This window comes from Psychroserpens sp. S379A (assembly GCF_049800755.1).
Lineage (GTDB): Bacteria > Bacteroidota > Bacteroidia > Flavobacteriales > Flavobacteriaceae > Psychroserpens.
Map to the genome: position 1 here is coordinate 351,029 of NZ_JBNAFQ010000001.1, position 57,671 is coordinate 408,699.

49 protein-coding genes (2 of these 49 running past the window's edge) are annotated in these 57,671 nt (G+C 32.0%); 20 read left to right on the forward strand and 29 right to left on the reverse strand.

The genetic code is table 11. The annotated features are described in order from the left end of the window. The 6 genes from ACP15M_RS01505 to ACP15M_RS01530 all read right to left on the reverse strand — a co-directional run. Positions 1 to 759 carry the 5' portion of a PorP/SprF family type IX secretion system membrane protein gene (locus ACP15M_RS01505; protein WP_425075398.1) on the reverse strand. The gene continues 246 nt to the left of window position 1, outside the view, so 759 of the gene's 1,005 nt are visible here — the first part of the coding sequence; it begins with the start codon at positions 757 to 759; the stop codon falls past the left edge of the window. Positions 760 to 790: 31 nt separating this feature from the next. Next, positions 791 to 9,013 carry a T9SS type B sorting domain-containing protein gene (locus ACP15M_RS01510; protein ID WP_425075399.1) on the reverse strand — a complete coding sequence of 2,741 codons (8,223 nt, stop codon included), beginning with the start codon at positions 9,011 to 9,013 and terminating at the stop codon, positions 791 to 793. Between the two features lie 70 nt (positions 9,014 to 9,083). After that, positions 9,084 to 11,489 carry a PorP/SprF family type IX secretion system membrane protein gene (locus ACP15M_RS01515; RefSeq protein WP_425075400.1) on the reverse strand — a complete coding sequence of 802 codons (2,406 nt, stop codon included), beginning with the start codon at positions 11,487 to 11,489 and terminating at the stop codon, positions 9,084 to 9,086. Position 11,490: 1 nt separating this feature from the next. Beyond that, on the reverse strand, positions 11,491 to 12,951 hold the full coding sequence (locus tag ACP15M_RS01520) for a gliding motility-associated C-terminal domain-containing protein (protein WP_425075401.1): 1,461 nt from the start codon (positions 12,949 to 12,951) through the stop codon (positions 11,491 to 11,493). A gap of 60 nt (positions 12,952 to 13,011) precedes the next feature. Then, entirely contained in the window at positions 13,012 to 14,316 is a 1,305-nt protein-coding gene (locus tag ACP15M_RS01525; RefSeq protein WP_425075402.1) for a hypothetical protein, read from the reverse strand. A 275-nt stretch (positions 14,317 to 14,591) separates the two neighbouring features. Continuing rightward, complete coding sequence (locus tag ACP15M_RS01530) at positions 14,592 to 15,056, reverse strand: hypothetical protein (RefSeq protein WP_425075403.1); 465 nt, start codon at positions 15,054 to 15,056, stop codon at positions 14,592 to 14,594. Between the two features lie 360 nt (positions 15,057 to 15,416). On the opposite strand from ACP15M_RS01530, the gene ACP15M_RS01535 reads away from it, so the two are divergent. From ACP15M_RS01535 to ACP15M_RS01545, 3 genes are all read left to right on the forward strand, one after another. Continuing rightward, complete coding sequence (locus tag ACP15M_RS01535) at positions 15,417 to 16,028, forward strand: hypothetical protein (RefSeq protein WP_425075404.1); 612 nt, start codon at positions 15,417 to 15,419, stop codon at positions 16,026 to 16,028. A gap of 83 nt (positions 16,029 to 16,111) precedes the next feature. After that, entirely contained in the window at positions 16,112 to 16,918 is an 807-nt protein-coding gene (locus ACP15M_RS01540; protein ID WP_425075405.1) for a DUF6597 domain-containing transcriptional factor, read from the forward strand. A 67-nt stretch (positions 16,919 to 16,985) separates the two neighbouring features. Then, a complete protein-coding gene (locus tag ACP15M_RS01545; RefSeq protein ID WP_425075406.1) occupies positions 16,986 to 17,441 on the forward strand; it encodes a DUF6265 family protein in 456 nt (151 codons plus the stop codon). Between the two features lie 16 nt (positions 17,442 to 17,457). Here the strand turns inward: ACP15M_RS01545 and ACP15M_RS01550 are convergent, their stop codons facing one another. From ACP15M_RS01550 to ACP15M_RS01565, 4 genes are all read right to left on the reverse strand, one after another. Then, complete coding sequence (locus tag ACP15M_RS01550; RefSeq protein WP_425075407.1) at positions 17,458 to 18,366, reverse strand: peptidoglycan DD-metalloendopeptidase family protein; 909 nt, start codon at positions 18,364 to 18,366, stop codon at positions 17,458 to 17,460. A 166-nt stretch (positions 18,367 to 18,532) separates the two neighbouring features. Next, on the reverse strand, positions 18,533 to 19,333 hold the full coding sequence (locus tag ACP15M_RS01555; protein ID WP_425075408.1) for an energy transducer TonB: 801 nt from the start codon (positions 19,331 to 19,333) through the stop codon (positions 18,533 to 18,535). Positions 19,334 to 19,437: 104 nt separating this feature from the next. Continuing rightward, positions 19,438 to 20,025, reverse strand: coding sequence for a hypothetical protein (locus tag ACP15M_RS01560; protein WP_425075409.1), 588 nt, complete (start codon positions 20,023 to 20,025; stop codon positions 19,438 to 19,440). Between the two features lie 336 nt (positions 20,026 to 20,361). Further along, positions 20,362 to 21,159 carry a hypothetical protein gene (locus ACP15M_RS01565; RefSeq protein ID WP_425075410.1) on the reverse strand — a complete coding sequence of 266 codons (798 nt, stop codon included), beginning with the start codon at positions 21,157 to 21,159 and terminating at the stop codon, positions 20,362 to 20,364. Between the two features lie 338 nt (positions 21,160 to 21,497). Between ACP15M_RS01565 and ACP15M_RS01570 the strand changes: the two genes are divergently transcribed. From ACP15M_RS01570 to ACP15M_RS01585, 4 genes are all read left to right on the forward strand, one after another. Beyond that, positions 21,498 to 22,145 carry a hypothetical protein gene (locus tag ACP15M_RS01570; RefSeq protein WP_425075411.1) on the forward strand — a complete coding sequence of 216 codons (648 nt, stop codon included), beginning with the start codon at positions 21,498 to 21,500 and terminating at the stop codon, positions 22,143 to 22,145. 81 nt (positions 22,146 to 22,226) lie between these two features. Beyond that, on the forward strand, positions 22,227 to 22,769 hold the full coding sequence (locus ACP15M_RS01575; protein ID WP_425075412.1) for a DUF488 family protein: 543 nt from the start codon (positions 22,227 to 22,229) through the stop codon (positions 22,767 to 22,769). A gap of 9 nt (positions 22,770 to 22,778) precedes the next feature. Further along, entirely contained in the window at positions 22,779 to 23,258 is a 480-nt protein-coding gene (locus ACP15M_RS01580; RefSeq protein WP_425075413.1) for a DUF488 family protein, read from the forward strand. Between the two features lie 3 nt (positions 23,259 to 23,261). Continuing rightward, positions 23,262 to 23,852, forward strand: coding sequence for a dual OB domain-containing protein (locus ACP15M_RS01585; RefSeq protein ID WP_425075414.1), 591 nt, complete (start codon positions 23,262 to 23,264; stop codon positions 23,850 to 23,852). A 311-nt stretch (positions 23,853 to 24,163) separates the two neighbouring features. Here ACP15M_RS01585 and ACP15M_RS01590 read toward each other — a convergent pair whose 3' ends face one another. Together ACP15M_RS01590 and ACP15M_RS01595 are read right to left on the reverse strand one after the other, a co-directional pair. Then, a complete protein-coding gene (locus ACP15M_RS01590; RefSeq protein ID WP_425075415.1) occupies positions 24,164 to 24,637 on the reverse strand; it encodes a hypothetical protein in 474 nt (157 codons plus the stop codon). Between the two features lie 38 nt (positions 24,638 to 24,675). Beyond that, positions 24,676 to 25,584: a hypothetical protein gene (locus ACP15M_RS01595; RefSeq protein WP_425075416.1), complete on the reverse strand. Its 909-nt coding sequence runs from the start codon at positions 25,582 to 25,584 to the stop codon at positions 24,676 to 24,678. Between the two features lie 147 nt (positions 25,585 to 25,731). On the opposite strand from ACP15M_RS01595, the gene ACP15M_RS01600 reads away from it, so the two are divergent. The 5 genes from ACP15M_RS01600 (at position 25,732) to ACP15M_RS01620 (ending at position 30,640) form a co-directional block, all read left to right on the forward strand. Beyond that, on the forward strand, positions 25,732 to 26,766 hold the full coding sequence (locus ACP15M_RS01600; protein WP_425075417.1) for a sensor histidine kinase: 1,035 nt from the start codon (positions 25,732 to 25,734) through the stop codon (positions 26,764 to 26,766). An 11-nt stretch (positions 26,767 to 26,777) separates the two neighbouring features. Then, entirely contained in the window at positions 26,778 to 27,452 is a 675-nt protein-coding gene (locus ACP15M_RS01605; protein ID WP_425075418.1) for a LytR/AlgR family response regulator transcription factor, read from the forward strand. A 685-nt stretch (positions 27,453 to 28,137) separates the two neighbouring features. After that, positions 28,138 to 28,965, forward strand: coding sequence for an OmpA/MotB family protein (locus ACP15M_RS01610; protein ID WP_425075419.1), 828 nt, complete (start codon positions 28,138 to 28,140; stop codon positions 28,963 to 28,965). Positions 28,966 to 29,104: 139 nt separating this feature from the next. Beyond that, positions 29,105 to 29,395, forward strand: coding sequence for a DUF3817 domain-containing protein (locus ACP15M_RS01615; protein ID WP_425075420.1), 291 nt, complete (start codon positions 29,105 to 29,107; stop codon positions 29,393 to 29,395). Then, positions 29,396 to 30,640 carry a mechanosensitive ion channel family protein gene (locus ACP15M_RS01620; RefSeq protein WP_425075421.1) on the forward strand — a complete coding sequence of 415 codons (1,245 nt, stop codon included), beginning with the start codon at positions 29,396 to 29,398 and terminating at the stop codon, positions 30,638 to 30,640. A 12-nt stretch (positions 30,641 to 30,652) separates the two neighbouring features. On the opposite strand, the gene ACP15M_RS01625 is transcribed toward ACP15M_RS01620, so the two are convergent. Beyond that, positions 30,653 to 31,039, reverse strand: a complete 387-nt coding sequence (locus tag ACP15M_RS01625; RefSeq protein ID WP_425075422.1) for an acyl-CoA thioesterase — start codon at positions 31,037 to 31,039, stop codon at positions 30,653 to 30,655. A gap of 128 nt (positions 31,040 to 31,167) precedes the next feature. On the opposite strand from ACP15M_RS01625, the gene ACP15M_RS01630 reads away from it, so the two are divergent. Then, positions 31,168 to 31,782 (forward strand): intradiol ring-cleavage dioxygenase, encoded by a 615-nt coding sequence (locus ACP15M_RS01630; RefSeq protein ID WP_425075423.1) that lies wholly within the window; start codon positions 31,168 to 31,170, stop codon positions 31,780 to 31,782. Here the strand turns inward: ACP15M_RS01630 and ACP15M_RS01635 are convergent. Then, positions 31,779 to 32,663 carry a DUF72 domain-containing protein gene (locus tag ACP15M_RS01635; RefSeq protein ID WP_425075424.1) on the reverse strand — a complete coding sequence of 295 codons (885 nt, stop codon included), beginning with the start codon at positions 32,661 to 32,663 and terminating at the stop codon, positions 31,779 to 31,781. The two genes, ACP15M_RS01630 and ACP15M_RS01635, sit on opposite strands and share 4 nt — an antisense overlap. Positions 32,664 to 32,806: 143 nt before the next feature. Here ACP15M_RS01635 and ACP15M_RS01640 point away from each other — a divergent pair, with 143 nt between their 5' ends. Then, complete coding sequence (locus ACP15M_RS01640) at positions 32,807 to 33,220, forward strand: glyoxalase (RefSeq protein WP_425075425.1); 414 nt, start codon at positions 32,807 to 32,809, stop codon at positions 33,218 to 33,220. Here the strand turns inward: ACP15M_RS01640 and ACP15M_RS01645 are convergent. The 6 genes from ACP15M_RS01645 to corA form a co-directional block, all read right to left on the reverse strand. Beyond that, positions 33,217 to 33,897, reverse strand: a complete 681-nt coding sequence (locus tag ACP15M_RS01645) for a DUF2461 domain-containing protein (protein WP_425075426.1) — start codon at positions 33,895 to 33,897, stop codon at positions 33,217 to 33,219. The two genes, ACP15M_RS01640 and ACP15M_RS01645, sit on opposite strands and share 4 nt — an antisense overlap. Positions 33,898 to 33,983: 86 nt before the next feature. Next, entirely contained in the window at positions 33,984 to 34,169 is a 186-nt protein-coding gene (locus ACP15M_RS01650; RefSeq protein WP_425075427.1) for a hypothetical protein, read from the reverse strand. A 39-nt stretch (positions 34,170 to 34,208) separates the two neighbouring features. Beyond that, on the reverse strand, positions 34,209 to 34,370 hold the full coding sequence (locus ACP15M_RS01655) for a DUF1328 domain-containing protein (protein WP_425075428.1): 162 nt from the start codon (positions 34,368 to 34,370) through the stop codon (positions 34,209 to 34,211). 67 nt (positions 34,371 to 34,437) lie between these two features. After that, complete coding sequence (locus ACP15M_RS01660; protein WP_425075429.1) at positions 34,438 to 35,340, reverse strand: mechanosensitive ion channel family protein; 903 nt, start codon at positions 35,338 to 35,340, stop codon at positions 34,438 to 34,440. A gap of 138 nt (positions 35,341 to 35,478) precedes the next feature. Beyond that, entirely contained in the window at positions 35,479 to 35,982 is a 504-nt protein-coding gene (locus ACP15M_RS01665) for a Dps family protein (RefSeq protein ID WP_425075430.1), read from the reverse strand. A gap of 120 nt (positions 35,983 to 36,102) precedes the next feature. Then, on the reverse strand, positions 36,103 to 37,173 hold the full coding sequence (gene corA, locus ACP15M_RS01670; protein WP_425075431.1) for a magnesium/cobalt transporter CorA: 1,071 nt from the start codon (positions 37,171 to 37,173) through the stop codon (positions 36,103 to 36,105). Positions 37,174 to 37,374: 201 nt separating this feature from the next. Between corA and ACP15M_RS01675 the strand changes: the two genes are divergently transcribed. Further along, complete coding sequence (locus ACP15M_RS01675; protein WP_425075432.1) at positions 37,375 to 37,599, forward strand: hypothetical protein; 225 nt, start codon at positions 37,375 to 37,377, stop codon at positions 37,597 to 37,599. A gap of 133 nt (positions 37,600 to 37,732) precedes the next feature. Continuing rightward, positions 37,733 to 38,170 carry a hypothetical protein gene (locus ACP15M_RS01680; protein WP_425075433.1) on the forward strand — a complete coding sequence of 146 codons (438 nt, stop codon included), beginning with the start codon at positions 37,733 to 37,735 and terminating at the stop codon, positions 38,168 to 38,170. A 74-nt stretch (positions 38,171 to 38,244) separates the two neighbouring features. Here ACP15M_RS01680 and ACP15M_RS01685 read toward each other — a convergent pair whose 3' ends face one another. The 4 genes from ACP15M_RS01685 to ACP15M_RS01700 form a co-directional block, all read right to left on the reverse strand. After that, the gene (locus ACP15M_RS01685; protein WP_425075434.1) at positions 38,245 to 39,111 is read right to left on the reverse strand and encodes an N-acetylglucosamine kinase; all 867 of its coding nucleotides are present in this window, start codon (positions 39,109 to 39,111) and stop codon (positions 38,245 to 38,247) included. A 72-nt stretch (positions 39,112 to 39,183) separates the two neighbouring features. Then, positions 39,184 to 40,176: a type I glyceraldehyde-3-phosphate dehydrogenase gene (gene gap, locus ACP15M_RS01690; protein WP_425075435.1), complete on the reverse strand. Its 993-nt coding sequence runs from the start codon at positions 40,174 to 40,176 to the stop codon at positions 39,184 to 39,186. Positions 40,177 to 40,215: 39 nt separating this feature from the next. Beyond that, positions 40,216 to 41,202: a 6-phosphofructokinase gene (gene pfkA / locus ACP15M_RS01695; protein ID WP_425075436.1), complete on the reverse strand. Its 987-nt coding sequence runs from the start codon at positions 41,200 to 41,202 to the stop codon at positions 40,216 to 40,218. A 135-nt stretch (positions 41,203 to 41,337) separates the two neighbouring features. Then, complete coding sequence (locus ACP15M_RS01700) at positions 41,338 to 45,702, reverse strand: translocation/assembly module TamB domain-containing protein (RefSeq protein ID WP_425075437.1); 4,365 nt, start codon at positions 45,700 to 45,702, stop codon at positions 41,338 to 41,340. Between the two features lie 151 nt (positions 45,703 to 45,853). Between ACP15M_RS01700 and tsaD the strand changes: the two genes are divergently transcribed. Continuing rightward, positions 45,854 to 46,876, forward strand: coding sequence for a tRNA (adenosine(37)-N6)-threonylcarbamoyltransferase complex transferase subunit TsaD (gene tsaD / locus ACP15M_RS01705; protein ID WP_425075438.1), 1,023 nt, complete (start codon positions 45,854 to 45,856; stop codon positions 46,874 to 46,876). 3 nt (positions 46,877 to 46,879) lie between these two features. Next, a complete protein-coding gene (locus ACP15M_RS01710; protein ID WP_425075439.1) occupies positions 46,880 to 47,206 on the forward strand; it encodes a TfoX/Sxy family protein in 327 nt (108 codons plus the stop codon). A 2-nt stretch (positions 47,207 to 47,208) separates the two neighbouring features. On the opposite strand, the gene ACP15M_RS01715 is transcribed toward ACP15M_RS01710, so the two are convergent. The 5 genes from ACP15M_RS01715 to fabG all read right to left on the reverse strand — a co-directional run bounded on the left by ACP15M_RS01715 (position 47,209) and on the right by fabG (position 55,052). After that, a complete protein-coding gene (locus ACP15M_RS01715; protein WP_425075440.1) occupies positions 47,209 to 47,994 on the reverse strand; it encodes a tRNA pseudouridine synthase A in 786 nt (261 codons plus the stop codon). Positions 47,995 to 48,084: 90 nt separating this feature from the next. After that, positions 48,085 to 51,222 (reverse strand): GEVED domain-containing protein, encoded by a 3,138-nt coding sequence (locus tag ACP15M_RS01720; protein WP_425075441.1) that lies wholly within the window; start codon positions 51,220 to 51,222, stop codon positions 48,085 to 48,087. 176 nt (positions 51,223 to 51,398) lie between these two features. Beyond that, complete coding sequence (locus ACP15M_RS01725) at positions 51,399 to 52,211, reverse strand: prohibitin family protein (protein ID WP_425075442.1); 813 nt, start codon at positions 52,209 to 52,211, stop codon at positions 51,399 to 51,401. 13 nt (positions 52,212 to 52,224) lie between these two features. Next, complete coding sequence (locus ACP15M_RS01730; RefSeq protein ID WP_425075443.1) at positions 52,225 to 54,258, reverse strand: VWA domain-containing protein; 2,034 nt, start codon at positions 54,256 to 54,258, stop codon at positions 52,225 to 52,227. A gap of 47 nt (positions 54,259 to 54,305) precedes the next feature. Beyond that, on the reverse strand, positions 54,306 to 55,052 hold the full coding sequence (gene fabG / locus ACP15M_RS01735; protein WP_425075444.1) for a 3-oxoacyl-[acyl-carrier-protein] reductase: 747 nt from the start codon (positions 55,050 to 55,052) through the stop codon (positions 54,306 to 54,308). A 155-nt stretch (positions 55,053 to 55,207) separates the two neighbouring features. On the opposite strand from fabG, the gene ACP15M_RS01740 reads away from it, so the two are divergent. Together ACP15M_RS01740 and ACP15M_RS01745 are read left to right on the forward strand one after the other, a co-directional pair. Then, positions 55,208 to 56,020 carry a DUF1853 family protein gene (locus tag ACP15M_RS01740; RefSeq protein WP_425075445.1) on the forward strand — a complete coding sequence of 271 codons (813 nt, stop codon included), beginning with the start codon at positions 55,208 to 55,210 and terminating at the stop codon, positions 56,018 to 56,020. A 92-nt stretch (positions 56,021 to 56,112) separates the two neighbouring features. After that, a protein-coding gene (locus tag ACP15M_RS01745) for a DNA topoisomerase 3 (RefSeq protein ID WP_425075446.1) crosses the window boundary here: on the forward strand, positions 56,113 to 57,671 show its 5' portion. Its footprint extends 757 nt past the window's final position; only the first 1,559 of its 2,316 coding nucleotides appear in the window; it begins with the start codon at positions 56,113 to 56,115; the stop codon falls past the right edge of the window.

Here is a 57,671-nt window from a genome sequence, read left to right on the forward strand (position 1 = left end):
ACCACCAACCCAATAGTAGTCACCATCTCTATTAAACTTTCTGTATTTTAAATTGATATCAGTACTAGAACGGTTGTCACTATCAAACATTTGCACAAAGACTGAAGGTTCAAATTCTACTGTATTATTTCTTTTAGGTGAAAATATATAACCAGAATACAGTTGGTAATTTAAAAGCTGACTTGGTTCACGACCAATAAAATCGTCTAAATCTTTATTTAAAAAGTTATTCGCATTAAAGCTGAAATAAAAGTCTTTGTAGCGATATAAAAAACCTACATCAAAGTTGTTATTTGAAATGGCTCTGTCTCCAGTAACACTAGGATCTACTATTGGAGTGTCGTCTCCATTGTCAAAATCTTCAATGGCTATTCTAAAACTATTGATATTATATGACAATCCAAACGATAAAAACTGTTTAGACGTGTAATCTAATATTAAATGATGTGCATAAGAAAATTTAACTCCTTTTTGACGTGTGTTTCCATTTCTATCATTATAAGCTGAAATTCCAACACCAGATCGACTAGCAATTCTAAAATCGGCATATACTGATTGATTATCAGGTGCATTTTTAATACCAACCCACTGGGTTAATCCATTAGCTCTTATTTTTAAATTATCTCCAATTCCTGCATAAGTTGGAGAAATCACAAAACTATTGTCTGCTAAATACTGTGTCCATACAGGCAAATTTAATTCTTGTCCATAACTAGAAGTAAAGACCAAAAAAAGTATATATAGTGTAATTTTTTTCATTTCATTTGTGTTTATTAGTCTTTAGACAATATCATCTGTACAGTGTAAAATGCCCAACATATTGCTTATCAGCTATCGAACTATTTGGGTTAACTACATACCAGTAATCACCAGTTGGCAATTCTGTTCCATTATACCTTCCATCCCAGTATTCACCTACATTGTAAGTAGCAACTTTACGACCATATCTGTCAAAAATATCGAAGGTTAGGTTAGGGAAGTCTTCTACACAACCTGGTGCCCAAGTATCTCCTGTACCATCTCCATTAGGTGTAAAATAATTTGGAATACAAGGTCCTATTATATAAATCTCAATACTTTCACTAGCTTCACAACCAGCACTATCTACAACTCTTACATTATAAGTACCTTCTTCATCTACTACAAAAACATTAGTACTGCCATAATCTTGACCATTTAGATAAAATTGATAATCACCTGTTCCGCCTGTTACTTCAGCAATAATTTCACCAGGACTATCTCCTTCTGACAATAGAAGTGATAATGGTTGATACGATTCAATATCAAATAATTCTGTTCTTACAATACAACCATTCGTATGTCTTACATCTATATAATGACCTGTACCAGAAGCGACATTGTTAAAAACATTGCTTAATTGATATGAACCACCATCTAGTGAGTAATCTAATTGAGTAAGGTCTATAGTATCACTATTTTCAATTGAAACTGTTACTACGTTGGTAAGCACATTGTTTTCGCATAAATTTTCGATTTCAATAGAAGGAACAATAACCACTGGTTCTGGAAATGTAATGTTCCATTCAGATTCACAACCTTCAGCATCACGAACGTATACAATATGATCACCACCAGCTAAACCAGTAAAATCAAAAACAGTTTGATTTGTAGCTCCAGTAGTATAAGGACCATCATAGTTATCTAGACTAACACTATAAGGCAAAGTACCTCCTGAAATATCAATACTAAATTCACCATCATTTTCACCATCACAAGTTTCTTCAAACAAAGAATTAGGAACAATACTTAAAATCACTTGCTCAGGATCTGTAATTGTAAAATCAAAAGTGACATAACATCCTAAGCTATCTTGAACAATAACATCGTAAGTTCCAGCTGCTAAGTTTTCAAAGGTATTCGTATTAAAAAATTGATTCAATTGAGGCGATATTGCATATTGAATCGCTCCAGTTCCACCTGTAGCATCAATCACCAACATGCCATCATTATTGCCACTACATGTGATATTATTTACGGTAAACTCTACTTCTAAAGGCGCAGTTGGTTGTGTTATTGTTATTGGAGCAGATTGCGTTTCACAATCACCACTTTCAACATTAACAATATAAGTTCCTGCAATCAATTCAGTGAAAACACCAGGTGTATTTTGTGTTGCAGGAATAGCATTACCAGCAGTATCTTCTAAAGTATAAATATAGTTTCCTAATCCGCCTTGAGCAGTCGCAATAATATTTCCTGTATTATCACCATTACAATTAATTGTCGGATTATTAGATTCTAAATTAAGAGTAAGACTTGGTAATGGATCTATAGTTATTTCGTTAGATACATTAGCAATACAACCATTAACATCTCTCACGTAATATTGGTAAGTACCATCAGAAACTGTAAAAGTCGTAGACGATGTAAATGTTCCTAGTATTGTCGAAAAAGAACTGTCTGTACTATACGAATATGTTCCTGTTCCACCTGAAGCACTTAATGTTAATTGCGTATCTGTTAAACAAGTTTGCGTAGTATCGACTACTAAACTTGCTTGAATAGGAGTAGGTTCAGAAATGGTAATGTCTGTAGAGGTTAATTCGCAACCAAGACTATCTGTAATGGTTATAGAGTAGGTTCCAGCACCTAAATTGTTAAAAACATTTGAGGTTTGAGGACCAGAAGTACTTGTAGTAGGAGCTAAGGTATTTAATGTATATAAATAATCTGTACCTTGTCCACCTGTAACATTACTTACTGTAATTGATGCATTTTGGTCTTCAAAACAAGCTAATACTGTTGCACTAGGAAGGAATGTTGCATTTATCGGATTTGGTGCAATTAAAACAATATTCTCTGAAACAATACAACCTTCAACATCTCTAACATTTACAGTGTAGTTTCCAGCAGACAATCCAGTAAATGTTCCATTTGAAGAGTAGGCTACTGAAGCAGTTCCAGTTAATTCATATTCATACGACCCATAACCACCTGAAGCGATTGCGGTAATTGTACCTTGATTATTATCACAAGTTACATTTGAGGTTTCTGAAACATTAAGCAATAAATTTTCTGAAGGTGAAGTTATCACTACATTTGAACTTACAGTACAAAACGGACTTTCAGTTTCGGTAATCACTACTGAAAAGTTTCCAGCAGGTAAATTTGGAACAGTGATAGGATTTGTGCTCGTGTTAGCATTAACAATTCCTGTCATTGAAGCTCCTGAAGTATCAAAAACTTCATAAGTATAATTTCCAGAATAATTAGTAACAGTAATGTCTATCGATCCAGAATTATCTCCAAAACAAGCTAATGCTGTCGAAGCTAAAGTAACCGTTGGAGGTATGGCTTCTGAAAGCGCTAGTGTAATTTCTTCAGTACATAAAGTAATATCATCAGTAATAGTAATGGTATATATTCCCGAAGGTACTCCAGAAAACACATTTCCAGTTAAGTTTACTGAAGCAGGATTCGGACTGATACTATAACTATACGTTCCTGAACCATTTGTACCAGTAACAGTAATTTCACCATCATCGTCACTACAAGTTGTCATTGAAGTTATAGTAGCAGAAATCTCAATTGGAGCAGGAATATCTACTGAAACTAAATTACCACAACCATTAACATCTTGTATTTCTATAGTATGCGTTCCAGAAAATAAATTACTTAGTGTAAAAGGAGCTGTTTGCGTTTGAAAAGCTCCACCATTAATACTAAAACTATAAGGACCGATTCCTGCTGTATCTAAAGTGACATCAATTTCAAAATTCCCTTCTGAAACAGTACATAGGTTAGTAGCTGAAGCAGAAATTACTGGTGTTGGATCCATTGGTAATACAATAACTGGACTACTTTGAATACAATTATTAGCATCAATGACATGCACATAATAATTACCTGCATCTAAGTTAAACACACTTGCTGAAGCCCAAGATACATCTGAAGCTAAAGGTGAAGTAGGTGTTGTTGTAATTTGATATTGGTATGGAGCAGTACCATTTTGAGCTACTGCACTAATAACACCAGAATTTGTACTACAATTCGCATTTTGATCTATAGAAACCACTAAGTCTAATAAAAATGCAGATTCTGTAATATTAAAAGGAGCTGTTATAATACCACAACCTGAATTTGGTCCAGAGGTTTCAGTAATAGATACAAAATAGTTTCCAAATGGCAATGGTCCTAAATCAGTTATAGAAAGTGTACTATTTGCAGGAACAATGCCAGAACCAGTAACACCAGTAGAGTTAAGCGTTAATGAATCGAATATTTCATAATCCACATTAGCAGGAGCTCCATAAACACTATTGATTGTAAATGACACATTACCATCAGCACTACCTGTACAGGTTATATTATTAGAACTTACAGCACTTAAAGTAAGTGTTGAGTTTGTTGGTATTGGAGTAGTAGCTGGCTCATAATACGTACAGTTTGTTGAAGCATCATAAACAATAAAAGTATATGTAATGCCTGGAGTTAAACCAGTAAATGTTGCTGATTCACTATTAGGAGCATCTTCTGGAATCCATGTTCCACCAGGAGGTGGAGGAGGAATGGTACCTTGATAAATATCAAAATAAAAAGGTCCAGAACTGCTTAATGAAGATCCTATACTAACAACGGCTTCTCCTCCAGTAAGACAATCTACAGTAGATGTTACATTAATATCTAAATCTGTAGGAGGCGAAGCAACCAATACATCTTGAGTTAATACAGCGCATCCATTAGCATCTACAATATTAATTTCATATAATCCAAAATCAACCACATCAAAACTAACAGATGTAGATCCTGTATTATTTAATTCTGAATTTGAATAGCCATTGGTGCCAGTTACAAAATAATTGTATGGAGCAGTTCCACCAATTACAGAATTGATTATTACAGAGCCTTGTGATACTCCTCCAGCGCTACAAGTGATATCTATAGTTGTGTAATCTAAAACAATTGGATCTGGTTCATTAATGATTATAGTTTCAGTAGCAGTACACGATTTAGCATCAGTAACTGTAATGGTATAAGTTCCTGCTGGTAAACCAGAAGTTTGAGTTCCATAATCTGTACTTGTGGTATCATTATTCACATTGATTACAAAAGGAGGTGTTCCAACAGAAGTATCAATTGTAATTTCTAAAGCTCCAGTAGCATCACCACTACATTGTATATTCTGCGTAAGAACTACAAGACTCAAATCTGGTAACGAAATCGGATTTACAGTAATTATATTAGATTCTGCAATACAACCATTGGCATCCGTAATTTCAAATTGGTAAGTTCCTGCAGTAGCAGTTGAGTAATTAAATGTTGTACCTACAGCACCTAAAGAAGCGTAAGCACTTCCATCGATTGAAACAGCATACGTGTAAGGTGATGGACCAGAAATAGTTCCTGTAATTACTGCGTCAGGTGAAGTTGTACAATTTAAATCATTTGCTATAACAACATTAACTGTTGGATTAGGGATTGGATCAATAGTATAAGATTCTGCATAAATACAATCATTTTCATCTCTTACTTGAAATGTATAAGTTCCAGGCTCTAATCCTGCAAACAGATTAGATGTTTGATATGGAGTTGTATTCGCTGCTGGAGCAATGATTTGATATTCTAAAACTCCTGTTCCTCCAGTTGTCCCTGTAATTGATACATCACTTGTGTTTGTCGGACAGGTAATAGGAGAGTTGTCAAATGTTAAATCGGTTGGAGGATTTAATGGTTCAATTACAATGTCGTTAGTTACCGAAGTACAGGTATTAGCATCTTGAATAGTAATGGTATATGTTCCAGCTGTTAAATCATTAAAAATATTGTTAGATTGAAAGTTTACACCATCAATACTATAAGTATAAGGTGTATCACCACCAGTTACACTAGTAACTGTTATTGATGCATTTGAATTACAGGTAATATCTGAAGTGAGTTCTGCTATGCCAGAAATAGCATCACCAGCAACAATAGTAACTGTTTGTGGAATACTTGTACAAAGTGTAGAACCTGTTGAATATTGAATTACAACATCATAATCTCCAGCTGTAAGTCCTGTAAAAACATTTGAGTTAGTAAACGTTGTTCCATTATCAATACTATATTCTAAAATAAATCCATTAGAAGCAGTAACATCAATAGTAATTCCACCTGAATTTATAGCATCTGCACATGTAATATCGGTTGTTACGATATTAAATTGCGGTTCTGGAATAGCATCAACAGTAATTGATGTATTTGCACTACAATTATTAGAATCAACCACAAGAATATCATAAACTCCAGCAGTTGTTACAATTATTTCAGGAACTGTTTGAAAGTCTGTTGAACCATTTACAAAATAGAAATAAGGAGGAGTTCCGCCTTCAGGATAAACTGTAATTTCACCATCAGCACATGTTAACGGAACAGTAATCGCTGCTGTAACAGTTAATAAATCTGGCTCAATAATTTCTATATCTTCAGAAAATAAACAGCCATTTTCAGTTTCTACTGTTGCAGTGTAAGTTCCTGAGTTAAGATTTTCAAATATGTATGTGTTTTCTAAAATCGGACCAACACTGTTTATTAATGTAGCGCCTTGATACAATGTGTACGAATATTGAGGGTCGACATCATTAGCTGCTAATTGTATACTTCCTAAGTCGCCATTACAAAGCGGTTGTAGTATTGTCGTTTCCCCTGTAAAATCTCTATCTCTAATAAGTACATCTGGTACTGTAAATACGCATGGATTTGTTGGTACTCCAATTTGTCTTACATATACAGTATAATTTCCAGCAGTAGTTACCGAAAACACATTACTAGATTGAAAGGTTATATTGTCTAAGCTATACTCGTAACCAGAAGGCACATCATTAACAGTTATGCTTCCAGGTGTAGTACAAATAATATCTGTTGCATGAACTGTTGGTTGCAATTGGTTTTGATAAACATTAAAATAGAATTGAACAAAACATCCACCTTCATAATTTATGGTTAGCCTAAATTGTCCTGAAGCATTTGCTAAAAAGTTTGAACCGGTTCCTACTTCATTCCAAGTACAAGCGTTATCTTCATTAGCACAATCAGAATTTGATACTGCAGCACAACTTGATTCATCTAGTTGTTCCCAAATAATAGAAGTTGCACTAGCTATATTCGTTTCAATAAATCTCGAATCGTCTGCACCACATAAAAATATGTTTGGTAATTGTTTTCCGTCGTTCGGACAAATCACAACTTCATCTGCATAAGGAATAACAGGATTTTCAATGCTTCCGCCAAAAAGATCAACGATAAACACTTGTTCTATTGATTGGCATGGAGCAACTGCATTATTAAATGAATAGTACGTGCCAATTTCTGTCACTGTAATAGTTTGTCCTGTACCTATAACAGGAGTTCCTGTAGGACTTGTAGACCAAGTGTAAGTATTGTAACCACTAGCTGCTGTTAAATCTACACTGTCACCACATAAAACAATTTCTTCAGTAAACTCACAATCAAGATCTGCTAAAAAATTTGTAGCTTGAGGTGATAATAAACAACCTGTATTGCTATTTACACTAGGATCATCTGTAATTTGAAATGTAGGATTAAAGAATCCATTATATGTAGCAAAAGCTTGATTGTTAATAACATTAGAACATGCATCTGCCAATTTATTACATTCATCAACTACTTCGGCTTCAATTCGTATTTCATATACAGGATCGTTTTCTTCTACTAAAGTGTTATCAATATCAAAAATAAGTTCACGAGTAGTAGGATTGTAACTAGCAACAGTAACACCTGGAGGAAGGATTAAATCACTAGGATAATCAAAAAGAATATTAACAGGGAGAATATCTCTAATTTGAAAATTTGTAGCATTATCGTTTCCTGTATTTTGAAAACCAATCACATAATTTAAAGACGCTCCAAGATCAACGATTTCTCCACCAATATCATTACCAGCATCATCCTCAACAATTTTTGTGAGGACAATATTAGGCTCAATAATTTCTACTGCAAAAGCGAAAAAATAAGGAAAGTAAGTATCACCACTTGTTTCTAATCGAATTGTTCCAGATGTTGCATCATTAGCAATCACAGAATTTCCAGGATTCGGAATGGCAATCACACCAGTATCAAATCCGAGTGTATTAGTACTATTAGGAACTCTATTGTTGACAGGAGTAGCACTTAATTGCGTTACAGAACTATTAAAAAAGTTTGTAGCTGGTCGATCTGCAGTTGATAAACTAATACCATTAAGTCTTAAGCGATCTCCTAAAATTGGGCTATCACCTTCTAAAGTTGCAAAAGCAAAATTTGCTCTTACAGGAGCAGGAGCAGGAACAGTTCTAAATCCATCAACAGGAACATCTAAATTTGGATTACCTCCAGGAACACTTATAGCACTAAATCCGTCAAAACTAGTTATAGATTTTCCAGGCAATGTTGGATCTTCATATACTATAAATAATGACCATCCAGCAGATTGACCTGTACCATTATAAGGTGAAAATGTAGAGGTTTCACCAACTGCCGAAGATACATTAGCAACTGTATATGTTCCTAAATCTGTACCAGAACCAAAACTACCAACAATGCTTGTTACATCTGCAAAACAAGCATATGAAAAACTATCTCCACCATCAACTGTTGTTCCGTTTGCATCATAAATTATAGTTCCTTGTATATCGTTATAACCACCAACAGGACCTTTTAATTTTACTTCAGTAATTGGTTCACTTCCTGGGTTTACTGCTCCCCAATATAAACCTGCGTAAATGATTCTATAACAATTTGGGTTGGGAATTTCTAAATCTGCACTCGAAGAACTAAATGTAGAAGCATCTCCATCAATGTCAATATATTGCATATCAACATTATGGTTGTATACCGAATTGTCATTGAATGCATTATTATCTGGTCCAAGAATATTATTTCCGATAAGAACAATATCTCCTTTTAAATCCTGATTAAATCTTGGAGTAAATGGCTCATAATTTTGCGAATGTAGCTGAAGGCCAAAACATAATAGCATAACGATTATGGCGATTCTAGAAAATGTAGGTCTTTTCATGATACTTAAATTTTTGTAATTCCATTTTTACAGAGGGCAGTGTAAATTTGGAATTGGGCCTTATTAATTTTTAATTTTCAATTTTTACGAGGGACATTTTTGTGTTATATGGTTTATTTCCTTTTGATTTTAAAGCTCTATTTGCTTCTTCAATTGTATTGAACTTATCATAATAGATGTAATATTCACTAGTATTTACATCATAAAAGAAGTCCACATTCGTTCTTCCTGAAGCAACAACTTTAGTAACAAAATCATTTCTTTTTTCTTTATCTGTATGCACAGCAATAATGAGGTAATAACCACTCTCTACATTCTTTACATTTTTCAGAATTTGAATGTTATTGCTTTGTTCTTCTCCAAAATCGAAATCATCTTCATTAAATGGAGTACTAGCTAAAACAGTAGTGTTCTTAATATTTTGTAAGGCAGCTCTGTCTTGCGTATAACGTTCTTCTTCATTATCAAAAGCAGCACGCTTAATTCGACGTCTTCTTTCAAATTCGGTAGCAACTCTAATATCTTCAAGCCTTAACTCTAATTGAGATTTTGTTTTAATGGCCTGAGTTTGTTCGCTTTTTAATTGTTTTAATTTTTTTCTGTAGTGCAAGTACACTTCATCATTATAAATGGTATCTGCTTCAAAATTATCATCATATAACTCTTGTAGTTCTTCAATTTTTTCATTTCTAGTTTTGATGATATTATCTAGATTAGATTTAATCGCATTTAATCTGTTGTTTTCTTCAGTGATGCTTTTAAATGGTTTAGGTTTAACCGTAATTCCTTGCTCACTCAAATCATTCTCTTCTTTTAAATCTTTAAGGTCGTTATCTTTTACGCTGACAATATCATCAAACTGTTTTAATAAATCAGTTTGAGATTTTTTAGTTTCTTCAGCTTCTTGAGTAATCGCTAATAGTGCTTTTCCAACTTCATCTTTAGGATTTGTGATTAACTCATTTTTAGCTTTTTCTTGAGCCTCTTGCTGTGCATTTTGTTCAGCTAATAGTTTAGCCTGCGCTTCAGCTTCCTGTTGTGCCTTTTGCTCTGCTAATAGTTTCGCTTGTGCTGCTGCTTCCTGTTGCGCTTTTTGTTCAGCTAATAGTTTCGCTTGTGCTGCTGCTTCCTGTTGTGCTTTTTGCTCTGCTAATAGTTTAGCCTGCGCTTCAGCTTCCTGTTGTGCCTTTTGTTCAGCTAATAGTTTCGCTTGTGCTTGTGCTTCAGCTTCCTGTTGTGCTTTTTGCTCTGCTAATAGCTTCGCTTGTGCTGCTGCTTCTTGTTGTGCCTTTTGTTCAGCTAATAGTTTAGCTTGTGCTTCAGCTTCCTGTTGTGCCTTTTGCTCTGCTAATAATTTAGCTTGCGCTTTAGCTTCCTGTTGCGCTTTTTGTTCAGCTAATAGTTTCGCTTGCGCTTCTGCTTCTTGTTGTGCTTTGATCTTTTTTTCTGCGGCTAACTTTCTATTTTTTTCAGCTCTTTTCTTAGCATTAGCTGCTAAAATTGGACTCTTTTTATTTCCAGAAATCAATCCTGTAACTTCATCGCCATCACTGTAATCATAACGGTCTCTGTTTTTAAACCTGTATGCCAAAGTAACATCATGTGAAGAACCAAAATCGGTTAAATCTCCAACAGCCTTTTCAAAATTATATTCTATCGCAATTTGAGACGTAATATTAATTCCAGCACCACCAGAAACTCCAAATACAGAGTTGTATCCTACTTGTGCCCAAAAGCCTTTAGGAACTGTTAGCATAGCTTGAGCAGAGATGATTGTTTCCTCTTTTTTGAATTCAGATTTTAATAATCCAGAAAACTTTGTTTCATCAAAAAAACCTCTACTGCTTACATATCCTGTGTACATTAAATGTGCTTGAACTCCTTGCTCTGGATTATCTTGTAGCATTTCTGATGTTTTAAAATTGTATACAGCTAGATTGTTAACAGAAAGTCCGAAGTCAATAAAAGCCAATCCATAATTAATTCCAGGATTTATAGTAATTAAAAAATTATCTGGTACGTTTTGAAGAGCAGGATCATCAACATTGGAGACCACATTTCCAGTATTAATTCCACTTTTATAGGCTCCAATATTTATACCAAAAGTTAAGTTACTATCTCTAGCCAATCTTACATTATATGCAAAATTAGCTGTGCCTCCAAAGGTTGTTAACACACCATAATCCTGTTGAAACAGTCCAAGTCCAGCACCAACATTCTCTCCAAATCGTCCTGAGTAACTCGCTAAATAGGTGAGTGGTGCGTTTTCAAATTGAACCCATTCTCGTTTATTATATAAACTTATGTATTTATGTTGCTCTCTTACAAAGCTGAATGTTGGATTTATAACAAAGCGATTAAAAGTTAATGAGTTTCTTATTGGAAGGCTAAGCGAAACCACTCCACCATCTTCTTGAGCGTGGAACATCTGTATGGAACAGAAACATAATATTAAAACCAGTAGGTTTGTTTTCATATTATCTTACGACGGTTATTGAGCCTTTTTTTGTTTCATTATCTGAGGTTATCACATAATAGAATACTTGATTTATACTTGTTAAATTTAGGTCGTCTTCTGGCCAATTATTTAAATAATTATCTGTTTGAAGTACGACTTTACCACGATTGGTCATGATAAGAACATTGGTGTTAGTTCCGTTGACATATTTCGTTGGAATAATCCACGTGTCATTGAAACCATCTCCATTTGGACTTACAACATTTGGTATTTTATCTACTTCAGGAAACGGATCATAGGCTTCATTGATGACAAATTCAAATTCTCTTGAAGCAATACAGCCAGAAGTTTCACTAACAATAACTTTGTAGTTTCCAAATGCTGTAGCATCATAAGTGTTTTGAGTAGCTTCGGTAATTAAAACATCATCTAAGTACCATTCAAATTGAGGGTTACTAGCTGTTGAAGTTAGTTCTATTGAAAGACTTTCGCCTTCTTCAATTGTATTTACATCAGAAACATTTATAGTAGCATCAAATAATTCACTTACCAATTCTATGGCACCAATTGCAGAACAACTTCCTAAATCAACTTGTACAGCGTAAGTTCCAGATTCATTTGTTTCATACATTTGATTAGTAGCACCTTGAATGACAGTCCCATTCTTGAACCATTGGTAACTATTACCAGATAATGTGGTTAAAGTTGTCATACCAGAACCTGGACAAAAAGGGTTTCCTAAACTTGATGCAATATCTGCATTTGCTTCACCTGAAGACACTTCAGAAATGGTAACTCGATTAGAAAATGAATTTGAAGTACATGTTCCGTAATTTGTTTCTACAAAATAAGTGCCTTCTTCACTAACAGTTAGAGATTCACCTTCAGCTATAAAAACAGATGTAGTTGGACCAGTTTCTTTAAACCAGTTATAAGTTAATGACGGATAATTAAGAGGTGAATCATTAGTGCCTGTACCAGGATTATCAATGGTAAGAAGGTAATTTCCACCAGAACAATACGCAGCAGTTGCGACTAAATTGTTTATAGTAAATGGAGAATCTTGTATTTTATAGTATGCTGCAAAAGCAGAAGAGCTTGAACTGGTAGCAGCTGGAGCACTACTTTTAATTCTGATTTTATAATTTTCACCAGCAGTAGTATTTGGCAATGAAAAATCTAGTGTAGCAGGTGAAGTTGTTACACTTCCTGGAGTTGATGTATAAATTACAGTTGGATTTGAAAAATCGCCATCTGCATCAGACATTTCAATAGTAAACTGATTAGATGCGTTTAATGCATTAGCAGGAGAAAATACAAATGTAGTACTATAAGTGTTAAACACATCACTTGCACAGGCTTGAGTAAATCCTAAATTTGGAGTTCCAATAACAACCTGTGCATTTAATTGTTCTGGAGTAAAAAGAACAAAAAAGCATAGTCCTAATATAAGTTTGTATGCAATTTTAGTAGAGTACATTGTAGTTTGGGGCTGTAATTTTCTATTCTATAAGCTTTTTTTGTTTAGGCATGTAGGATTTTAGTCATTATCATCTGTAACAGCATAGATTCTATTAATTCTTAACCTAAAATCTGGTCGCTTTGAATTTTTTAAATCGATAAATGTTTCAGAGTCTGGTCCTTTAGAGTATACATTATTGAAAGCTCTGTTACCATACCAGTTTTCTAAATCTTCATTGTTGGACTTATATTTTGTAAAAATGTTGCCTTTACAGTTATTGAAGTATGTTCGAGTAAATCCAATTCTATCTAGATTTTCACTATTGATAATAATTTTACTATCTAAGTAAACTGCTGGATTAAATCCTGAGATTACACTTTTATCAATTGAAAATGAAACATCTTCACCTATATAAATAGCTTCATTTACCAATCCAACTTTTATATCGTAATCAAGATCATCACTTACATTTACTAAGGTTAAGTTTTCTGCTTGAATATTGGTATTGTTTCTTGAAAAATCAACATCTTCTTTTTTATCATATGCCAAAGCATTGATGCATCTAGATACCTCAGCACCTGAAGCATAAGGAGACCTAATCGCTAATGAATTTACAATTTTGCATTGCGCACCATAATTAAATTCATAGTCATTAATATTAGATTTATAAGAGACCAATTTTTCTAAATTAACATCACCTCCTAAAACATTAAAAGAGTTGCCTTCGCAATAGCTTACCATAATGTTTTCAATAATGGTTTGTTGACCAACACCTGCTAAGGTTAAACCATTAAAGTAACCATAGTCTTTGGTGCGTTTTCCTGCAAACTCAATTCTGACGTATTTTAAAATCCCTGAATAGCTATCACTGTTGTTACCACCAAAACTAATGCTGTTTGCATTAGAAGGTTCTAGTCCATAATTTAAGGCATCTTCACTACCAAATTTATTAGTTGGCGCATCACCAAGAATAAAAATTCCGCCCCAATCTCCAGGTTTTTTTAAGCTTCTACTAGAAGTAAATATAATAGGATCTGTATGTGTTCCATTGGCCAGAATTTTTGAATCTTTGCTTATTGTAAGTGATCCTTTAGTTTCAAAGTCACCAATAATAACAGTTCCTGGTTCGATTGTTAGTGTTGTACTATCGGTTACAAACACATCACCTAAAAGCAAATAAATATCACCTTTATAAAGTTTCGTGTCTCTTGTAATGTTGCCACTTAAAATTTGAGTTGGTTTACCGTAATCAACCTTATTAGGTTTAAATTCTGTCCAAGGATTTAGCCAATTATCATAGCCTATTATTCCTTTTTCTTGTTGCGCAGATACACTGCTAGAAATAAGCAAGAATACAAGTGCAATTTGAGTAATTTTTTTCATAGTGGTTAAATTCATTTAGTTTAGATAAGTGGGTACTTAAATATATGTATCAAACATAGGGTTAATACTTATGAAATGCAAAAAATATCGATGAAATACACTTTTTCAATATTTGAAAGAGAAAATTCTTACAAATAATAGATGTTATTATAGAATAATGAACTGTACTTTAAAAATCTAAGCTAAATACCAGAAAAATACTACGTAAATAAAAAAACCTCAACAGAAAATTGTTGAGGTTTTTAATCAATTAAAACTAACACTTAAAATTGAGACTAATCAGATTTATAATCGTTGTATGTATGTAGTGATTTTAAAGTTTCTTCGTAAAAAAGTATAGCAGCAATTAAATCTCTTGTATCTGAATACGGTAAAATAGTTTTTTGAAATTCTATTGTGCTATCAAAATAGTTAACAGAAGCGTCAATATTATTTTCTAAAGCCTTTTTATTTTCTTTGGTATCAGGTATACCAAGATCAGACATTGTGATACCTGGTTTTGTAGCAAAAGCAATATTAGGCAATATATTTACAATAACTTTTATACGTTCAGTATATAAACCAAGTAATTCACCTTTAGACATTCTGTCTAACTCATCATGGTTATGGTATTTAGAAATATTTACCTTACCACTAATGATGTTCATTGATTGATCCTTTTTTTTAGACTTGTTTTGAGCAAAACCCATACAGGTCATCAAGAAAAAAGTTAGGATTAATAAAGTAGATTTTGTTTTCATTTTTAGGCTTTTAAGTTAATCTGGGTTTAGCAAATCTATATAATTTATTATGAAAAACAATCTTTTTTGTTATTTTTTTTTAACACATGAAATGCATATTTATTGGATAAAGCGCACAAATACTAGATAAAGTGCGTATTTTTTCGACGAAATACTTTTAGTGATTTTGATGTAAAAAATCTTAAAAATGACAAAATTTACTCGTTTTTTTTTAATTAAGGTACGATTTGAGCTCGTAATTCATCGTAAGATTTTGCAGACCATTTCATTTTGTCGTACTAATGATACGTTAATTCGATTATTTTAAGTTTTTGAGTATAAATCAATGATATTTGATTGAACCCAAAATACTTAGCCAAAATGAAAAACGGTATTACAACAATTGCTTTTTTATTATGTTTTACAGTAATTAACTTTTCTGTTAGTGCACAAAATTCTGAAGATTACTTAAACAGAAGTCCTGTCTATGATTATACTGAACTTAAGTTAAACAATACAGATACAATTCCAGGATTCGAATCAAAGCTCAATAAATTAAAGATTTCTGGTGTTATTTATGAAAATGATGGAGTAACTCCTGCAAAAGACGTGATTTTATATATAGATCAAGCTGATGAAAATGGTGATTTTGATTTGAGGTTTCATAATAAAAAGCGATACGTTTATAATAGAGGTTGGATAAAAACTGATGCAGATGGAAGTTATACGTTTTATACTTATGTACCAGGAAACGATAGACGATACAACCAGATGCAGCAGCTGTTTCCTATAGTTAAAGAACCTTCAAAAGAAGAGGCTTACGAAATAGCTTCATTTTTATTTGAAGATGATCCATTTTTAACTAAAACATGCCGTAAGCGAATGGCTAAAAAAGGTGATGTTTCTAGAATACTTAAGCCAAAAAATGAGAATGGTCTTTTGGTTGTTCAGAAAGATATTGTTTTAAAGTCTGAAGACATATCAACTAAATAGATTGCTTGCGATTAGATTTAGCATTGTAGTACAATACATAATTCGTTGTGGTATTTTATACATTTGTATAAATTCTTTTTATTTTGATTTATAAATTACGTGAACCTTCAGAAAGCCTAAAACCGTATATAAAATCTTTTTGGTTAATTGATGGAGAAGGTGACACGAGCATTATAAAACAGAAGATTATTCCAGATGGATATCCTGAACTTATTTTTCATTATAAAGACAAGTTTAAAATTAATATTTCTGGTCAGTGGAACTTGCAAGACACTTCATTAGTAGCTGGTCAAATTAAAAATCATTTTTATTTAGAAAACACAGGTCAAACTGGTATTGTTGGTATTAAATTACAGCCATGTACACTTAAGTTATTATTTGATTTTGACATGAGTTTGGTTACTAATAAAGTAATTTCAATTAAAAAGACTAAGCTAAATGTTTTGCAAGCATTAGCTGATATAATTAAACAAAAAAACACATTTCTTGAAGCTGTAAATGCTATTGAAAATTGGTTTATTGAACTCATCAAAAACACCTCTATAAATAATAGTAAAGCTCAGTTAGCATCACAGTTAATTTTAGAAGCTAAAGGAGGCATAAAGGTTAATGAAATAATTGATACACTTAACATTAGCGAGCGAAGCTTAGAACGGTATTTTAAATCTTATATCGGACTTACACCTAAATTTTATTGTCGAGTGATACGATTTTCTAATATTTTTAATTTGATCCAATCTGAAGATTTTAATTGGTCTGATATAACTTATCTAGCTGGATTTTACGATCAATCTCATTTTATAAAAAACTTTAAAGAGTTCACAGGAGAAGAACCTTCTACTTATGGTTTTGACGAAAAAAATCTAGCAAATTTCTTTTTAATTAAATGATGTCGGTTTTTTACAATAATATCATGTTGTGTTATACGAGCTTTATACCAACATTAAATTAAATATTATGAATTTATTAAAACCTAGTTGTGTATTGATATTTAGCTTGTTCATTTTTATCAATTGTAAAGCTCAAGAAAATTTGAAGAATTTAGATGTTTTATTAGGAACATGGAAAGTTGAAAACAAATCTACACATGAATCTTGGACAAAAATTAGTGATTCTGAATTTGAAGGCATATCATACAAATTAATTGGAGTAGATAAAAAGGTATCAGAAAATTTATCAATACAAATAATTGACAACCAAGTGATGTATCACGCAACAGTTAAGAATCAAAATCAAGGAAAAACAATTTCTTTTGAACTAAATTCTAAAGAAAAAGAGCTCTTGTCGTTTGAAAATTTAAATCATGATTTTCCAAAGAAAATTCAATATAAAGTAATTACAAACGATAAACTGCTAGTAAATGTATTAGGAGAAAATAATCAAGGATTTTCGTATTATTTAATTAGGCAATAACTGATTATACTAAATTCTATAGTTCGAGCACTAGTTTTTGACCAGGTTTAATTACAGAGTGTTTGCTAATTGCATTGGTTTTACAAATAGCTGCAATAGAAACATTATTTCTTCTTGAAATTCTAGACAAAGTATCACCACGTTTAACCACGTAAATTTTCTTTTGCTTTTTAAGGCTTGCAACAGCTTCGGCTTCGGTTAATAGAGGAATAATTTTACTTTGACGTCTTGAATTATGAACATAAGCACGTGTCCATTGTTGTGTTACCCAAATTTCTTTAGCTCTAATAGAGTTTGAAGCATCAAATTGAAATAAATACTCTGGATTTATAGCAACTCCTTTATAGTTTATAACTAAGTGCAAATGACTTCCTCTAGCATTTCCAGAAACACCACCTTTACCAATATACTGACCCTTTTTAATGGTGTCATTTTCTTTTACACCATATCTTGATAGATGCGCATAAACCGTTTCTAGTCCGTTAAAATGTCTCAAAACCACAGTTTTACCATGACCTCTAGAATACCTCGACATTCTTACAATACCATCAAACATAGCAAACAGACTATCTCCTGTAACTAAATCAATATCAATGCCTTTGTGAGCACGACCTCTTCGCCAACCATATCGTGAAGTGATAACTTTATCTTTGTTTATAGGTGAAGCATAAGTTGAATCTTTAAATTTAAGTTGAATAGGGAATATGACAACTTCATCCTTAAACGGATTGTAAACAGTATGATCCCAATTTTGGGCTTTAATATCTAGAGGTGAAATTGTATCTAATTCTGTAGTAACAATGGTTGAATCTACTTTCGTGGTGATTTCAAAATCTAATTCATCTACAACATTTAGATTAATATTTTTCTGACTAAAAACACTTAATGATAATAAGGTTAATAGACACGTAAACAATGATTTCATAGTAATAATTAAAAACGCTAATTTTTTTGATGGACGAATATAGAAAATTAAAACTAAAAAAATGTTAATGGATTGTTAGTGTGAAAAGTCATTTAATTTCTAATAGTATATAATGCAAAAAGCCACAATTTAATAGTTGTGGCTTTTTTTGTTCTCTAATTAAAAACTAACATCCCATTAATCCGAAGGATATCACAAGTTCTTGATTAACTGCTTCACCTTTGCTGTTTTTAGCTGGTTGCCATGTTCCAGGTGTATTGTTAATGAGTTCAATCATTTTTTTATCTACATCAGGATAGCCTGAATCTCTATCTAGGTTAATATTTTCAATAGTTCCATGTTTAGTTACTGTAAAATAGAGTTTTGCAGGTTTTAATTTTTCAGGGTCTACATCAATTAAAACTGACTGACAGCTTTCCTTTAAAAATAGTTTTAACTGCTCTTTTCCATCGGAATAGTATGCTTGTTCTTCAGGAACTATGGTATGATGTGGTGATCTGTAACTATCGAAAGTGTAGCCCGATTGCGGATCCTTTTCATCGTAATCTACACGCATCACGAAGTTTGTTGCATAGGTTGCCGTTTGTAAGAATTTTAATTGTGCTTTGTTAAACGTGCCAGATGTTCCGTTGGCTCTGGTTGTGGTTTGTCGGTCGTTTACCACAAGGATAAGACTTGTGGTATGTACTTTATCTATATTCTTATAGGTGTCTTCATCTAGAAAGTCTGCGATAGAGGTATAGGTTTTAATCTCTGATTTTTTAATGCCTGAGAAACGCGGACCGATATCATAGATAAAGTCTGGAAAGGCTTTAAACGTTTTAGTGACCATGTTTTGGTCATGCTCTAAAGCTGTTAAGTGATTTGTAGTGGACACTGGTGTCGTGGTATTCCAACTAAAGGATCCGAATGCTGCAAGCGTTAATGTAATAATTGCAGCTAGTGTAAGTAAGGTTTGTTTTTTCATTGTATTTGATTTTTGATGATGCAGTAAAACTAGGAGGCGTTGTGCTTAAAAACTGTCAAATGAATGTGAAATAAGTGCAAAAAGTTGTTTTGACAAGGCAAATTCTAGTTTGGTTGGCATTGTTCTGGGTTGATTTTAAACGCTTGTAACTGTTTCCAAATGGCATGTTCAAAAGGCTTTGGAGAGATGCGACATATAATGATAGCTGTTTGCTGGTCTTTACACAGTGTTTGTGTTAAGTGAAGGTTTAGATCAATTACTTTCCCTGTATGGAAGCCATCAAACACTCGTAGTTTACCTGTGTTATAGACATCTTTATCTGTGTTTGTATTAGAGAACGACAATAGAGGGGCAGGGAATTCTTGTGCCCAATGGTTAGGAATCATTAGGTTGTAGAAGTAATGCTTGATATTGAATTGCACTTCGTAGAGTGGAATAGTGGTTGTAGTATTGATTTTCCATGCCATTACTAAGGTCCAAAATTCTTCATTAGTACTGTCACTCCAATTGGGAAAAAAGGTGAGCTCTTCGTAACCCTCTAAGGTTAGTTTAGGAGCCCAATCGATAGGAAAGGGAATGATCTCTTTGCCAAAGGTGCTATCTGCTACTATGATGGGTTTGGTTGTAGGTTTTTGTGCGACGCTAAAGGCAGCGCATAAAAGCACTGTTAGTAATGTTATTGATGTTTTCATTATAGTTTGTGTGTTTTTAACGAAACTACACAAACCCATACCAGACCGCTATTAAAAAGTGTCAAAAAAGTGTCAAAGTTTGATTATGAGACCTGGTATTGGACTTTACAGGAAGGCGAATGCAGCTAAACCCTAGTTTTGCATTGGTTTAACCCTAAGCACTGTTGGAGCTTACCTGGAGTATACCTGCATTAGTATTGAGTGAACATTGGGTGAACATCGGGTGAACATTGAGTGAACGCGATGGATATTATAGGTTTTACAGATGGTGGATTGTCCTTTGTATAGCTCTTGATTATGCTAAAGCAGGACTCTAAGATGCTGTTAATTGCTAAGTTACACAATTTTTATGATATCCATCGCATTAGCTAATTTTAATGGATAAGGTGTGTTGTTTTCTATTGTTATGAAATTGATGCCCAAGGCTAGGACGATGGCTGTGGTTGTGTGTAAGGGTTGCTCTGTTGGTACCTGTATTTGTAAGTCTACCGTTTGTGGTGTTTTACGTATTGGAATGGGTTGACTTATGGTGTGTGTGCCGAGTGCATTTTGATTGGGATGCTCGGGTTGGTAGGTTTTGGATTTGTGATTAAAGGTGTGTTTTGATACGGTTGCCAGCACCAGAGTGAGTTGAAGGTGTGTTGCTGTTTTGGGTTGTTTGTAGATTTGCGTCCTATCGATTTGAGTTTGAAAGGTGATGGTCTCCCGATTGGGAGTGATTTGTATTTGATATGCCGTTCTAAGCGTATAGCTTAAAGGCCGTTGTTTGTTAAGCGGAAATTGCTGGAGTAGTGCGCCATTGGTTGCCAGGCATGCCTCACGCCAACCTAGTTGTCCGTTGCCCAATTGTATGACTTTACGGCATAAGCCCGTTAGCCTTACTGCCATATAAGTATCTTGAAAGGTTTTAAAACTATCTTTTGTGTTTTGATTTCTGATGGCTTTAGAGAGGAGTGAAGCCGCAGCAAACTCCTGGTTATTCATTTTGACTTTGCGATAGGCAGGATCTGAATTGATGCGTTCTTTGGTAGGCGCAGAAGAGCGTCTGATGATTGTTTTACCGTTGAGGGTATAGGTTATGAACTTGGTGTTGTTACCAAGGAGGTCGGTTATTGTGAATTTTGGTTTCGCCACGAGGTATTGTACTTGATGCTTGTATAAATATAGCGAATATTTTCGAAATTGATTAAAGTTTGTTAGTTTTGGTTTAAAGTTAATACTACAGGTATTATTAACGCTTCTAGAATAAATTTAGTTAAAAAGCTTTTTCTACGATGTTAATGGAACACTCTTTTTACGAAACGACGATAGGAGAAAAGTGTAATGTGTGTGAATGGAAATAAACAGACATTTTAATGACATATCGACACCTTTGATTCTTATTATTTGAATTTATGTCATTTATTTCACTAAAATTCAAACAAATTATCAGCTGGCCTAAGATTTGACATCAAAAAATAAAATAAATGGATATGTCTACTATAGTTATTTTAGGAACTGCGCACTCAGAAGGTGGAGCTTGTACGTCTGAAGAATTGTATAAAATTATTCAGGAAATTAATCCTGAGGTTGTCTTTTGTGAGAGTTCACCTGAAAAATTCCCTCAATATATAAAGAGAACTGATGTTATTACTCCAGAAATGGAAGCAATTAAAAAATTAATTAAAGTAAAATCAGCTGAAATAGTTCCTATTGATGTAGATATTGATCCTTTTGATAAGCGCCTTGAGGACATGTTTTCGTTAATTAAGTGTGAAATGAAAGTATACTCTAATGCTCATAACATGCTATTAAATGAGACATATTCAAAAGGATTCACTTTTTTAAACAGTATACATAGCGACAAGATATTTAGAGATAAAAATTCCATGGAGAATTACTTTATAAATAAAGTGAATAATAAAGAGTTATCAGATTTTTATTCGAAATGGTTGAAATGGAATGACTTACGTGAAAACCAATGGATTAATCTAATTCATGACTACTTTAAAATAAATAAAACTAAAAAGGCAGTATTTCTTGTTGGTGCTGGTCACAGATTTCGATTGATGGATAAGATTAAGAATATTTATTCTAAAAATGAGCATGGTATTGATTGGAATTTTTTTCATTTCGATTGAACTATTAGAAAACGTAGGAGGAAAGAGTAATGTGTGTGGGATGGATTTTGATATACAAAGTTTAAATGTTAACTTTGAGATATGACGAGTACAATATATTCAATAGGTCATGGTAGTAAAAAAATCGAATCCTTTATTAAGGAATTGGTTACTTATGATATTGATTTTGTTTTTGATGTTAGGTCTATACCTATGTCTAAGTATAATCCACATTATAATAAACCTTTTCTAGAGCGTGAGTTAATTGAAAATAAAATAGGTTATGAGTTTTTAGGCGCACATCTTGGAGGACTACCTAAAGATGATTCTTGTTATACAGATGGAAAAGTAGACTATTCTAAACTGCGTGAAAAGGATTTTTTTAAAGTGGGAATTGAACTATTAATTGAATCTCATAATGCCAATGCCAAAATTGCTCTAATGTGCAGTGAGTTAAATCCTGAAGAATGCCATAGGAGTAAATTAATTGGGCAGGAACTTCTTAAATTTAACATATCTATTAATCATATAGTTTCAAATAGGTTGAAAGATCAGAAAACTGTTATTGATGAATTGACCAAGGGTAAAGGTTCAAATGATTTATTTGGTGAAGGTGATTTTACTTCAAGAAAAACTTACATCTAATTTTAGTATATGGACTTTTATACAATTGGTGTTTATAATTCCACTGAAAAAGAATTCTTCGATAAGCTAATAAATAATGAAATAGATACATTTTGCGATATACGTCAAAGACGCGGAGTTAGGGGTTCAAAATATTCTTTTGTCAATAGTAAAAGGCTTCAGAGTAAACTACAAAGTTCAGGAATTAAATATTTTCACTTTCTTGATTTAGCACCAACTAAAGAAATTAGAGAGATGCAAAAACAAGCCGATTTAAAGAACCATGAGCTAAAAAGAGATAGAAAAACTTTAGGTAAAGTATTTATAAATGAATACAATGATACGATTATTAATCATTTTAATTTCAGTGAATTTATAGACGATTTAAGAAAAAGTAAAGCAAGAAATATTGTTCTTTTTTGCGTAGAGGAATCACACAATGCATGTCACAGATCATTAGTTGCTAATAAATTAAGAGACAATTTTAATTTTGAAATTACCAATCTTTAAATCTTGGAAGTACTTATAACATCAAAGACCGCTTGGGGAAGTCGATTTTGTATCGGAGGATTAGAGTTAGCCACTGGAAGATATGTCCGACTGATGACAACTATAGGTACATACCAGCCTATGAATTCACCTTTCCAGATTGGCGAAATTTGGAATTTAGAGTATAATTATCGACCTGATCAACCGCCACATGTAGAAGATGTTAGAATTATACGTAGAATTGGTTTGATTAGGAAAGTTAATAATATGTATAACTTTATTACGCAAAATTGTACAGTTTGGAATGGCAGCTATAATGTACTTTTTGGAGGAAGATTAAGATGGAATGGAAGTGGTTATATTAATGATCCTAATAATTTGCCAGCTAATAGTGTTGGCTTTTGGATATCAGATCAAGATTTATATTGGGATGGTGAATACTATGTTTATAGAAGACCACGATTGAAAACCAACAAGAGAATTAAATATAAAGGAATCCAACAACCAATTCCAGTGATACCAGCAGGAACATTAATAAGAGTTTCTTTGGCTAAATGGTGGGATGGACAAGGTGGTGAAAATAGATGCTACTTACAATTATCTGGTTGGTATTGAATTAAGAAAAGAGGAAACCCTTTTCTTAAAGAGTTTCCATCTTATGAAGCTTTGTTATAAAGCTGAATTAACTTTTCTAAATCAACTGATGGGTAATTTAAACTAACATAATTCTGAGGTTTTTAAAAATTTCAAGTTTTTGTTTGAACAGATAGATGTCTTAGCAGAAATCGATAAAGTTGATTACAAGTACTAAACCTGACCTCATAAAATTTTAGCGAAAACACTCCTAAGACAAGCTTAGGAGCGCTAGGAGAGTGGAGCATCTTATTTTAGGCTATGCAAATGCAAGGCTTTAGAGGGGTGCCTTATTAGTTTAGTTTTCTTTTAAAGATGTAGCGCGTGATAAAAATGCCATTTCCATCTTTTGCACCAGCATCGCTTTCTACACCACTTGTGACGAAGACTAAATGCCACCCTTGGGACATCATTGCTGTTAGTTTTGAGGAGATTATAGCATCGTTTGCTGCTATATTTTGAAAGCGTATGCCACCAATATTATAGAAGTTTAATAGTTTTGTTTCTTCAAAATCTTTTACTCTAATATCTTTTCTTTTAGATTTATTTCTAGTATTATCATCACTTGTTTGAGAGGAGGTAAATGTTTTATAGTCTCGTTTATCGTTTGTGGAGATTAAACGCGATCTACCCAATCCGTCTGGTATAATAGATTCTACACTTGTAATTACTTTTACTTCAAATTTTGGATTTAATGTATTTTGAGCAAAAACATTAGTAGTTAGAAGCGTGACTACTGCAATTGCTATTAGTTTTAGTTTTATCATTTTGATTTATTATTGTTTTACTATTTATTATTGTAATACTATTGCAGTACTATTCCGAAGGCCACTTCTAAACCTTGAGGTATGAGATTTAGAAACGTTGTAGTATGATCTCCAGGACCATTAATTATGTTGGTGTTTTTAGATTCTAAAAACTGTACTTCGTTAGTGGTAAGGCTGCCAACTGCTTCATCGGAATCTCCATAGATATAGGTTATGCTTGATAGGTCTTCTATGGTGTTAAAAAGTTGTGTATATCGATTCATTGAAAGTTCAGCACTAATTCTATTATAATTTCTTTCAATTACGTTTGGATGTGGATTTAATTCTACAATTGGAGTAACTCCGTTTTCAAAATATCCATTTTTACCTTCAGCAGCAGCTTGCCAAATAACATCATTTATATCTAATCTGCCAGAGATGATAAGATACTTATTGGCGATATCTATTCCTTTATTTGCAATGAGCTCTTGCGTTACAAAGGCACCAAATGAATATCCTAGTACATATACGGTTCTGCCTTGGTCTTTAAAATAGGTTATAACATTAGAAAGCATCTCTATACTTTGTGTATTAAAGGAAGCCGCTTGGGTTAATGTGATGTCTGTTCCGGCTACTATATCTGGATTTAATGTTTGTGCTTGATGCACAGTTACCGTTAAAATACCTTCTGGACTAAAAATTGGTGCTAAATCATCTACAAAGTCTGTAGCAAACTCTGTACTAGGTCCACCTGGTATGAGTACCATTACTGTTTCTGCTTTTTCGTCTCCTCTGAAGTGAATTAGATCTTTAATTTCTTGAGATATTTCTTTAGTTTTTACAGAAGGAGCTCTATCATCATCATTAGAACAAGAGCACATAAAGACCAAACACATTACAATTAGTACTGTATTTTTAAATGCATAAATACGATTTAACCTTGTTGTTTTTGATAACACTTTTTTCATGATTTTTTTGTTTATAATTTTTGAGCAAAGAAATGGTTAAAAACACTTTAGAGTTGCATAATTTGATAACCGATGGTTATTTGTTGATGAACGAAAGAATTACTTAATTACAATTAAATAATATGTTTCTTTGTACAAAAGGTACCCATGCGCAAGATTAAATCAATAAAGAACATACTACTACATCTGTTGATGTGGGTATTAAATTATTGGTTGTTTGCTTTTGTTGTTCATTCTGATTGGAACGGGTTTAATAATGTATATACTCCTAATAGTTTAGCTTATGCCTATACCTATGGACTTTTTACCAATATATTTTTGTTTTACATACAAGTGTTTTGGTTGGTGCCCAAAATTTATATGCATAATAAAAAAGCGAAATACTATGTGCTTTCTTTATCAATATGTCTTGTAGTTTCTTTAATTGAAACTTATTTTGATTATTTGTTGTATGATGTCTTTGAAATCTATGATACAGATGAGTTTATAGATAACTTTAGCGCTACGGTTGCTGTTAACTTGCTATACAGTATTGCTGGTTTTTATTATATTTTAAGACAAGCGCATAAAGCATCTGAAAAGCAAAAACAGTTATTAAAAGAAGCCTCTTTAAAAACAGAATTAAAGTATTTAAAAGCACAGTTAAATCCTCATTTTTTATTCAACGGAATTAATAGTGTTTATCATTTAATAGGTAAAAACAATCACCTCGCTAAAGATACTTTGCTACAATTTTCGGAACTGTTACGCTATCAATTATATGAAAGTGGTACGCAAATTAGTATAGAAAAAGAATTAGACTTTGTATTGCAGTATATAAAGATGGAAAAAACACGTAAGGGCTCAGATATTCAGCTAAGCTATAGCATAGCATTTGAGAATGCCACGAAAAAAATAGTTCCGTTATTATTAATTCCGATAATAGAAAATGCGTTTAAACATTGTAGTAATCACATTAACAATAATGACAATAGTATAGCCATAAATATTAAAGAAGTAGGAGGTAAGATCACATTACATTGTGCAAATACTTTTGATCGTGCAATTGATAAAAATGCTGTTGGTGGTGTTGGTTTAACAAATTTAAAAAGACGTTTGGAGTTAGTATATCCAGATCAGTATGAACTAACTATACATAAGAAGCACTCTAGGTTTATGGTTGACTTGATTATAGATTTATAACATATAAAGGAATGAAACGACTAAATTGTTTAATTGTAGATGATGAACCTATTGCTAGAGAAGGCATTAATGCCTATTGCAAAGAGATTTCGTTCTTAAATGTGGTTGCTCTATGTAAGAATGTATTACAAGTAAATCATTATCTTGAAAGCAATGACATTGATTTGATTTTTTTAGATATCAATATGCCTATACTATCTGGCTTAGATTGGCTGAAAGGTTTAAAAAAATCACCATCAATTATTATGACTACGGCATATAAAGAATATGCGTTGCAAAGTTTTGGGTATAATGTATTAGATTATTTGGTAAAACCTATTTCCTTTAAACGATTTTTGCAAGCCGTTAATAAGGTCAACAGTTATTATCAATATAAGGATGAAAAAAGCATACTTTTTTTAAAAAGTGAAAGACAACTTAAAAAGATCGTTATAGAGGATATTCTTTTTGTAGAAGCCATGCAAAATTATATTAAAGTAGTAACATTAAAAGCGTCTACCATTACACATATATCTTTAAAACGTTTTAAAGATCAATTACCTGAAAATGAATTTATTCAAACACACAAATCATTTATAGTCTCTAAACATAAAGTAGATAAAATTGTAGACCATGACATTATTATTGGTGAATATAGAATCCCTATTAGTGTACGCTTAAAAAAGGAAGTATTAGCTAATTTTTAGTTCTATAATATTTAAATACTCGTTTTATTTTACATAATATGTGCAGTTTATTAGAACTGTTCAAATAAGACATAAAAATGTATACATGTTAAGCTCTTAAAAATCGCGTAGAAAAAAATATGATGCATAAATACTTAAATACGCTAAAATTTTAAAGCCTTCTAAAACGTAGCTTTTTAAATACGCTGGTAAACTTTGTTATAAAATTAGATTGATTCGCTATTTGCTTTTACATAAGTCTAAAGACGTTATATCTGATATTATGCTAAAATAGCATAGCTATATGCATGCGAATGCTAATGAACTCTTGGTTGTAAAATGACTGTAGCATAGTTTATGAATGGATTCATAGTAATGCCGCAAATTACTTTTTACATAATTACTATCGTTATATAGCTAAAGCTTTAGAGCTTTTAATAATGGCTGTAACATAATTGTTGACGATATAAAACACTGTGTGTTGATTATATCTACAATTATGTTAAATACACAGTATTCGCCATCAACATATTTGCTCTATAATTTATATTATGTAAAATAGAAATATTTAAAGATTATGGATCTCTTCTCTCGGTTGATATTAAAACCAATAAGCTGCTTTGTTAAAAAAATACACAAACTAAAAGTCCATAATTGAATTCCTTGCGTAAATAACTATATAAACTAAAACTCAAATTATAATATTATGAAGCAAATTTCAGTAATTGTATTATCAGCATTATTTTTAACTTCTTGTGTATCAAAGAAAAAGTATGTTGCACTTGAAACCGAAAATGGTCAAATTAAAAGTGAACTTACTAAAACAAAAGTTGAAAAAGAAACACTTGAAGGTAAATTTGAAGCAATTCAAGCTCGTGTAGATAGTTATAATTCAAAAATTAATTCATTAACTGAAGATAACAATGCTAAACTTGTTAATGTGGATGGTGTGGTTATTTCTGAAAATCAAAAAGTAGCCATGAGAGAATCTCTAAAAAAGGTACCTCCTGCTTATTTAGCTACAGCTAAAACCTTAAAAGATTCTATGAATTTAGCGATGCAATTCAACCTTAAATCGTCTATGGATACTATTGAAGAAGATGAAGATATTTCAATTAAAATAGAAGAAACTGTTGTGATGATTTCTATTTCTGATAAGATGTTGTTCGATTCTGGAAGTTATAAAATTAGCAACAAGGCTAACGAAATTCTTCAAAAAATCGCCAATGTTGTAAACTCTGAAGAAAGCTTAGACATTATGGTTGAAGGTCATACAGATGATAAAGCTTTAAAAAGCACAGCTTCAGTAAAAGATAATTGGGATTTAAGTGTATTGCGTGCTACATCTGTAGTAAAAAAATTACAAAAAGACCATGGTGTTGCTCCCGAAAAATTAATTGCTGCAGGACGTAGTTTTTATCAGCCATTAGTTTCAAATGACACCAAAGAAAATAGAGCTACAAACCGAAGAACACGTATTGTTATTTTACCAAATATTGACAAGTTTTTCGCGCTTATGAATTCTAATAAATAAAACTTAACCGCTTAGATTTTTAATTAATCCAATAAAGGCTATTGTTTATGCAATAGCCTTTTTTATGTCAAAAAAAAAGTATTAAAAATTAGATAAAATCTAGTAGATATAAGGTATTTTTGTATTCAAATTTCTACTTATGATTTCGTTATTTAATAGCTTTAAAATTATAGCTTTACTTGAAGGACTTTCTTATATTTTATTACTTTTTATTGCTACTCCAATAAAGTATCTAGCAAACGATCCTCAATATGTAAAAATGCTTGGAATGCCTCATGGTTTGCTATTTATGGCTTACATCGTTTTAGCTGTATTATTAGCTCCTAGCCTCAAATGGAATGGCAAAACCTTGCTCATTATTTTAATAGCTTCTATTATTCCTTTTGGAACGTTTTATGTGGATAAAAAATACTTGAGAAAATCAAAATAAATGGAAGGTATACGTCATTTTTTTTACGACTATTTTTTGTCTTTCGGAATTTCGGAAGTTGTAGCGAAATACCTCAATGTGGTTTGTCTTGTTATTATATCTGCCATTCTTCTGTTTATTGCAGACCGAATTACGAGACGAATTATCATTAGGTTTTCTGAAACATTTTCAGAAAAAACAAAAACCAATTTTGATGATTTATTGGTTAGTAATCGTGCACCAAGACGTATTGCTCATTTAGTACCTCTTATATTAACTATTAAATTATTTCCATTAGTATTTTACGACTTTCCGCAGTTTGAAACCTATATTATAATGGTTATTAAGGTCTACGGAATTATACTAACCATCTGGATTATTAGAAGTGTTTTAAAAACATTTGAATCGTATTTTAAAACTTTACCACGATTAAAAGACAAACCAATAGATAGCTACATTCAGGTAGCTATGCTTTTTATTTGGACCATTGGTATTGCTTCTATCCTAGCGATTATAATTAACTTATCATTCATAAAATTCTTTACAACGCTTGGTGCTGCTTCGGCCATTTTACTTTTGATTTTTAAAGACACCATTCTCGGTTTTGTGGCTAGTATTCAAGTCGCAATTAACGATAGTGTGCGAATTGGAGATTGGATTACCATGGAAAAATATGGAGCAGATGGTAGTGTGATTGAAATTAACTTGTCTACCGTTCAAGTGCAGAATTTTGACATGACCATTACCAATATTCCAACCTATGCTTTAATTTCTGATGCTTACAAAAACTGGAGAGGCATGCAATCTTCTGGAGGACGACGAATTAAACGCTCTATTTTGTTGCGAGCAAAAAGCATAAAATATCTTAATGCTGAAGAGATTGAAAAACTGAAAGGTATTCAACTTATTTCAAATTATATAAGCTCGAAACAAAGTGATATTTTAAATTTTAATACTGAACATAATGCTGATAAATCGGTGTTAATCAACGGACGAAATTTAACTAATGTTGGCGTATTTAGAAAGTATATGCAAACGTATATTGAAAATCATTCTGCTGTAAATAAAGACATGACCATTATGGTTCGTCAGCTATCTCCTACTCCTGAAGGTTTGCCTTTAGAAATCTATTGTTTTAGTAGCGATAAACGTTGGGAAAACTACGAATATGTTATGGCAGATATTTTTGACCATGCCTTAGCTGCAGTTTCTTATTTTGATTTAGAAGTGTTTGAGTATCCTACAAAGTTTATGGATGTAAAGTAATGTCCTTATTGGTTAATCTAATCTGTCTTTTACAAATTCAACTTCGGTTTTGCCATGAGGTTTTGGTTTACCATCTTCTCCAAGATTCACCATAATAATATTATCGACCGTTAAAATAGTTTCTCTGGTCATTTTGTTTCGAGCTTCACATTTTAAGGTAAGTGATGATTTTCCAAATTTTATAACTTCAATACCAATTTCGACAATATCACCTTGCTTAGCAGAAGCCATAAAATTAATTTCCGACATATATTTTGTTACAATCTTAGAATTTTCAAGCTGAATGATGGTATAAAGTGCTGCTTCCTCATCAATCCATGCCAATAGTTTTCCTCCAAATAAAGTTTGATTCGGATTTAAATCTTCTGGTTTTACCCATTTTCGTGTGTGAAATCTCATGCTTATGTTAAGGTTTTAGTGTTTTTTTGAAATATACACAATTGCTGTTAATTTTTTTCTAAACTTTTCTTAATCTATCACTACCCTACTCTTTTGTATTGTACTTTTAAGAGACTAAATCAATCAAAATGAAATATTTAACAGTAATTTTAATAAACGTTATTTTAACAATTACTTGTGCTCAAGATAACTCTAGTACAGTAATTGGAGGTTCATGTGAAGGTTGTGAAGCCGTTAACGACTATGGTAACAAAAATTTGAGATGGTCTGATACCATTTACGGATTTGATACGATGCCAAACAAAATAAAGATAAGTGGAACAGTCTATAAAAATGATGGCAAAACACCAGCTAAAGATGTTATACTTTATGTATATCATACAGATCAAACAGGAAAATATCCAACAAGACCATCATCTAAAGGTTGGGAACAACGACATGGTTTTTTAAGAACTTGGCTGAAAACAGATTCAAAAGGCAGATATGAATTTTTTACAACTAGACCTGCTTCATATCCCAATTCAACAGTGCCACAGCATATCCATATTACTGTAAAAGAACCCAATGTAAACGCATACTATGTAGAGGATTTCTATTTTTCAGACGATCCGCATATTACTTCAAACATTTTAAACAGAGCAAAACCAAGAGGTGGTTCTGGAGTTATAACCTTAAAAGGAAATGAAGAAATTAAAACAGCTACTAGAGCTATTATTTTGGGTTTAAATATTCCTAATTATTAAAACAAAGTTCCAGAAGCTTCATTCGGAATTTTAAGATCATAACCTAGTTCAGAATTTAGTTGTTTAATAAAATATGCAGATAACAAAGGAGATTCTTTTTCAATATTTTGATGAATAAAAAAATCAATTTCTTTGATGCCTTGCTCCTTCCACTCTTTTAGTCGAATTACCCATTCATCTAAACGTGAATAATCACTTTTATGATTGGCTCCAACATATCGAACAAAGGCTGTTGGATTGGTTAATCGCATGTGCATTAAATCTCGTCGTCCTGCAGTATCTACAATAACATTTGAAACATTATGAGTTTCAAGCAAATCGTATAACTGATTTGAAACACGCTCATCATTGTACCAATTGGTATGTCTAAACTCGATAGCCAATGGAATTTCCTTTGGCCAATTCTCGATAAAGCGCACTACTCTATCAAAGTCTTTTGGTGCAAAATTAGAATGCATTTGAAGAAACATAGTGCCAAGTTTTTCTTTTAAGTGAATGGCATTCGATACATAATGATCGACGACTGCATTAACTTCATTTAAACGTTTCCAATGGCTAATTTCCTGATTCAGTTTCGGAAAAAATTTAAACCCTTCGGGAGTTTTATCATACCAGGTTGAAAACTGTTCCGCAGGAAAAATACGATAAAACGTAGCATTCAATTCTATAGAATTAAACTGGCGCGAATAGTAACTCAATTCATCTTTGGTACCTCTTGGATAAAACCCTTTTAAATCTGCCTTATTCCATTTGGCACAACCAACATAGATGTCTGGAATGTTATCGTCTTTAACTTTGTGTAATACACCTGCTGTATCTATATGATCTTGAGGTAAGCTTAAATCTAAGTCTTGCGGATTGTCAACACTTCCAAATTTCATAATCTAGTTTTTATCAAAGATAGCAGATTGTTATTTTAAGTAGATCACAAATTAATGTATTTGTTAATAACACCGTTAACAAGATATAGCAAGTGACAAAAATTAGGCAATGATAATGTCTATTTTTAGTTAAAATTAAAGCCATGAACGACCGATCTACGAATTTAAAATCTATCAGACCTATTATAGCTTCAGCACAAGTAAATGATAATATGTCGTCTGATGAGTGTTTCCAGAATGCTACTTTGCGTCCGATTATTAAAATGCAAAACCATTTGCTTATCGTAGTTTTTAGAAATTATATTGATAAGCGAAAAAATGTGTTTTACGATTTATCTTTGCCCAAACAATTGGCTTATATTGAAAACGCTATTCATAAGGATATGAAGTTTAGAAACTCTGTAAAAGGTATGATTATTGGTCAGTTTACTGTGGAAGAATATGAGGTTTATATTCAAAATTCTTCAGCATTAAATAAACGTATGATGAATATTGTAAAAGAGCGTTTGGTAAGCAATATTCAATTGTTTGCTCAACCCCTTGCAAAAGCCATTTAGATGATAGATTCTCCGTTTAGATTTGTGGTAAGCACATCGCTCATATAATCAAAAAACGGACGAATAGCTTTAAATGAAGCGTTGACATCATCAATAAACACATCACTTATCACTTCTTTATCTGTATACTTTTTTATAAAAATGTATTGTTTCTTTTTAATGAGGTCGATGGCTGGATGATTTTTATCAAAATCACGAGGTGCAGTTTTTAACTCGTCACCTACAAATTCTCCCCAAACCGATTTAAATTTTTTATTATTAATAATGTTACGAATGTCTTGATCATCTTGTTCAAATTCGCGTCTAATACGTAATAAGTCTTCTTTATTTGGTTCCCAAAATCCAGTCGCTATAAACGATTCGTTATTGGGTTGAATGTGTAAATAATAACCACCTCGTAGCTCTGGTTTTTTTCTTCCAAAAGAGCCTCCAAAATGGGTTTTATATGGCAACTTATTTTTTGAAAAACGCACGTCACGATAAATACGAAACATTTTAAATTTTTCAATCTGATCGTGTTTATTTAATTTTTCTAATAAAACATTATAAGTTTGTTTTACTTCAGTTTCGATGGTTTTAAATTCGGTTTTATGTTCATTAAACCAATCGCGATTGTTGTTATTTTCTAATTGCTTAAAGAAATCGAAGATGTTTTTATTGAATTTTGGTGTCGCCATTTTTAATAATTTATTGTTTAAAAGTACAAAAAAAGTCTCGACTTAAAATCGAGACTTTTAGCTTTATTAGGTTTGTTATTTACAGATTATTTATTGTCGTCTACTACATCTTCAACCTCGTCTTCGATATCTTCTGCAGCATCACCAATAGCATCTCCTGTGTCTTCAACAGCTTCTTCTATTTTTTCACCTGTAGACTTTTCATCTCTACAACTAGTTGTGATTAGACTTAGACTAAATAATGCGATAAATAAATATGTTAATTTTTTCATTGTATTAAATGTTTAGATTATTAATTTTTAAGCAGTTCATTACTTCTTTACAAGCCCTTTTAATAATGATAGTATAAAAAGCACTAAAAAAATATAAAAGCAAATTTTAGCTATACCTGCAGAAGCTCCTGCAATTCCTCCAAAGCCTAAAATGGCTGCAATAATTGCAATAATTATAAATGTGATTGTCCATCGTAACATATTATTAAAGTTTTAAGGTTAATGTTTGAGTTGCTGACGCTCAGAACCCAAAAAATAATTTATTTAATTAATTGTTAGAAAAGGCCTCTTGCAAGTCTGGAGCTTTCACATTTAGTTTGTTATCAAACTGTAGGGTTCTAATTGGGAAGGGAATATTAATACCTTCTTTATCGTAAGCTTTTTTAATTTCAATAATTGCTTTGGTTTTAGCTCTTAATTTTTCGAGCATATTTTCAGCATCAATCCAAAATCGGCATAAGTAATTTATAGAACTGCTACCAAACTCAGTATAATAGAATTCGACATCATTAGAAGTTTTTACTTGATTAAAAGTGTTTGCAATGGTTTGCTTTGTAAGTTTTTCAACAAATTTTAAATCAGATTCGTATCCTACTCCACACTCAATAAACACTCTCATACGAGTTGTTAATGAGTAGTTTTTTAGTGGATTTTCTAAAATCATTTTATTAGGAATCACAACTAAGTTATTATCGGCTTCTTTAAGTGTAAAATCTTTAAGATTGATATCAATAATTTCACCCGAATAACCATTGGTTTCTACCCAGTTACCTATTTGAATTTTTTTTCTAAACGAAATAGCGATACCAGCAATGGTATTAGATAAAGTCCCTTGCAATGCTAAACCAATCACTAAACCTGCTACACCAGCACCAGTTAGTAAAGAGGTTAGAGTTTTACTTAAATCTAATATGCCTAATGCAAGAAATAGACCTATAAGTACAACAGCCACAGCACTAATGCGTGAAATGATACTACTAATAGATTCTTGTTCAACCCTTTTAGATACTAGTTTGTATGTAAATTTGTTAACATACTTTGCTATAAAATATGCGCTTACTAGCACTAGTATTGCCAAAGCCAAATTTGGTAAATTTTGAATGATCGCATCTAGCCAACCTAAAAGTTTATTTGTTAGGTTGCTAAATGCTGTATTTAATTGCTCTTTCATTTTCTTTTCTCTTTAATTAATATATTCGGAATACAGGATTTAAGCTATCAAATCTGCATGAATTATATCATGATATCGATTTGGTATTAAGCTAAAATCATTTCTAATTGACGCTAATAAATAGGAAGTGTGTCAATTTTATGATTCGATAGCATCGAGCTTCAATTTTTCTGAAGAATTTTTGGTCCATGCATTAAGCATCCAACTTGATTTTTCCATCTCTCTAATATAAGCTCCAATTAAATCAATGGTTCCTTCATCTGAAGCACCTTCGGCCTTTTCAATGACCACACTCATTTGGCGAAGTAATATTTTGTGGTCATTAAGAACCTCCATTATCATATTTCTATCTGTTTTGAGAGGTGATACTTCTTTAACTTCAGAAATTTCAAGATAATTATTTAATTTACTCATAGGATGATGCTTTAGTGTTAGAATTCGCTCAGCGATTTCATCAATTTTTATACGAGCATCGGTATATAATTCTTCAAATTTATTGTGTAAATCAAAAAAATTCTCACCTAAAATGTTCCAATGGAAGCTTCTTAGCTTTTGATAATATATATGATAATTGGCAAGTAGTGTATTTAATTCTACAACAACAGGTATTAATTTTTCATCTTTCATGTTCAAATAACTCATTTTTATAAATTTTTATAGTGTTAATAATTAATTACACTATATAAACTATAGGAAATTTGAAGCTTGTCAAGTGGTTTAACGCCTTTTAACTGTATTAAGGTTTATTTAACATAAATTATGTTAAAGCCATTTTTTCTTTCTAAAATAAATTAACATCACAATAAAAAGCAATACCATGACTCCTAGTAAAATGAAATACCCGTTTTCTGCTTGCAATTCAGGCATGTTCGTAAAATTCATTCCATAGATACCAGCAATAAAGGTTAACGGAATAAAGATGGTTGCAATAATGGTTAATACCTTCATGACTTCGTTCATTTTATTACTAATGATAGTCATGTACATATCCATTAAACTCCAAACCATTTCGCGATATAAATCGATAGACTCATTAACTTGAATAATGTGGTCATATAAATCTCTAATATAACTTTGAGATTTTTCATTAATAATCGAATTGTCAGATTTTTCAAGTCGGTTAACAACTTCTCTCAACGGAAAGATGGAACGTCTAATTTTTAATACGTCTTGTTTTAATTGCTGAATTTGATTAGGTGTTGTAGCATTATTGTTTTGAGACTCAAAAATACTAGATTCTAAATCTTCAATTTTATCTCCAATGGCTTCTATAACAGTAAAATAATTATCAACAACAGCATCTAGTATGGCATACATAAGATAATCTGCACCTTGAGAGCGAATTCTTCCTTTAGATGTTTCAATACGATTTCTAAGGTCGTCAAATACGTCGCCATCTGCTTCTTGAAATGTTAGTACATAATCTGAACCAACGACCATACTTAAATGCTCATATTGCAAAAGGTTACTATCATTAAAATACAACATTTTGAAGACGACGAAAAAATAGTTTTGAAACTCTTCAAACTTTGGTCTTTGACTTGTATTTACAATATCTTCAAGAGTTAAAGGATGTAGATTGTAGTGTTTTCCCAGCTTTTCAATATCTTCTAAATTATTGAGTCCGTTGATGTTAATCCATGTAACTTGCTTGTTTCCTTCAAAGTTAAATCCGTCTTCAACATTATTGCTATCTATTTTAGTAAACGTTTGGCTAGAGTAATTAATGATATCAATAACCGTTTTTAATGATAACTTTTTTCCCTTATATGCCATTGTTCCTGGAGGAAGATTGGTGGCTTTGTATGCTTTATTTTTAGGTTTTACCTTCATGAGACATTTAAATAACAGACTTTAGCTAAAAGTATAAAATCTTTTTGGTATAACATTCATCTATAAATTTATAATTATAAGCTATGAATATTATTAGTTTACTGTTGTTTATTGATTTACTTTTGATTAAATAAATTTAAGTTTGCATATTGATTTTATTTTTACTAATATGCAAATTCAATCCTTCATAAAATATAATTCATGGGAAGACCTCCAACAAAACCGATTAAATTCAGAGATGGATTTTATATCGAAATAAGAAATAAAGGGAAAAATACTGGTATTAAACTTCATAGAGACACTAAAGAACAAATGCTAAGAACCATAAAAGAGTACGAACAATCAAAAGATGTACTTATTCTTGGTGAATCTAAAAACGGAAAATGGGTTAATAAAACACCTGTTTTACATGTGGTAGAAGATTAAATATCTATATTTTTTTAAGTTATTATAGCCTTTCTTGAGTTTGCATAAAACGCAAATTCTAGAAAGGTTTTTTTATGATTTAATATTTATTTTTATAAATTGTTGTCAATAAACTAACAAAAACATAAATATTATGACTGATTTACCAAACACAAAACCACCTGTATGGTTTTGGATTATTGCTGTTATTGCTCTTATTTGGAATGCTATGGGAGTTATGCAATATCTTGCTCAAGCCTATATGACAGATGACTTTAAGAGTCAATATACTGCTGAACAGTTAGAAATGATCAACAATACACCAGCTTGGGCTACCGCTGCCTTTGCTATAGCTGTATTTGCTGGGCTATTAGGTTCACTACTACTTATACTGAAAAGAAGGTTTGCATCTACTTTATTTTCACTCTCTCTTTTAGGAATAGTCTTACAGTTATATCATAACCTAATTGTCATAGACACTATGGAAATAATTGGTCCGATTGCAGGTATTATGTCAGGAATCATCTTAATATTTGGCATATTAATTCTACTCTTTTCAAAAATGGCTAGTCGTAAAGGCTGGCTTAGATAAATAAAAAACACTAAAAAAACGAAAGGTATTAGCAAATCACTAATACCTTTTTTGTTTTAATAAATATTATAAATCTAGGATTTAAGTTGATTTATATGATAGTTTACAAGACCTTCTATTGGTCGTCTTTCAAAATTACCAATAGTAAATCCGAGTTCTTCAGCAACTTGACGTATTTCGTCTTCAGCAAAAAACGCAATAGATCCAGCAAAGTGAACAGGAACCGTTTTTAATTCTTCTTTATACTGAAAGATCATATTTTTAGTAAATACTCGAATGCCTTTTTTTATCAATTCAACAATATAATCCGAATCTTTATTTAAGAACACAAACTCCGCAAAACTTGCCAAATACGCATTTGGATTTGGTTGCTTATACAGATTGTACTTTATAAAATCGGCTTCTACATTATATTTATGTTCAAAAGCAACTTTAATATCTTCTGGCATATTGTTGAAGTAATAATCTTTAATTAATTCTTTACCAAAATAATTTCCTGAAGCATCATCCATAAGCGTATAACCTAAAGAAACCACACGTTGATGTAGTTTTTCACCATCAAAATAGCTACAGTTAGATCCTGTTCCCAAAATACAAACTACTGAAGCTTCAGTACTATGATTTATGGTGGCTCTTACAGCTGCCATAGTATCTTCTTGAACTTCTACAGCAGCATTAGTAAAAATAGATTCTAAAATTTCAGTAAGTATTAATTTAGGCTTGGTTGTTCCACAACCTGCTCCATAAAAAAACACATGAGTTACTTTGTTTTTAAACTGCATTAACTCATCATTTTTTTTTATGATTTTATTGAGTTTCTTTTTCTTTAAAATAGCTGGATTAAGTCCTTTTGTACGTATTTTTTCATGGATTTGATTTCCATTTTCGTCTATAACAATCCAGTCACATTTTGTTGAGCCACTATCGGTTATTAAAATCATAGATGTTAGTTAAAATAAATCCGTAGATGATATATAAAAAATTAAATACTACGGATTTATAATGAATTTTATTTAAAGCGAATTAACTTTTAGTGCTAAGTCTACTAATTTTGTTGAATAACCAAACTCGTTATCATACCAAGCTACTAGCTTAAAGAATTTTGAATTTAATTCAATAGAGGCTTCGGCATCAAAGACACTAGTACGCTCTTCACTCACAAAATCTTGAGATACTACTGCATCTTCAGTATAACCCAAAATACCATTCATTGCGCCATTGGCAGCAGTTTTAATAGCCGCTTTAATCTCTTCTAAAGAAGTTTCTTTTGAAGTTCTAACTGTTAAATCTACGACAGACACGTCAGCAGTTGGCACTCTAAATGCCATACCTGTTAGTTTTCCATCTAATTCAGGAATGACTTTTCCAACAGCTTTAGCTGCACCTGTTGTTGTAGGTATAATATTGTTTATAGCACTACGTCCTAAACGATAATTTTTACGTGAAGGAGAATCTACAGTGTACTGAGTAGATGTCGCAGCATGAATGGTCGTCATTAAAGCCTCTTCAATTCCAAAATTATCCTCAATCACTTTAGCTAAAGGCGCCAAACAATTTGTTGTACATGAAGCATTAGATACAATGGTATGCTCCGCAGTTAATGTATCATCATTTACACCCATTACAAACATAGGAGCATCTTTACTTGGAGCAGAAATTATTACTTTTTTTGCACCACCATCAATATGGTATTGTGCTGTTTCTAAAGATTTAAAAATACCTGTACAATCTGCTACAACTTCAACACCAACCTCATCCCATTTTAAATTTTTAGGATCTCTTTCTGAAGTGACTCTAATTGTTTTTCCGTTAACTACTAAGTTCCCATCTTTGACTTGAACGTCACCATCAAAGCGTCCATGAACTGAGTCATATTTTAATAAATAGGCTAAATGATTAACATCTAACAAATCGTTTATAGCAACTACATCAACATCATTACGTTTTACTGTTGATCTAAATACAATTCTTCCAATTCTACCAAATCCGTTTATTCCTAATTTCATATTTCTATTTCTTAATGTTATTTTTATTAATTTGATTACTTATATCGACATAATATCTGATACGCGTAACAATTCTAAATTTATTTTTGATTTTCCTTTTACAGCTTGATCTAAAGGTGTGAGTGTCATAACATCATTTTTTAGACCTACCATACAATTGGTTTTTCCAGTGATTAAACTTTCAACTGCTTTTACTCCCATTCTGCTAGCTAATACACGATCAAAACACGATGGAGCACCTCCACGTTGCATATGACCAAGTACAGAGACTCTAACTTCGTATTCTGTCATGTGTTCTTCGACATAATCTTTAAGTTCGAAAACGTTTTTTCCAATTTTATCACCTTCGGCAACAACAACAATGCTTGATGATTTTCCAGATTGTTTACTTCGTCTTAATGATTCTAAAAGTCGATCTAATCCTAAATCTTCTTCAGGAATTAAAATTTCTTCAGCTCCTGCTCCAACACCAACATTTAAAGCAATATGACCAGCATCACGTCCCATAACTTCAACAAAAAATAAGCGGTTATGTGAACTTGCAGTATCTCGAATTTTATCGATACTATCAACAACAGTATTGAGTGCTGTATCGTATCCTAAGGTATGAGTAGTTCCATAGATATCGTTATCAATTGTTCCAGGAATTCCCATAACTGGTATATTATATTCCTCACTAAAAATCATGGCTCCAGTAAAGCTTCCGTCACCACCAATAACTACAAAAGCGTCAATTTCTGCTTTTTTAAGTTGTTCATAAGCTTTTTTACGGCCTTCGGCTGTTCTAAATTCTTTTGAACGAGCAGATTTTAAAATGGTACCTCCTTTGTTAATGATTCCTTTTACACTACGAGCATCCATAGATTTAAAATCACCTTCAATCATACCTTGATAACCTCTGTAAATACCAATACATTCTATATTATGAAAAGCACAAGCTCTAACTACCGAACGAATACCAGCATTCATTCCAGGAGAATCTCCTCCAGAAGTAAACACACCTATTTTCTTTATTGTATGCAGCATAATTTATTATTGTTTTATAAAATTAGTAAACATATATTACAATGACTGTAGTATTTGAGATAATTTAACAGCACGAAAAAATTTCAAACGTTTTCGTTAATAACTAATTTAAAAATGGAATAAAAAAGTGACAGGTTAATTGCTTTTTTTATCTTTTTCTGACTTTATATTTATAAAATCTGGAAGTAGATTTTCATCGTTTTCTTTGGATTTTTCTGCTTTTGATTGCTTTTCCTTTTTGTTTTTACCTGTAAAAATAATTTGAACCAATTCTTTGAACGTATCAAACTCAACATTATACGATAAACCAACACCTTGAGTGTAACCAATTTCTTCACCAAAATTTCTGATATTATTTTCACGATTGAAGAATTTAGCTGTAAGTGTACCTTCTTCATTTAAAAGCACATCAATTTGTACATCACCAGCAATTACAGTTTCACTAACACCACCAATTGGCACACCTACTTTACCATTAATAAGCACTCTATCGCTAATTTTTGTACTTAGTGTTAGTCCTATTTCATCACTAGTTTCATATTCTGCAGTTTGCTGACCAGCTTGATAATTAACACCTATGTTTATTTTTTCGGTTCCATCATTTCCAAGAATGCTATTAAATAACGAATTGACACGATCTGAAATCGTTCCATAAGCACTTTGTCCTAAATTAAACTCGCTGGCAAAAGTTCCAAATGACAATACATTAAGAGCTTGAAACTCTCTAGATTCTTTAGTTTCTAAACGATACTCCAACTCAGACTTAATATTTGAATCTACATTAGGAAAGTTAAATGTAAAATCTGGATCTGGCTGTTCTAATTGTCCTGCGAGGTTAATTTTAACTTCAACATCAATGTTTCTATTAATAGGATTGTCTAATAATACCGAAGGATTTGCTTGAGCTTTATATATTGCAGATAAGCCAATTTGCGCTTTTAAAGGATCGCCTTCCCAACGAATAGAACCTCCAGGAACAACAGTTAATTCTTTTTGCACTAAGCCACCATAAGCAAAATTGTAGGTGCCTTCAACAATTTGAAAATCACCAAACATTTGAAATTTTCCGTTGGTATTAATATCAAATAGTAAATTGCCATTACCATTACCATGAATTGTACTACCAGAGTTTTTATCAATCACGATTTCAATATCAGCATACGGATTAACAAATAGATTAAACTCAAGTTCTAGACCTTTTACTAGATTTTCAAGAGCTACTTCACCATTCTTCTTTGCTGCTTTCTCTTCTGGTGATAAAAAACGAATGTAAGAGTTGTCTCCATAAGTTTCTAAATCGCTTAATGGAATTTTAAATACAGTACCTTGAGCAGTACTTCCATTAAACTCAATTTTTAAAGCATCGGTTGGACCAATAATATCAGCCTTTCCTGTTACGAAAGCTGTTCCGTAATAGAGTTCTTCTTCGTCATATTCGGTATCTAATACTAAAAGTCTTGAGGTGTCTATTTCTAGTCCTAATTCCCAATCTGAAAAGTTTTTATGTTTTATAAACCCATTAAGTGTTGCTTTTGAGAAGTATTCTGAATCTGTAATATCGACATCATGAAAAACAAATTTTTGAGATTCTAAAGTTACTCGAGAATCAAAATCAAAACTGTAATCTACATTTAAATACGGAATGGTTAAACCAGCATTGTCTAGTAAAAGTTCACCATTTATTTGAGGACTATCTAAACGTCCTGTTACACTAGCATTACCAGTTACTAAGCCTCTAATATTTGTAATAATTCCTTCGCCAAACGGATTTAATGGGTCAAGGAGGAACTCCTCAAAATTGACCTCTAAATCAATGTTTGAATTGGTATCACTCACGTCTATAGTTCCTGAGGCATCCAATGATTTTACGCCATCATTTTCAAGATTTAAGTCGACAGTATAATTGGTTAAAGATTCATTTCCTGAAATATCTGCAGTTAGATCTCCTAATTCAAAATTGTTAGCTCTAAGCTCATTAATAGTTATATTAGAATTTGGCAAATACACTCCTTCCTTCTGAAGAATTTTGAGTCCACCATTTACTCTTCCTGCTAAAGTTAAACTATCAACTCGAGGTGTGATTTTTGTTAAATCTACATTGCTGAGCTTAAGATTGACATCTTTTGTATCAGTATTTTCTATTGCGCCAAACAATTCAATTTGTTCATTAAAATGAGTCATTACAATATTGTCGATATCAAATGACTCTAGATTTCTGTCAATTATAATTTTATTTGCATTATTTTTTTCTTCATTAATAGTCCATGTATTCTCTTTAAAAGTGATATTCGATTTTTGAAAGCCAATTACAGAGTTTTGCGCTTCATTTATGGTATAAAATAAGCTAAGATCAAAATCGTCTGTATTTTGTTTTCCGCCTTTAAATTCAGACTTAATAAATAAGGTGTCTCGTTGTGTTACATTAATTAAACTAAAATCGGAGACCTTATAAAACTTTGAACTTAAGGAATCGATTTCGATGTAGGTGTTAAAAACAGGATTGCTGTTATCGACTAATACAGATAAATCCTTAGCAAAGTACTCTTTGAGTTTGATATTTGGAGATTTAAAGGTAAGATTGAAGTTTTTTTCATTAGTTTCCATTCTCCCTTTAATTGTAGTATTTGGACCTAATTTTAAATCGTGATAAAAGGCTTCAACAATTTTATTATAGATTTTAAAATTAAATTCTACATATTGATCGGTTTCAATTTGATGAGGAGAATAATTGGTATAAATACTTCCAACAGAATTTTCGGCGAGTTTACCTAGGTCTTTAAATTTAAAGTTTCCTTTCATTGTGCCTTCAATAATATCTGGAGAATTTATTTGAAGCGTTCGTTGTTGGTCTTCAAATACAGAAGTGATGGCAAAATCTTCAAAGAAATACTCATCATTTTCATTGATATAAGTTGTGTTTTTAAAATTTATGGTTCCAAAAGCATCATCAATACTAGATGCTTTCATAGACATTTTGATATCACCTTTAAAAACGGAAACGTTATCTTTTTTAATAAAGTTTAATGCTTTAAGATTTGCATAGGCTACATCAGCATCAAAGTCAAAACTTTTAATGTCTTGTGACAAATCGGCAAGACCATTAAATGTAAATTTAAAGTTTTCATCCTTTGATTCTAAAAAACCATTAAATATTTGATTTCCTAATTTACCAGACACTTCAATGTCTTGATAATTATACTCATTATATTCAATGTGAAACACTTCACCTGAGATTTGAGTACTTAGGTTTTCTATAGTAAACCCTTTTCCATTAACATCTAAGTTAAACGATGTTGTTTTTATATTGGGATCGTTGAGTAAAGCTCCTAAATTAAACTCATCAAAAACAACGTTTCCTAAATAATTTGCATTATCAATATCGTCTACATGAGTCATTTTCATATCAGAAACAATTAAACCTAAATTAGTGTTGATCTTAATATCTGCATCAATAGTTGTATCTGTAATGTATGAGGTTCCTGTGATTTTAAAATCACCTAGTTTTGAAAACACACTAGGAATTGATTCACCTAAAACATTTGGAAGCAAAGCTTTTAAATCATAATAATTTGATGATAAATTATCATAACGACCTGTCATTGAAAAATCACTTTCTGCACTACTGAATAAATTTTTAAAATTTAGATCACCGAAAATTTGAGTTCTTCCACTAGCATTTAATTGCAAATTATTAGCATTTAAATCATTTAGAGTTCCAGTTAAATTAACATTGAATTTTGCTTTTTGGTCGATACCAAATTCATTGTAAAATGCATTTAAATCATTTAAAGTCACTTCAGAATCTGAAAAGTCAGCAGTAACTTGTACTTTATCTTCAAAATCTTTAAAATCTTCACGATTGTAATCAAAACGCAGTCGACCTTTTAAAATTGATTTATCGGTTTTAATATTTAAGTTATTAAAATTCATATAGGTTAACGTGTATTCAAAATCGGTCATTAAATTTTGAATATGCACACCTCTACTATCTTTAAATGCGAGTGTATTTATTCGAGTTCTAACATCACTACCATCAATAACAAAGTCTGTAGCATTAATGCTTAAATCGTTAAACTCTAAAACTTTGGGTGTTGTTTTATTGTCGTCAATTAATCTAAAAGTCCCATCATAAATAGAAACATCGCTAGATGATAATAAAAATCCACTTTTTTCTTGGCTAGGATTATCTTCTTCAAACCTTTCGACAAAAACATCAAGATTAGTATCTTCTTCTCCTTTGTAAGTTTTAATATTGAAGATTAAATTATAGATGTCTATATCACCAAAATTAAGTTTACCATTAGCTAGATTTTTATAATTAAGAATTGACGTGTTTAATTCTTGAATCGCAATGAGTGTATCTTTTTTATAGTCTTCAACATAAATTTCTTTTAACTCAACATCTCCATTAAACTGAAGCCCAACCTTACCAATATTAATATTGGTTCCAAAATCATCATTTAACATTTTTGTAAGTCGTTTTCCTAATGAAGTTTGCACAGATGGAATAGATAAAATAAGTACCAAAATGACAAACAGTAGCAAAATAATTGCTACTATTTTGGATAGTATTTTTAGGAATTTTTTGATACGCCTTTAAAGTTATAACTTTGACCTCAAAATTAACAATTATTGTGCCTAATTTGTATTAATGAGTTCACAAAATACATATATTCTTGCTATTGAGTCGTCTTGCGATGATACTGCTGCAGCAGTAATGCTTAACGGAAAAATTTTGAGTAACATTGTCGCTAGTCAAAAAATCCATGAAGATTATGGAGGTGTTGTTCCAGAATTAGCCTCAAGAGCACACCAACAAAATATTGTTCCTGTAGTCGATCAAGCACTTAAAAAAGCGAGTATTGATAAATCTCAATTAAGCGCAATAGCTTTTACTCGTGGTCCAGGATTAATGGGTTCTTTGCTTGTAGGAACTTCGTTTGCAAAATCTTTGGCTTACGGATTAAAGATTCCGTTAATTGATGTGAACCATATGCAGGCACACATCTTGGCTCATTTTATTGAAGAAGCCGATTTTAAGAAGCCTCCATTCCCATTTTTAGCCATGACCATTTCTGGTGGTCATACACAAATTGTTAAAGTTAATTCTCATTTTGATATGGAAGTGATTGGCGAAACCATTGACGATGCTGTTGGAGAAGCCTTTGATAAAAGCGGAAAAATATTAGGTTTAGGTTATCCTGCTGGACCAGAAATTGACAGACGTGCAGCATTAGGAAACCCGAAAGCGTTTCAGTTTACCAAGCCGAAAGTTGATGGATTGAATTTTAGTTTTTCTGGATTAAAAACAGCAATTCTTTATTTTGTTCAGAAACAGGTAAAAGCAAACCCAAACTTTATAGAAGAGAATTTAAATGATATTTGTGCATCGATTCAATATACTATTATCGGAATTTTAATGGACAAACTAAAATTAGCTTCAAAGCAAACAGGCATTACACATATTGCCATTGGAGGTGGAGTTTCGGCAAATTCTGGTATTCGTGAAGCTTTAAAATCTGGTGAACAAAAATTTGGATGGACGACCTATATTCCGAAGTTTGAATATACTACAGATAATGCAGCTATGATTGCCATTGTTGGCTATTTAAAATATTTGGAAGGCAATTATGCAGACCAAAGCGTCATGGCTTCAGCAAGATTAAAACTATAAGTTATGGCATTTAATGAACAGCTTGCAAATAGAATTAGAGAACAATTAAAACTGTTTTCAGAAGTGTTTACCGAAAAGAAAATGTTTGGAGGTTTGTCGTTTTTATATCAAGGAAAAATGACTATTGGTATTGTTAAAAATGAACTTGCTGTTCGCATTGTTTCAGATAAGATGGAAATTGAATTAGCAAAAGATACTGTTCGTCCTATGGATTTCACCAAGCGTCCGATGAAAGAATTTGTTTATGTGTCTTCTGAAGGTTTTAACACCGAATCTCAATTATTGCATTATATTGAATTAGGGTTAGAACACGCTAAAAGCAAATTGTAAACTTATTCAAACTCAACAGAATTTAAGATCAAACCTGAAGCAGGCGCAATATAATCCATGACTTCTTTACTTTCAGATTTCAATGAATTTTTAATATAGTTTAAGTCCACTTCTCCTCTACCCAATTTAATAAGTGTTCCCATCATTAAGCGAATTTGATTTCTTCCGAAGCCTTTACCTTTAACAATTAAAGTGTAAGTGTTCTTCGGAAAAAAATTAGCAGTATACAATGTGTTTTCAACCAATACACAGCTTTCAATAGTGCGTTCATAAAATCCTTTATCTGAAGCTCTAAAACAATATGGTTTAAAATTGTGCGTCCCTTCAAAAAGTTGAGCACCTTGTTTCATAAGTTCAATATCTAAATCATCAAGTATGGTCGTCATAATTGGTGCACAAAATGGATGGCATTTTTGTCCGAAAGCAAACAAATAGATGTATTCTTTAATTTTTGAATGCTGAATAATGTTGAAATCTGCCTCAACTTCTTCAATTGCTAAAGCTCTTAAATCTTGTGGTAAATTATGATTGAATAAAGCTAAAAAAGCTGTTTCGTCTTCAATTCTTTCATAGACAAACAATTCGAAAGCAGATTCGTTTGCAGATACCATTGCATCTGTACGACCAGAACCCAAGGTTTTAAATTCTTTACCTTCTAAAATAAAATTAAGTGTACGATCAATCATTAAATGTATGGTTTTTAACTTAGGCTGTTTTTGCCAACCATGAAATCGATAACCTAAATATTGAATCTTGATTAAGTAGTAGTAACGCTTCTTATTAAACATGATAGCAAGAACGTTATTTTAAGAATTAATGCAAAAAAAAGCAGTTACTAATTTATTTAGTAACTGCGAGTATATAAACTATACATTTATTTATCTAATAACTAACTTTTGAGTTTTAGTAGAATTTTGATTTGAAAGTTTCGCAATATAAACACCTGTACTTAGTGCATCTACATTAATTGAATGTACTGAATTTGAGACACCTAAATCCTTACTTAAGATTTCTCTACCATGAACATCGTAAAGCGTTACATTACTCTTTTCTGACAATTCGCCTTTTATTACAACCTCTTTATTAGCATTGTTAGCATAAATTAGCACGTGGTCTAATTCTGAAATAAGTGTTTCTAGAGCTTCAGAAGAATATCTTAAATAGAAACGACCAGTACCTGTTAAATCGCTAGCTGAAGTAAATCTGTATTCAGAAGTATTTAATAATGTCAATTTATTTTCAAGAGTATCTTCAAGGTAAACAAAAATGTTATCAGGCAACGTTGAATGATCCTCTAAAGCGATCGTTAATAAATTTCCAGCTGAAGCATTTATTCCTACTGGAACAACAACATTATTAAAATCATTGTATGGTAAGGATTGAATGGCTATATCTTTCCCTTCATTGTTTTCAACTAAATTAGTAAAAATTGAAAAATTACTTGCAACACCATTATAATGGCTTGCGTCATAACCTTTATCTAAACCTTTAGTTGTTCCTTCAATAAAATAGATACTTGTACTAGATGTAGTAACAGAGTTTGATAAGTTTAATTTACTTAAAACAGAACTACTATTCGAATGTCTTCCTGCAATAAAGTCATCTGAAGTTCCTGTAGTTCGCATTGCTGGAGTAAACTCTAAATCATAAAGAGGTGCATTAGTTGGATCTGCACTTACAAAGAAACCTTGACCAGGAGTTATAACTGTGGTAGGTGAGATATTTGCTAAATTATAAACAATCCAACCATCTTGAGCGCTTCCATCATAACCATATATTGCAGCAGTACCAGTATTCATTAAATCAATGTTTTTAACACCTGTACTTACTTCATGATTTAAAAACGATTGAACATTTAAGTATGAAGGATACGGATTTCCTACTAGATTCCATTCGGCTTCTACAGGTCCAAAATTTGAAATATCATTAGTAACAACTCCATTATTTGCAGTTCCTGTAAACGTAAAGGCATCATTATTATTTGAAGCTGCTCTATAACCAACACCTGCATTTAAAGTTGCAGTTGAGCTACCAGCATAAGTCACATAATCTCCTGAAGTTTTATCAAACGGACCAAATAAATACAAACTTCCATTATTGAAAATATTTGGATTAGCGATAGCAAAGTCATCAAACTCTTGACCAGTTAATGGCGCAGAAATCAAATCGTTACTTCCTGTAATACCAGAACCATTAATATTAACATGACGTTCGTAGTTAATTGTTCCTGAAACTGATCCATCAAGAATTAAACTCGAATATGACGTCGAGCTAGATTCTAAATTTAAACCATTAGAAACTGTAAGCGTTGTAGCAGAATTAATTGTAAGTCCTGCTCCAGAATTAACTGTTACACTATTACAAGTTGTATTAGAATTAATTGTAGCACTACCAGAGGCAATTATAATATCTTCACTTGCAGTCGCAATGCCATTTGGATCACTTGGTGACCAACCATTGTTATAGGTATACGTAGTAGGTCCTGCAGAAGGTTGAACATAAATTGCATAATCTTCAGATTGACCATATTGTAACGTTGTGTCACAAGGTAAATCATCAATACTCGACGCTCCATATATCGTCGATAATTCTGTAAGTAATCGTATTCTAACATAGTCTCCATAAGGAATACTCGCTGGATAAGATAATGTTACAGAAACTACAGAGTTGGCAGCATTACTTCCAGAATAATGTTGTTTTTCAGCATCATCATTAAAATCACCATCGTCATTCCAATCGATCCAAATACCTAATTGTTGAATATTATTTGGAAACATCGTAACATTAACTGTATTACTTATAGAAGCATCTATTTCAAAGTAATTAGAACAGTTTCCAGAGTTATCAATATTACCTCCATCACTTCCTGAAGAGAACGATGCAAAAGAAACATCATTCATTTCCACATTCACAATACCTGCGCTAAAGGTAGATGTTGCATTATTACTACAAACAGCAACTGGAGGAGCATAACCAAGATCTACAGGATCTCCACCTTTGGAATTCACTAAAGAAGTGCCTTCCATTGCAGCACGTACTCTTGTTTTTTGATCATTTGTAAAGCGATCTGTACAAAAATAATAACTCATAATATTGTTAACCGTGTTATTATCTACCCAAGGATTTCCTGTACAGGTATTTGTTGCAGGACAGGTACTTGTTTCTCTAAGATGTGGAACTGTATCTGCACAACCATCACTATCAACACCTACAGTAGAATCTGCAGGACAAGTATCTCCTACACCATCATTATTAGTATCGTCACCTTGAAAGGTATGATACAAGTGAAAATAATGTCCAGCTTCGTGAACTACAGTACTATTATCTCTAGCAAAGTTTAAAGGCCAAGACGGATTTGCATTACTAGGATCATAACCAAACACAGAATACATCATTACAGAACCTTCACGAACATTTCCATTATAAAAATTGGCATAACCTTGAAAACCAGAACCTCCATTATTATTATTAATTTCGGTAACAATCCACACATTAAAATAATCGGTTTCTGGCCAACGACTTAAGTCTTTTAATATATTTTGATCAGCTCCTGGACCTCCACTTAAAGACACACCATTTGCACTATAATTTGGAACACTTGAAGCATTAATTCTATTAATACCAGTGGTTGCATTACAGTTTGGATCTCTTTGTGCTAAAGCAAATTCAATTTCAAAATCTATAGGACTATTTGTAGTTTGACCTCTATAAAAATCGTTTAGATTATCTATACTACTCTGAATTTGAGCATCAGAAATATTAGTTCCTGTTCCAACAGTTTCTCCAAGGTGAAGTACATGTACTACAATTGGAATTGTAAGCACACCTCCCATTCTATTGGTCATACTTCCTGATTCAATAAAATTTTGAATTTTTACTTCCATTTCTTCCTCCTGAATGATGTATTCAGGATTTTGACGCAGTAATTGTAGTTGACCATCAAAGGCACATTCTTGTGCTACAAACAGTTGTAAATTACATATGCATAATAATGCTAAAAGTAGTTTTCGATTCATAATTTTCTATTTTAATTTGGCTAAATATAGAACAATTTATGAAATAATCGTGGAAATGAATTTAAAATCCGTTTATTTGATTTATTTTGTAGTATTTAAACTACAAGTATAAAAATAGCACAAATAAAAAAGCTGTTTGAGATACTCAAACAGCTTTAAGAATATAAAAAATATGCTTATTGATTCCCTAAAATTATAGGCATTCCAGAATCTCCAGAGCCAATAACAATAACTTTACTATTAGGTGATTCCGACAATTTAATTGTGGCTTCAATGCCTTTGTCTTGAAGAATTTTATCTGTTAACGATGCACTTAATATTCGGTTGGCATCTGCCTTACCTTGAGCTTCAATTCGTTGTTTTTCTGCTTCTTTTTGAGCTGTAACTAGTCTAAACTCATATTCTAAAGATTCTTGCTCTTGTTTCAATTTACGCTCAATCGCTTCCTTAATTGTTGGAGGCAATGTTACATCACGAATTAAAATATTATTTAATTGAATGTATTGATCTTCAACAATTTTTTTAGTTTCTTCAAATATTTCTTGCTGTATAGCATCACGTTTAGTCGAATATAATTGCTCAGGTGTGTAACGTCCAACAACACTTCTAGCTGCACTTCGAATAGCTGGCTGTAAAACACGTCTTAAATAATCTTTTCCTTTTTCTTTATGCAGTCTAGGCAGGTTTTCATATTCTGGCTGATATAGTACTGAAGCATCTAGTTTTATATCTAATCCGTTTGAAGACAATACAGACATTTTTTCAGGGATTTCTTGTTGTCTAACTTCATATTCGATCACACTATTCCAAGGTGCTACAAAATTTATACCTTCTCCTAATGGCTCACTTTTTGGATCAACACCTCCTCCTAGTTGATATAGAACTCCTGCATGACCTGAATCAATAGTCACAACAGACTTAAATAAAAGTATTAATAGTATTACAATAATGAATAGGGCTAATGCGCCAACTTTTGGTAATTTTTCCATAGTATTTTTGTGTTTAAATTAGTCCGTTATATTTTCTAATAAACCACTCTATAGCAAGACTTAATGCGATAAGTGCGAGAAGATATTTCCAATCGATCAAAGGTACAATTTTTTTACTGCTTTTTTGAATGGTTACAAAGCGAGAATCTGATAATAAATTATTTATAATTGTACTTGTATCATCAATAAAATAAGAGCTTCCTTCGCTATTAGTAGCTAAACGGTTAAGCTTTGTTACATTAGCATTTAAAAATTGTTGTTCAACATTGTAGTCTAGTATTTTAAGCGCTCCAGATTTTGAAATATTTCCACTAGAAGATCGTACTGTAAAGCTATAGTCACCAGCTTCTATTCCGCTTAAATCCACTTGGTAATTTGTGTTTTTTAATACAAAAGGATAGGTTTTAGTTTCGTTGGTAACTTTATTTTTTAAAACAATATTAATATTTGCATTTGCATCAAATTCATAATTTTTATTGAAGTATTGCGCAGTGATTTTAACATTATCGTTTCCGTTATAAAACGATTCATAATTCACATTTAGCCTAGAACGTCGTTGCTTAGAACCTAGATATTGAACTAGCTTTCCTATAAAGTTATCAAAAGTATTAAACGATTTCTCATCTAAATAACTTTGGGCTCTCCATCTCCAAATCCCTTCACCTAGAAGTAATGCTTCTCGTTTGTTATTTATCTCAAAAGTAGCTAATAAAGGTTCCTCTAGTTGAGTGCCATTTACTGTTTTAAAGAGTAATGTTTCGAAAGGAACTGTAAATGTAGTTTCGCCAAATTCTGATTGTAAAGGCGGAAAATCTTCAAAGTTTAAATCGTCAATTATAAAAGTGCTATAGTTCTTGTTAACTGAAGGCTGAAAGTCTTCAACTTGATTTGTGACTTGCTGACTGTAATTATCTTGCAATTGATTTAATAAGGACCAATTAGTTTTGGTACCTGCAACAACAATTTTATTTAATTTTAGTCTATCAATTTCATTAAACAAAGACCTAAAGTTATTGGTTGGTTGATAGGCAATAACCAACTGAAAATCTTCAGCTTGCTTTAAAAATTCATTTGTGTTTAAAATCGACGCATTTCGTTGTTCATTACTTTCGATAGATTTTTTTAAAGCACCTAAATCGGGATGAATAATATCTGAAACAATAGCAACATTTGTTTTTTGATCAATGACTTCGACTGCAAAGTTTTTAAAGTTATTTATTTTATTTTTTTCGTTGTCTAGCGGAATTATTTCTGCTTTATAACTTTTAATACCAACGTGATTTGCTGGTAAGTTTATATTAATAATTTGCGAGTTTTGAACTTTACTAAAGTTAACGACTTTAGAAAAGACTGTTGTTGCTCCAGATGTGATTTTTAATTGAGAGTTAACAGTAGAATTACCATTATAAGTTGCGATAATTTCTACAGGAAATTTATTCTTTAAATAAGCATATCGATTAACATTTAACTGCTGAATCTTAATATCTGTATGAGTTACTGTATCACCAAGTATCACTGGAAATATAGCTTGTTTATACTTGTTGGTCACAAATTCATAATCATATCCATAAGTTTGATTTCCATCGGTTATAAGTAATGTTGGTGAGACAGAATTGTTATACACTTCAGATAAGCGATTAAACACTTGAGCAATATTTGATTGCTGTTCATTATAATCTAACGAATCATTTTGATTGACAGATTTTCCGAAGGTGTAATACTCCAGATTAAAATGTTCATTTAAGGCTTCATTTTGCTTTAGTCTTTTAATTAAAGTTGAAGCATTTTCAGATTGATTCAAATAGTTTATAGACTCTGAATTATCTATCGCTACGATCAAGTTTGGTTTTTCATCGTAAAACGAAATCTTTTCAAACTTTGGATTGATTAAAAGCAACAACACTGAAAACACACTAACAAATCTTAAAAAGGCTAATAACCAATAGGTTTTTGTTATTTTTTTAGATTTAAAGATATACTGAAAAAGCGCTAAGACTAGCGCTATTATTCCAGATATAATGATATATGTTATGGTTTCTGTTTGCATTAAAAGACCTTTCGACTATGCTCAAGGTGACAATTCTAAATTATATGTTATGTTAACATTCCTCCATCAACATTGAGTGTTTGTCCTGTAACATAAGCACTCATGTCACTTGCCAAAAACACACATGCATTAGCAATATCTTCTGGTGTTCCACCACGTTTTAGAGGAATCGCATTTCGCCATCCTTTAACTGTGTCTTCATCTAGTTTTGCAGTCATCTCAGTTTCGATAAAACCAGGAGCAATCACATTACTTCTAATGTTTCTTGAACCTAATTCTAAAGCGACAGATTTTGAAAAGCCAATGATTCCTGCCTTTGAAGCTGCATAGTTAGTTTGTCCTGCATTTCCTTTAACACCAACAACAGAACTCATATTTATTATAGAGCCTTTACGTTGCTTTAACATGGTACGTTGTACAGCTTTGGTCATATTAAAAACAGACTTTAAGTTGACTTCAATTACTTTATCAAAGTCTTCTTCTCCCATTCGCATCAACAAATTGTCTTTAGTAATTCCTGCATTATTGACCAAAACGTCAATACTACCAAACTCTGCTAATACGTCTTCAGCTAATTTTTGAGCTTCCTCAAAATTTGCTGCATTACTTTGATAGCCTTTGGCTTTAATTCCTAAATCATTGAGTTCTTTTTCTAAAGCATTTGCTGCTTCAACCGATGAGCTATATGTAAATGCAACATTTGCACCTTGTTGAGCAAAAACTTCAGCGATACCTTTACCAATTCCTCGACTTGCTCCAGTTATAATTGCTGTTTTTCCTTCTAATAATTTCATGTATGATTGTGTTAAAAAAGTTGGTTTTCAAATATAGCAAATTGAAGTTGCATCAAATAAAAAAACCTCAAATTTTATCATTTAATTATGAGGTAAAGCTTAGATTTATGATAAGCATTAAAAGCTAATCATCTTATTTGTAATTTTGTGTGTTTATGAGCAATGTTAATCCAAATTCACAACACTTATATCAAGGGTATTTGAACACACCTTTGTTGTGGAATTCAAGTTCTGTTTTTGGTTTGCATCAGCTTCAAATCAATAATAAAAATACATTCCCTTTAAAACGATTAATTCATAAGCGATTACGTCTTGGCCAACTTGTCGAACAATTTGTATTTAATCAACTGGAACAAACTGAAAACTGTAACATTTTAGCTGAAAACATTCAAATTCAAAAAAATAAGCAAACCCTTGGAGAACTTGATGCTTTAATCCAAGTTGATGAACAATCTATTCATTTAGAGGTGGTTTACAAATTTTATTTATATGATGAATCTTTAGGAGATTTTGAGCTTAAACGATGGATTGGTCCAAACAGAAAAGACAGCTTAATCGAAAAACTCACAAAGCTTAAAAATAAGCAATTGCCTTTACTCTATTCTCCCGAATGTAAATCTGCTCTAGAGCAACTTCATTTAAATACTATAAATTTTCAACAGCAGGTCTTGTTTAAAGCACAATTGTTTGTTCCTTATAAAAAAACCGTTGTATTTGAGCAACTAAATGAGGATTGTGTTTGCGGTTTTTATTTAAAAACAAATCAGCTTGACGAATTCAGTAATTGCTCCTTTTATATACCTTCAAAGTTAGATTGGCTATTAGAGGCTAATCATTATGTAAACTGGCTAACTATTAAAGAATTCAAATTACAAGCAGACACATTTTTAAAACAAAAGAGATCGCCTTTGGTTTGGATAAAAAAGTCTGATAATAATTTGCTAAAATGTGTTTTAGTTTGGTGGTGATTTTGGTTAATAACTCTCCTTAATTCTCTTTCATTTAACAATAACAATTTCCTATTTTGCAGTTTTATTTGATTCAAAATTACATTTTATAAATGAAGGTTTGCATAGCCGAAAAACCTAGTGTCGCAAGAGAAATTGCCCAAATACTTGGAGCCAATACAAAGCATGATGGCTATTACGAAGGTAATGGTTATGCTGTGACTTATACCTTTGGGCATTTATGTACACTTATGGAACCTAACGATTACAAGCCTTATTGGAAAAGTTGGGATCTCAACAACTTACCAATGCTTCCTGAAAAGTTTAAGACCAAAGTGGTTAACAACTCAGGAATACAAAAACAGTTCAATATTGTTAAGTCCTTATTTAATAAAGCAGACGTTGTTATTAATTGTGGTGATGCTGGTCAAGAAGGAGAACTCATACAGCGTTGGGTTTTAGATCAAGCCAATTATAAAGGAAAGGTTTTACGTCTTTGGATTTCTTCCTTAACTGCTGAAGCCATCAAAGAAGGTTTTGAAAATCTTAAATCTTCTGAAGCTTATGATAATTTATATTATGCTGGATTTTCGCGTGCTATTGGAGACTGGCTATTAGGTATGAATGCCACACGTTTATATACTGTAAAACATGGAGGCTACAAACAAGTGCTCTCTGTAGGTCGTGTGCAAACGCCAACATTAGCTATGGTTGTGAATCGTTTTAAAGAGATTGAAAATTTTAAGCCTCAACCTTATTGGGAACTGCAAACGCTTTATCGCGATACTTTGTTTGCTTATGAAGATGGACGTTTTCTTAATATGAAAGATGGCGAAGTATTAGCCAATAAAGTTAAAGAACACGATTTTGAAATTGTTTCGATCACAAAAAAGAAAGGCAAAGAATATGCACCAAAACTGTTTGATTTAACAGGATTACAAGTGTATTGTAATACAAAATTCGGATTTTCGGCAGATGAAACTTTAAAAATTGTTCAAAAATTATACGAACAAAAAGTAGTGACTTACCCAAGAGTTGATACGACATTTTTACCTTCAGACATGTATCCCAAAGTCTCTGGAATATTGCAAAAACTCACCAATTATTCTGAGCTAACACAACCATTATTAGGCAAGAAGATTAAGAAATCAACTAAGGTATTCAACGATAAAAAGGTCACAGACCATCACGCGATTATTCCAACAGGAATTCAAATTAATTTGCAATACAATCAGCAACAGGTTTACGATATTATTGTTAAACGTTTTATTGCGGTTTTTTATCCAGATTGCGACGTGTCTAACACCACTGTAATTGGAAAAGCTGATGATGTTAATTTTAAAACTACTGGAAAAGAAATTTTAAAAGAGGGCTGGAAAGTGGTTTTTAAATTTGGAAAAGAAACGAGTTCTAAAACTTCAGAAAAAGATAAAATTTTACCAACCTTTGAAAAAGGAGAAAAAGGACCTCACGAACCTTCATTTTTAGAAAAGCAAACCAAACCACCAAATCAGTTTACTGAAGCCTCTCTCCTACGCGCTATGGAAACTGCTGGCAAACAAGTAGATGATGATGAGCTTCGAGATTTGATGAAAGAAAATGGTATTGGTCGTCCATCTACTCGTGCTAATATTATTGAAACCTTATTTAAACGACAATATATTAAACGTAA

Coding starts and splice junctions, on each gene's coding strand:
- ACP15M_RS01535 (WP_425075404.1), top strand. CDS start 15,417: ATGAAAAACGGTATTACAACAATTGCTTTTTTATTATGTTTTACAGTA.
- ACP15M_RS01680 (WP_425075433.1), top strand. CDS start 37,733: ATGACTGATTTACCAAACACAAAACCACCTGTATGGTTTTGGATTATT.
- ACP15M_RS01730 (WP_425075443.1), bottom strand. CDS start 54,258: ATGCAAACAGAAACCATAACATATATCATTATATCTGGAATAATAGCG.
- ACP15M_RS01720 (WP_425075441.1), bottom strand. CDS start 51,222: ATGAATCGAAAACTACTTTTAGCATTATTATGCATATGTAATTTACAA.
- ACP15M_RS01600 (WP_425075417.1), top strand. CDS start 25,732: ATGCGCAAGATTAAATCAATAAAGAACATACTACTACATCTGTTGATG.
- ACP15M_RS01530 (WP_425075403.1), bottom strand. CDS start 15,056: ATGAAAACAAAATCTACTTTATTAATCCTAACTTTTTTCTTGATGACC.
- ACP15M_RS01610 (WP_425075419.1), top strand. CDS start 28,138: ATGAAGCAAATTTCAGTAATTGTATTATCAGCATTATTTTTAACTTCT.
- tsaD (WP_425075438.1), top strand. CDS start 45,854: ATGAGTTCACAAAATACATATATTCTTGCTATTGAGTCGTCTTGCGAT.
- ACP15M_RS01685 (WP_425075434.1), bottom strand. CDS start 39,111: ATGATTTTAATAACCGATAGTGGCTCAACAAAATGTGACTGGATTGTT.
- ACP15M_RS01650 (WP_425075427.1), bottom strand. CDS start 34,169: ATGAAAAAATTAACATATTTATTTATCGCATTATTTAGTCTAAGTCTA.
- ACP15M_RS01710 (WP_425075439.1), top strand. CDS start 46,880: ATGGCATTTAATGAACAGCTTGCAAATAGAATTAGAGAACAATTAAAA.
- ACP15M_RS01715 (WP_425075440.1), bottom strand. CDS start 47,994: ATGTTTAATAAGAAGCGTTACTACTACTTAATCAAGATTCAATATTTA.
- ACP15M_RS01630 (WP_425075423.1), top strand. CDS start 31,168: ATGAAATATTTAACAGTAATTTTAATAAACGTTATTTTAACAATTACT.
- ACP15M_RS01725 (WP_425075442.1), bottom strand. CDS start 52,211: ATGGAAAAATTACCAAAAGTTGGCGCATTAGCCCTATTCATTATTGTA.
- ACP15M_RS01550 (WP_425075407.1), bottom strand. CDS start 18,366: ATGAAATCATTGTTTACGTGTCTATTAACCTTATTATCATTAAGTGTT.
- ACP15M_RS01620 (WP_425075421.1), top strand. CDS start 29,396: ATGGAAGGTATACGTCATTTTTTTTACGACTATTTTTTGTCTTTCGGA.
- ACP15M_RS01645 (WP_425075426.1), bottom strand. CDS start 33,897: ATGGCGACACCAAAATTCAATAAAAACATCTTCGATTTCTTTAAGCAA.
- ACP15M_RS01545 (WP_425075406.1), top strand. CDS start 16,986: ATGAATTTATTAAAACCTAGTTGTGTATTGATATTTAGCTTGTTCATT.
- ACP15M_RS01580 (WP_425075413.1), top strand. CDS start 22,779: ATGGACTTTTATACAATTGGTGTTTATAATTCCACTGAAAAAGAATTC.
- ACP15M_RS01515 (WP_425075400.1), bottom strand. CDS start 11,489: ATGAAAACAAACCTACTGGTTTTAATATTATGTTTCTGTTCCATACAG.
- ACP15M_RS01635 (WP_425075424.1), bottom strand. CDS start 32,663: ATGAAATTTGGAAGTGTTGACAATCCGCAAGACTTAGATTTAAGCTTA.
- ACP15M_RS01605 (WP_425075418.1), top strand. CDS start 26,778: ATGAAACGACTAAATTGTTTAATTGTAGATGATGAACCTATTGCTAGA.
- ACP15M_RS01570 (WP_425075411.1), top strand. CDS start 21,498: ATGTCTACTATAGTTATTTTAGGAACTGCGCACTCAGAAGGTGGAGCT.
- ACP15M_RS01575 (WP_425075412.1), top strand. CDS start 22,227: ATGACGAGTACAATATATTCAATAGGTCATGGTAGTAAAAAAATCGAA.
- ACP15M_RS01660 (WP_425075429.1), bottom strand. CDS start 35,340: ATGAAAGAGCAATTAAATACAGCATTTAGCAACCTAACAAATAAACTT.
- ACP15M_RS01665 (WP_425075430.1), bottom strand. CDS start 35,982: ATGAGTTATTTGAACATGAAAGATGAAAAATTAATACCTGTTGTTGTA.
- ACP15M_RS01510 (WP_425075399.1), bottom strand. CDS start 9,013: ATGAAAAGACCTACATTTTCTAGAATCGCCATAATCGTTATGCTATTA.
- ACP15M_RS01675 (WP_425075432.1), top strand. CDS start 37,375: ATGGGAAGACCTCCAACAAAACCGATTAAATTCAGAGATGGATTTTAT.
- corA (WP_425075431.1), bottom strand. CDS start 37,173: ATGAAGGTAAAACCTAAAAATAAAGCATACAAAGCCACCAATCTTCCT.
- ACP15M_RS01590 (WP_425075415.1), bottom strand. CDS start 24,637: ATGATAAAACTAAAACTAATAGCAATTGCAGTAGTCACGCTTCTAACT.
- ACP15M_RS01740 (WP_425075445.1), top strand. CDS start 55,208: ATGAGCAATGTTAATCCAAATTCACAACACTTATATCAAGGGTATTTG.
- ACP15M_RS01640 (WP_425075425.1), top strand. CDS start 32,807: ATGAACGACCGATCTACGAATTTAAAATCTATCAGACCTATTATAGCT.
- ACP15M_RS01615 (WP_425075420.1), top strand. CDS start 29,105: ATGATTTCGTTATTTAATAGCTTTAAAATTATAGCTTTACTTGAAGGA.
- ACP15M_RS01555 (WP_425075408.1), bottom strand. CDS start 19,333: ATGAAAAAACAAACCTTACTTACACTAGCTGCAATTATTACATTAACG.
- pfkA (WP_425075436.1), bottom strand. CDS start 41,202: ATGCTGCATACAATAAAGAAAATAGGTGTGTTTACTTCTGGAGGAGAT.
- ACP15M_RS01525 (WP_425075402.1), bottom strand. CDS start 14,316: ATGAAAAAAATTACTCAAATTGCACTTGTATTCTTGCTTATTTCTAGC.
- ACP15M_RS01560 (WP_425075409.1), bottom strand. CDS start 20,025: ATGAAAACATCAATAACATTACTAACAGTGCTTTTATGCGCTGCCTTT.
- fabG (WP_425075444.1), bottom strand. CDS start 55,052: ATGAAATTATTAGAAGGAAAAACAGCAATTATAACTGGAGCAAGTCGA.
- ACP15M_RS01655 (WP_425075428.1), bottom strand. CDS start 34,370: ATGTTACGATGGACAATCACATTTATAATTATTGCAATTATTGCAGCC.
- ACP15M_RS01520 (WP_425075401.1), bottom strand. CDS start 12,951: ATGTACTCTACTAAAATTGCATACAAACTTATATTAGGACTATGCTTT.
- ACP15M_RS01625 (WP_425075422.1), bottom strand. CDS start 31,039: ATGAGATTTCACACACGAAAATGGGTAAAACCAGAAGATTTAAATCCG.
- gap (WP_425075435.1), bottom strand. CDS start 40,176: ATGAAATTAGGAATAAACGGATTTGGTAGAATTGGAAGAATTGTATTT.
- ACP15M_RS01595 (WP_425075416.1), bottom strand. CDS start 25,584: ATGAAAAAAGTGTTATCAAAAACAACAAGGTTAAATCGTATTTATGCA.